Raw genomic sequence first — 55,976 nt, 5'->3', positions numbered from 1 at the left:
CGGGCCGGTGCCGCGCATCTGGTGCTGCGCACCGATTCGGACTGGATCGCGGACATGGTCCGGTTCGTGGTGGCCCGCAAGCGCCGCTGGTCCGGTGGTGTCGCGTGAGCCTCACCGGATTCGCCTCGCCGTGGTGGTTCCTGCTGCTGCTGGCGGTCGCCGCGGTGGCCGTGGGCTATGTGCTTTCCCAGCGTGCGCGGCGCAAGCGCACCATGCGGTTCGCCAACCTGGAACTGCTGGAGAAGGTCGCGCCGAAGAGCCAGGGATGGGTGCGGCACGTTCCCGCCATCCTGATCGTGCTTTCGCTGCTGGTGCTCACCGTCGCGCTCGCCGGGCCGACGGCCGAGCAGAAGGTGCCCCGGAACCGGGCGACCGTGATGCTGGTGATCGACACCTCGCTGTCGATGGAGGCGACCGACGTCGCTCCGACCCGGCTGAAGGCGGCCCAGGAGTCGGCGCGTTCGTTCGCGCAGAACATGACCCCGGGGGTGAACCTCGGGCTGATCTCCTTCGCGGGGACGGCGACCGTGCTGGTCGCGCCGACCACCGATCGCGGTGGTGTGGTGAAGGCGATCGACAATCTCAAGCTGGCGCAGTCGACGGCCACCGGTGAAGGGATTTTCGCCGCGTTGCAGTCGATCGAGAGCTTCTCGGCGATCGTGGGCGGCGCGGAAGGCCCGCCGCCCGCCCGGATCGTCCTGATGAGTGACGGAAAGCAGACCGTTCCGGACGACCTGTACGCCCCGCGCGGTGGCTACACGGCGGCGCAGGCGGCGAAGCAGGCTCAGGTGCCGATCTCGTCGATCGCGTTCGGGACCACGCACGGTTCGGTCGACATCGACGGCAAACCGCAGGAAGTCAAGGTCGACGTCGAGTCACTGGAGGAGATCGCGCGGCTTTCGGGCGGCGACTTCTACAAGGCGGCCAGCGCTGAAGAGTTGAAACGCGTGTACGACGACCTCGGTGAGCAGATCGGGTACGAGCTGAAGGACACCGACGCGAGTCGTCCCTGGTTGATTCTCGGGACTTTGGTGTTGATGATCGGCGCGGCGGCTTCGCTGTTCCTGGGGCAGAGACTGCCGTAGTGGCCTTGCCCGAGATTGGCCGGCGGTCGCGTGTTGCGAAAGCCACTTTCGCAACCTTCAACGTTGCGAAAGTGGCTTTCGCAACGTGGGCTCGGGCGATCGACGGACGTGGCCTGACAGCTCCCGGGTGGCGCCCGCGTCGACGTCGCGAAAGCCACTTTCGCGACACCTGCGGGTGCGCCGGAGCCGGGAGCTACGGGGTCGCGAAGCCGTTCTGCCGCCAAGCCTCGTAGACGCTGATCGCCGCGGTGTTCGACAGGTTCAGCGACCGGCTCGACGGCAGCATCGGCAGCCGCACCCGGTCGGTCACCTGCGGTGACTCCTGGATCTCGGCGGGCAGCCCCGCCGACTCCGGCCCGAACATCAGGACGTCCCCGGGCTCGTACGCGACGTCGGTGTGCAGCCGCGTCGCCGAAGCGCTGAACGCGTAGACCCGGGCTGGCAGCAAAGCCGCCCAGGCCGCGTCGAGATCCGCGTGCACGTGGACGCGCGCGAGGTCGTGGTAGTCGAGCCCGGCTCGCCGCAACTGCTTATCCTCCAGCGTGAAACCGAGCGGCTCCACCAGGTGGAGCTCGCAGCCGGTGTTCGCGGTCAAGCGGATCGCGTTACCCGTGTTGGGCGGGATTTCCGGGCGGTAGAACAGGATGCGGAACACGAGGGTTGATCGTCTTTCGTTCACGGGCGCTTCGCCTGAGCGCGGCCGGGTGGCCATCAAGCCGGACGAGCATGAGGCCCGCCCGTGACCATCCCACCACAGGAGGGCTTCATGCCTTCGCTCCCTCACCCCCTGTCGCGGCGTCGCTTCCTCGGATATGGCTCCGCCGGCGCGGCCGCCGTCCTGCTGGGGACCGGTGCCTGGAACGCCGCCGGCGCGATGCCGCTCGCCGGCGGCGCCGGTAACCCGTTCACCCTCGGGGTCGCGTCGGGCGACCCGTTGCCCGGCGGTGTCGTGCTCTGGACCAGGCTCGCGCCGAAGCCCTACGAGGCCGACGGCTTCGGCGGTATGCCGCGGACGCCGGTCCGCGTCGAGTACGAGGTGTCGCTCGACGAGCGCTTCCGCGCCGTGGTCCGTCGCGGATCCGTGGTCGCCACGCCCGAACTCGGTCACTCCGTGCACCCCGAGGTCCACGGCCTCGCGCCGGACCACGAGTACTTCTACCGTTTCCGCACGGGTGGCGAGATCTCGCCGGTCGGGCGCACCCGCACGGCGCCGGTCGTGTGGTCGTCGCCGCGCGAGCTGAACTTCGCGTTCGCGTCCTGCCAGAGCTGGGAGGCCGGGCACTTCACCGCGTACGACCACATGGCGGCGGAGGACCTCGACCTGGTCGTGCACCTGGGCGACTACCTCTACGAAAGCGGTGTCACGGGGGTCGGCCGCGGAACGCCGGTGGGGCCGCAGTTCAAGGGTGAGACCTTCGACCTGGCCCGCTACCGGCTCCAGTACGCGCTCTACAAGTCCGAAGCGCCGCTGATGGCCGCGCACGCCGCCTTCCCGTGGATCCACGTCAACGACGACCACGAGGTGGAGAACAACTGGGCGGGTGACATCTCGCAGATCGACAAGGAACCGGACCAGGACCGCGCGGTGTTCCGGCAGCGGCGGGCCGAGGCGTTCCAGGCGATGTACGAGCACCTGCCGTACCGCATCGCCCAGCTGCCGAAGGGACCGGACGCGCGTCTTCACCGGCGGCTGAGCTACGGCACGCTGGCCGATTTCACCATGCTCGACACCCGCCAGTACCGCGACGACCAGCCGTGCGGTGACGGCCAGTCGGCGAACTGCACGGAACGGTTCGACGAGAACCGCACCCTGCTCGGCTCGGATCAGCGGATCTGGCTGCTCGACGGCTTCTCACGGTCTCGCGCGCGGTGGCAGATCCTCGGCAACCAGGCGCCGATGGGCCAGACCGACACCGACGCGGGCGAGGCGACGAACGTCCACCTCGACCCGTGGGACGGCTACGTCGCCGACCGCGACCGCGTGCTCGCCGCCGCGCAGGACCGCGGGGTGCGCAACCTGGTGGTCATCACCGGTGACCGGCACCAGAACTACGCCTGGGACCTCAAGCGCGACTTCACCGACCCGGATTCGCCCACCGTGGCGAGCGAGTTCGTCGGGACGTCGATCACCAGCGGCGGCAACGGCGCGGACATGACGCCCGGCGGGGAGAACCTGCTGAAGGCCAATCCCCACATGAAGTTCTTCAACAGCCAGCGCGGATACGTCCGGGTCAACGTCAACCGGCAGCGCTGGCGGAGCGACTTCCGGGTGGTGCCGTTCGTCAACACCCCCGGCGCGCCGATCAGCACGCGCGCCAGCTACGTCGTCGAAGACCGGCGGCCGGGCGTTCAGTCCGCCTGAGCGGGCAGGAGGGCGGCGTACACCTCGCGCACCGACGCGGGTGGCGCCGCCTTCTCGAGCGTCTTCGGATCGACGAAGACGTACCGGGTCTTCACCTCGGTGCACAGGTCGCCGCCGCGGGTGATCTCGAAATCGATGATCAGCGAGGTCGTGCCGAGGTGATCCAGGTACACGGCCACGACCAGTTCGTCGTCGTAGCGGCAGGGCGCGCGGTAGCGGAGGTTGGACTCGGCGACGACGACGTCGACACCGCGGGCCACTGCCTCCTGGTGGGAGCCGAAGAGGACCTTCTCCACTTCGAACATGGCCATGTCCACATAGGCGAGGTAGTGGGCGTTGAACACGATGCCCTGCCCGTCGCATTCGTGGTAGCGCACGCGCAGCGGCATCTCGACGATCGGTTTCCGAGGCTCGGTCACGCTTCCAACCTACGTGAAGGGCTTCTTCCCTTGGTTCGAGGATGAGTGGGCGGCTCGTTCGGTGATTCCGATGGCCTGGCGTCGAGCTCTTGTGTCGTGAAGGGCCCCTTTGAGACCTTCATCGTCTCAAAGGGGCCCTTCACGACACGCGACCACTCACGTGAGCGCCTGACGGGAGTCCTTCACGCGCCAATGTCGTGGCTGCCGGCGCAGCCGAAACCAAGCCACCGCCGGTTCCAACCACTCACGACGCTTCGCAAGATGCCTGAATCGTCCCGGCTCACTCGATGAAGTCGATGTTCGGATGGCGCGGCGACTCGCCGTCGAACAGGTGCCGGTCCCGGCCCTTCAGGTGCAGATCGAAGAACGCGCCGATGTAGTCCCGTTGCGCGGCCAGCGACCGGCGGGGATCGATCGTGCCGATGACCGCCTCACGCTTCTCCGGCGCCACTCGCGAGCCGAGCTGCGGCACCACGACCTGCAGATCGCTGTACGCCATGTGCGTGCTTCCGCCGCGCAGCAGCAGATCTCGCTTCCAGCCCCGCTGGTTGGCCCAGAAATCCGCCCAGCTGCGGTCGAAGCCGGGCTGCCGGTGCGTGTGTTCGAGCGGTTTGCCGTTCTCGTCGACACCTTCGGCGCCCATCAGCAGGAACGGCCGGTCGAGACCGCGTTTCGTGACTTCGCCGGGCACGTAGGCGCTGCCGGGCGGGTAGCCGAACGCGGTCGCCATCGCGCCGTCGAGGTTGATCCCCGCGTCGACCCGGCGGTCGTGGACCATCGTCTCGCCCGCGGTGAACCCGCCGTAGGAGTGACCGTAGGCCCCGACCCTGGACAGGTCGAGCGACCAGCCGAGCCCGCGGGGGAGCGGCCGGTTCCCCGCGTCCGGGTTCTGGCCGCGGGTGATCTTCGCCAGCTGGTCCAGGACGAACCGGCTGTCGGCGACCCGGGCGTCGAGCGCCTTCTTCATGAACTCGGGTCCCTCGCCCGGCGGAACGGCCGTTTCGAGCCGTCCACCGGGGAACTCGACCGCGGCGCTCTCATAGGTGTGCGAGAGCGAGACGACGACGTAGCCGCGGCTCGCCAGATCGTCGACGATCGCCGTGTACGTCTCCCGCGGCCCGCCGAAGCCCGGGGAGAAGAGCGCCACCGGCTTCGGTGCGCCGGGCGCCGCGGGGACGCCGATCTCGGCCCGCCGCTTCGCCGAGGCCCAGTCGATGGAGCCTGGCGGGAGGCCAAGGTAGTCCTCGCCGGACAACGCCTGGTCGATGACGGCGCTCATCCCCGGCGTGAGCCACGGCGCGCGCGGGCCGTCGGCGAACCGGTCCGCCGGATAGGTGACGGTGACCATGAGTTCCCGGCGCCGCTCCGGTTTCCACGGATCGGGGCGGGACCGGTCGACGAGGTGGAGGTCGGTCGTGCCGACCTCGTAGTGGCCGGTGAGGGCCGGTGCGGTGAGCTTGGCCTGGTCTGCCGCGACGGCGGGGGCCGCCGTCGCGAGCCCGCCCGCGAGCGCGAGGCCCGCGATCAGCGCCGAACCCCGTACCACCCTGGTGTGTCTCGATGACACTGTCCCCACTTGACCCTGTTGTGACGACCGCATGAATTCGCCCACTGCTGGAGACCTTCCGGATCGGGGCGGCCCGATGGCCGCCTGATTCCGACCATGGCAGCGCCCGGTGCGCCGCGCATCCCTCTGAAGATGGAGCCCGGATCACCCGTGCAGGGCACGGTAGGCCGAGGCGGCTCCGGGATGCAGGGGCACCTTGCCGGTGCCGATCAGCGTCCGGACGTCGAGGAACTGCGTTCCCACCGCGGCCGCCGGGACGAGATCGGCGGCGTGCCCGGCCAGCACCCGCGCCACCGCCGCCGCGACGTCGTCGGGCAGCGAAGGGCTGGCCAGCAGCAGGTTCGCGACGCCGATCGTCCGCAGCTCGCCCACACCCCGATAGGCCTGCGCCGGGACGTGGACCTGGTCGTACACCGGGCCGTAACCGGCGCGCAGGGCGGGGAGATGGGCGTCGAGCGGGAGAAGGGTGATCGGGGTGGTCCGGTTCAGTTCGGCGAGCGCGGGAGTGGGGATCCCGCCGGACCAGAGCAACGCGTCGACCTCGTGCGCCGCCAGCGCGTTGATCGCTTCACCCAAGAGAAGGTTCTTCGCCTTCACCGGGACTTCGGCGCGGGCGAACAGGCGTGTGCTGAACACCGCGACGCCGGATCCGCTCGCGCCCATCGCCACCGGCCGGCCGGTCAGATCGGCGAGTGAGCGCACGCCGCCGTCCGCCCGGACCACGAGCTGGTGGTAGTTCTCGTAGACGCGGCCGATGGCCGAGAACGCGATCGGGACGGAGAACGGGTCCGCGCCGGCGAAGGCGGACTCGGCGACGTCACCCAGGACGAGCCCGAGATCCGCCCGGCCGTCTCGCAGCCGCCGCAGGTTCTCGACGCTGGCCTCGGTGGCGACGGCCATCGCGCGCAGCGCCGGTTCGGCCCGGTTCAGCTGCTGGGCGAGGAGTTCCGCGAAGGCGAGGTAGAAACCGCCGTACTCGCCCGCCGCGATGACGACCTCGCGTTCCGGGCCCCGATAGCCCGCTGTCGAACAGCCCGCGAGCGTCGCGAGCCCGGCCAGGAGAGCGGTGCGTCGCGTGACGGTCACGGCGTTTCCCCTGTCGCGAGAGGCAGTTCGACGCGGACTTCGAGCCCATGCGGTTTCGCTTCGCGCAGTTCGAGTTTCCCGCCCCTGGCGAGCACGTGCTGCCTCGCGATCGCGAGGCCGAGGCCCGTTCCGCGCGGAGCGCCGTCGCCCCCGGCCCGCCAGAACCGTTCGGTCGCGCGTTCGCGGTCCTCTGTGGACAGACCGGGTCCGTTGTCGGACACGAAGAGCGTGGCCGTCGTGTCCCCGGTCTCGTAGCCGGTGGTGATCGTCGCGCCGCGTCCCGCGTAGTGCACCGCGTTGTCCAGCAGGACATCCAAAACCTGGGCCAGCTCGCTCTCCGCGCACCGCACCGGCACCGGCTCGTCGTGGCCTTCCGCCGCCGCGAGGCCGACTCCAGCGTCTTCGGCCGAGGGACGCCACGCGTCGACCCGTTCGGCGAGGACGGCCGGGAGATCGCAGGGTTCGTCGCCGGACTCGCCCGCGGCGAGCCGGGTCGCGGCGCTTTCCGCGAGCGCCAGCGCGAGCAGGCCGTCGAGCAGGGACTCCAGCCGTTCGACCTCCGCGACGGTCGCGCGGTAGGCCCGCTGGCCGTCCCCGTCGACCTGCGCGGCGAGCGAATCCACGCGCAATCGCAAGGCGGCCATGGGATTGCGTAGCTGGTGCGACGCGTCCGCGACCAGCCGACGCTGCTGTTCCGAGGCCTCGACGACGGCGTCGGACATCCGGTTGAACGACGTCGCGAGGGAACGCAGCTCGCGGGGCCCGGCCCGGTCGGGGACCTGGGCCCGATGCCCCTCGGTCACCGCCTGCACGCCGGTCTCCAGTTCGTGCAACGGCCGCACCATCCAGCGCGCCAGCAGGACCGCGAGCAGCACAAACACCGCCGCGACCAGTACCGCGCCCGCGACGATCGCGGACCAGCGGGCGGCGACCTCGGCCGCCGCGGTGGTCACCGACGCGCGCAGCACCACCACACCGGCCACCCGGGTCCCGGTGCCCACCGGACGGGCGAAATGGACCGGATCCGCCGACCACGGACTCAGCTGTTCGGGGCCTTTGGCGGGCTGATTGCGCAGCGCGGCCTCGACGAGCGAGCGGACCACTGGTTCCGCGGCCGTCATCCCGCCGGTTTCCACCAGTGGCACCCCGCGCGCGTCGACCACCACGACGGCTTCGCCGTACAACGACGAATACCGTTCGGCGTCGACGGCCAGCGCGGTCGGGTCGGCGGCGTCGACGGCCTGCTGCGCCAGGACGACGAACCGGTCGACATCGGCGTTGCGGGCGATCACCAGCTGCTGGGTGCGCTGCGCGGCGGTCGACCCGAACAGCGGGATCGCGAACGCGGCGACCACGGTCAGCGCGAGCGCGACGAGGACGACCAGCAGCCGGGCGCGCACCGGTCAGTCCCGGCCCAGCCGGTAGCCGAAACCCCGGATCGTGGTCAGCAGGCCCGGCCTGTCGAGCTTCGCGCGCAACTGGGTCAGGTGCACGTCGAGCGAACGGGAGACGGCGAGGTACGCGTCGCCCCAGACCTCGTCCATCAGCTGCTGACGGCTCACCGCCGTGCCCGGCCGGGCGGCGAGCACGGCCAGGACGGCGAACTCCTTGGCGGTGAGCCCGATGTCGTTGCCGCCGACCAGCACGCGCCGCGCGCCGAGGTCGATCTCGACGTCCTCGACCCGGACGACGCCGTCCTGCGGCACGGCGGAGACGGCGGCGCGGCGGACGACCGCGTCCATCCTCGCCAGCAGCTCGGCCAGCCGGACGGGTTTGGTCAGGTAATCGTCGGCACCGAGCCGCAGCCCGCGCACGACGGACCGTTCGTCACCGCTCGCGGTGAGCACGAGCACCGGTACCGGCGAGACCTGCCGGACCTTCCTGAGCACGTCGAGCCCGTGCATGTCGGGCAGGTTGAGATCCAGCAGGATCACGTCGGCCGCGCGATGCCGGTGCAGCGCGTCGCTGCCGCGGAGCGCGTGGGAGACGGTGTGGCCGCGCGTTTGCAGCGCTTCGGCGATCGCGTCGGCGACACCGGCGTCGTCCTCGACGAGCAGCACCCGCACGGCCACACCTTCCCGCCTAGCCTTCGCGGCCGGACACGAGCTCGGGCTCGGGCTGCTTCTTCTTGTCCAGCTCCGAGGTCTTCGAGGTTTCCCGCATTGTGCCGTACACGATGAGCGACACCAGGACACAGCCCGCGACGTAGTAGAAGAACACCGATTCATGGCCCGCCCCCTTGAGCGCCTGCGCGATGAGCTCGGCGGTGCCGCCGAAGATCGCCACGGTGAGCGCGTAGGGGAGGCCGACGCCGATCGCTCGGATCTTCGTCGGGAACAGCTCGGCCTTCACGATCGCGTTGATCGAGGTGTACCCGGTGACGATCACCAGGCCGGCCAGCATCAGCAGGAAGGCGAGCACCGGCTCCTTCGTCCCGCCCATCAGCGTCATGATCGGGACGGTCAGCAGGGTGCCCGCGATCCCGAAGAACATCAGCAGCGGACGACGGCCGATCCGGTCGGACAGCTTGCCCGCGAACGGCTGCAGGATCGCGGCGACGAGGATCGCGCAGAACAGGATCAGCGTGACCGTCCGGCGCGGGATGCCCGCGGTGTTCTCCATGAACTTCTGGCTGTAGGTGGCGAAGGTGTAGAACGACACCGTGCCGCCGAGGGTGAGGCCGACGACGAGCGCGATCTCCTTGGGGTACTTGATCAGCGCCCGCAGCGTGCCCTTGTCGCCCGCGTCCTTGCCGGTGCCGGAGGCCTTGGCTTCTTCGAAGCTGGCCGACTCGTCCATCCCGCGGCGCAGGACCATCACCACGACCGCGGCGAGCGCGCCGACGACGAAGGCGATCCGCCAGCCCCACGAGGTCAGCTGCTGCTCCGTCAGGACGGCCTGCAGGAGCAGCTGGAGACCCAGCGCCAGCAGCTGGCCGCCGTACAGCGTCACGTACTGGAAGCTGGAGTAGAAGCCGCGTTTGCCCGGAGTGGCCACTTCGGACAGATAGGTCGCGGAGGTCGAATACTCGCCGCCGACCGAGAGCCCCTGGACGAGCCGGGCCACCAGTAGCAGGATCGGCGCGGCGATCCCGATCGAGGCGTAGGTCGGCGTCACGGCGATCATCAGCGACCCGGTCGCCATCAACGTGACGGAAAGCACGAGTGCGCTTCGTCGCCCGAACCGGTCGGCGAACCGGCCGAGCATCCAGCCGCCGAGCGGCCGCATGAGGAAGCCGACGGCGAACACCGCCGCGGTGCCGAGGAAGGCCGCCGTCGTGTCCTTGGTGGGGAAGAAGGACTTGGCGAAATACGTGGTGAAGGCGGCGTAGGCGTACCAGTCGTACCACTCGACCAGGTTGCCGATCGAGCCGCGCAGCACGTTGCCGACGACTCGACGTTCGCTCACGGGCGGCGAGGATTCGCCGATCCGGGTTGTCATCTTTGACCTCCTGTGTTCCGGCTCACGGTGAACAATCCGTGACGGCCGGGCAAGGTTTCGGCGCGGTTCCTAACATCCGCTTAGGACGGTCGCGGTTACCCGGAGGTAGGGGTGGCGCGGCTCCGGCGCGAACCTGGCGAGCCGATAACCTCAGTGCCGTCAGCGCGACAGGACGAGGCGAGGAGAGCTCTGTGGGACGGTCGGTACTGGTCACCGGCGGCAACCGCGGCATCGGTTTGGCGATCGCGAAGGACCTCGCGGCGCAGGGGCACAAGGTCGCGATCACGCACCGCGGTTCCGGCGCGCCCGAAGGTCTCTTCGGGGTGCAGGCCGACGTCACCGACGCCGAGCAGATCGACGCCGCCTTCAAGCTCGTCGAGGAGCACCAGGGCCCGGTCGAGGTCCTCGTCGCGAACGCCGGCATGACCGACGACACCCTCCTCATGCGGATGAGCGAGGAGCAGTTCACCCGCGTGGTCGACGCCAACCTCACCGGCGCGTACCGGGTCGCCAAGCGCGCTTCCCGCGGCATGCTGCGCGGCAAATGGGGGCGCTACATCTTCGTCTCGTCCGTCGTCGGCCTCACCGGGTCCGCCGGGCAGGTCAACTACGCGGCGAGCAAGGCCGGTCTCGTCGGCCTCGCCCGTTCGCTCGCGCGTGAGCTGGGCTCGCGCAACATCACCTCGAACGTCATCGCGCCGGGCTTCGTCGCCACGGACATGACCGACGAACTCGGCGAGGACCGCAAGAAGGAGATCCTCGCCCAGGTTCCCTCCGGCCGGTACGCCGAGCCGTCGGAGATCGCCGCCGCCGTCCGTTACCTCGCCTCCGAAGAGGCCGGTTACGTGAACGGCGCGGTGCTGCCGGTCGACGGCGGCCTCGGCATGGGCCACTGACGTCCCCGTTTTCCCGTACCGATCGCAAACCACTCCGGACTGGAGGTCCCGTGCCAGGACTGCTCGAAGGCAAGCGCCTGCTGATCACCGGCGTCATCACCGACGCCTCGCTCGCGTTCCACGCGGCCAAGATCGCGCAGCAGGAGGGCGCGAAGGTCGTGCTCACCGGCTTCGGCAGGCTGTCGCTCGTCGAGCGCATCGCCAAGCGCCTCCCCGAGGAGGCGCCGGTGCTGGAGCTGGACGTCACCAACCAGGAGCACCTCGACTCGCTCGCCGACCGTGTGCGTGAGCACGTCGACGGCCTCGACGGCGTGCTGCACTCGATCGGGTTCGCCCCGCAGTCCTGCCTCGGCGCGCCGTTCCTGGACGCCCCGAGCGAGGACGTGAAGGTGGCCGTCGACGTCTCGGCGTACTCCTTCAAGGCGCTCGCGGTCGCGACGCTGCCGCTGCTCTCGCGCGGTTCGTCGATCGTCGGCATGGACTTCGACGCGCGCGTCGCGTGGCCCGCCTACAACTGGATGGGCGTGGCGAAGGCGGCGCTGGAGTCGGTGAACCGGTACCTGGCCCGCGACCTGGGCCCGCAGGGCATCCGGGTCAACCTGGTCAGCGCCGGTCCGATGAAGACCATGGCCGCGAAGTCCATCCCCGGTTTCGCCGACCTGGAGAACGGCTGGGGCGACCGCGCGCCGCTCGGCTGGGACAGCTCCGACCCGGACCCGACGGCGAAGTCCGTCTGCGCCGTGCTGTCGGACTGGCTGCCCGCCACCACCGGCTCGATGATCATGGTCGACGGCGGTCTGCACGCCACCGGCTTCTAGGTCTTTTCAAGCCCCTGAAGGCCCCTTCCCTCAGCAGAGGAAAGGGGCCTTCTTCGGCGGGCTCACTACGCTTGCGCCATGACCGAAAGTCTCACAAGCCACCTCAGACAGCTGGAGCAGCAGCGAGTCGAGGCGCTGCTCACCGTCGATACGGCGGTTTTCGACGCGCTGCACGACCCCGCCTACCAGCTGTGCAACCCGACGGGAACGGTCTGGGACAAGGCCGAGTACCTGCGGCGTCTGACCACGGGGGAACTGGCCTACAGCCGGCTCGAAACGACGTCCGAGATCGATGTGCTGGCGTCCGAAACGCTCGCCGTGCTGCGCTACCGCTGCCTGATCGCTCTACGCGTCGACGGCACCGACATCCCCGCCCACGAGTGCTGGCACATCGATACCTACATCCGCGCCGGCGACGGGCAGTGGAGGTGTCGGTACTCGCAGGCCACCGGGATCATGGATGCCGCCGTCCCCGCTGCGGCGGGCTAGAGGACGGCGTTCGCGACGTGCCACGAGTCCTCGAGCATCAGGTACTTGGTGATCAGCCCGTCGGCGTTCACCTCGAATTCGAGGCTGAAGGCCGTCTCGATCACCTTGCCGGTGCTGCGGATCGTCGAGCGCAGGCGGCCGATCGCGACCGCGTGCGGCCCGTCGACGAGGACGCGCTCGACGTCGAACCGGTCCTTGACGAGCCCTTTGTCGAGCAAATCGTAGAACTCGCGGATCTCCGCGCGGTTCCGGCGCGGGCCGATCCACGCGACCAGTTCGGTGGCACCTGGGATGTCCCACGCGACGTTGTCGGAGAAGAGTTCCGTGGCGCCGTCAGTGTCTCCTGTGGACATCCGGCGGAAGAACTCGTCGACGGTGGATCGGGTTCGTTCGGACATGATTCTCCTTATTGGGTAACGGGTTCGCGGAGCAGGCGGGTGTCGTCGGTGCGCTGCACACCGGCGGCGAAGGTGAGGGCGACGACGGTGGCGACGCCGAGCCCGACGCTCACCCACGCGACGCTGGGATAGCCGAGACCGGCGTCGATCGACTCGCCGCCGAGCCAAGGGCCGACGGTGTTGCCGACGTTGAACGCGGCGGTCGTGCTCGCGCCGACGAGGGTGGGCGCGTTGCCCGCCACGGCGAAGGCGCGGACGTTCAAAGCGGGATTGACCCCGAATCCGGCGACGCCGAACAGGAACACGGCGAAGATCGCGAGCGGGGTCGCCGGGCCCGAGATCGCGAGCAGGATCAGGGCGGCCAAGGCGACGGCGAGGCCGCCGTAAAGGGTCACGAAGGGCCTCGCGTCGGCGAGCCTGCCGCCGGCGGTGATGCCGATCAGCGCGCCGAGCCCGAACAGCGACAGGACTCCCGGCACCCAGCTTTCCGGCAGCCCCGCGACCTCGGTCAGCAAGGGTGCGAGGTAGCTGAAGGTCGCGAAGATCATCGCCTGCGCGAGCGCGATCACGCCGAGCGCCAGCCAGAACCGGCCGCCGCGGTAGAGCCGCAGTTCGGTCGTGACGTCGGTCTTGTCCGCACCGTTCTGGGTCTCCGGGACCAGGGTGAAGACCCCGATCAACGCGACGACGGTCAGCGCCGTGACCGCCCAGAAGGCCGCCCGCCAGCCCGCGTGCTGGCCGAGGAAGGTCCCGGCGGGGACGCCGGCGATGTTCGCGACGGTGAGTCCGCCGACCAGGATGGCCAGCGCGCGGCCACGGCGCTCGACCGGGACCAGCGCGACGGCGGTGGCCGCCGCGACCGCCCAGAATCCGGCGCAGGCGACGGCGCTGACGACGCGCGTCGCGAAGAGCAGGGCGTACCCCGAACCCAGCGCGCCGACGACGTGCGAGAGCCCGAAGACGACGAGCAGGGCCATCAGGGTGGCGCGCCTCGGCACCCTCAACGTCGCGATCGCGAGCAGGGGAGCGCCGACGACCATGCCGATCGCGAAGGCCGAGATGAGCAGCCCGGCCTCCGGGATGCCGACGTTCAGATCGGCCGCCATTCCCGGCAGCAGGCCGGTGATCATGAACTCGGACGTGCCGAGCGCGAACACGCTCAGTCCGAGTACGCAGACTGCCAAGGGCACGGAGGTTCCTCCAGTTTTGTATTGATCGGTCCAAAATGTGGGCAGCGTCGCGCACAGGGTTCGTCGCGGGTGTTACTTCGCGGCGATCGCGTCCACCGCGATGGCGGCGACGGATTCCATGGCCGCCCGGTCGGCACCTCGGCGGGACATCAGGCGGAGGCCGGCCACGGTGCTGTGCGCGAACTCGGCGATCGCGCCGGGGTCGCGATCGCCGTCGATCGTCCCGTCGAGTTGCCCTTCCTTGGCGCAGGCCGAAAGAAGGGCGAGATGCCGCCGGGTGTCGGCGTCGATCCGTGCCGTGATCTCGGCGTCGCGCTCGCCGAACTCGGCCACCGTGTTGACCACGAGGCAGCCTCGTCCGGGATGTTCGGCTTCTTCGTCGATCGTGTACGCGAACAGGGCGCGGAACCGCTCGACGCCGGCTCCGGCCTTGTCCAGCAAGGCCGTCCTGGCCACGATCCCGCGATCGGCGTAGTGATCGAGTGCGCGCATGAACAGTTCGTGCTTGCTGGTGAAGGTGTTGTAGATGCTGCTGCGGCCCAAGCCGGTGGCTTCGCACAGGGCCTGCGTCGACGTGCCCTCGTAGCCGCGTGCCCAGAACGCGTCCATGGCGCGTCCGATCGCGGCGCGCTCGTCGAATTCCTTCGGCCTGGCCATGGCAGTGACCGTACCAGGTTTTGGATCGGTCGGTTCAAAACGGGCCGGGTCAGCGTGCGGGGCGCCACAGCGGCAAGATGGCAGGGTGGGTTACGACGCGCTGCTTTGGCTTTCGTTCGGTGGTCCCGAGGGGCCCGACGAGGTGATGCCGTTCCTGGAGAACGTCACGCGGGGCCGTGGGGTCCCCCGGGAACGACTGCTCGAGGTCTCGGAGCACTACCAGCACTTCGGCGGGGTGTCGCCGATCAACCGGCTCAACCGGGACGCGATCTCCGCGGTGGAGAAGCAGCTCGCGGCCGCCGGGATCGATCTGCCCGTCCACTTCGGCAACCGCAACTGGCGGCCGATGGTCGAGGACACCCTCGCCGAGATCACCGAGGCGGGTGCTCAGCGCGTCCTCGTCTTCCCCACGAGCGCGTATGGCGGCTATTCCGCCTGCCGCCAGTACGACGAGGACATCGAGCGGGCCCGCGCGGCGGTCGGGGACGGCGCGCCGGAACTGGTGAAGCTGCGGCAGTTCTTCGACCATCCGCTGTTCGTCGCCGCTTTCGCCGACGCGGTCCGGGCCGCGCACGCGAAGCTGGGGAACCAGCCCGGAACCCGTACGGTGTTCTGTGCCCATTCGGTGCCCGAGTCCGCCGACACCGCTTCCGGTCCGCCGTCGGAAGGCGGACGGCGCTACTCGCGCCAGATCGCCGAGGCGGCCCGTCTCGTCGCGGCCGAAGCGGGGATCGAAACCTACGACGTCGTCTGGCAGTCGCGCTCCGGCCCGCCCCAGGTGCCGTGGCTGGAGCCGGACATCGTCGACCACATCGACGCGCTGCACGCGGAAGGCGTCACCTCGGTGGTCGTCTGCCCGGTGGGTTTCGTGTCCGATCACCTCGAAGTGATCTGGGACCTCGACAACGAGGCCGCCGAGCGGGCCGCGGAGCACGGTATGGGCTTCGCGCGGGCCGCGACGCCGGACACCGACCCGCGCTTCGCCGAACTCGTCGTGGAGCTGATCCGTGAGCACACCGAGGGGTTGCCTGCGCGGAAGTTGTCGCCGTTCCCGGCGGCCGGTTGCACGGTCAACGGGGCGCCTTGCGCGATCGGATGCTGCGAGCCCGCGAAGAGGCCCGCGCGCCCGTAAGTGATCGGTCCTCGTGAGTGGTAAGGACGGTTAGAACCGTCCTTACCACTCACGAGGCGTTTGGCTCATCGGGCCGCGATCCGAGACAGGTGCAGGTCGATGAGGGCGATGGCCTCGTCGCCAGACTGGTAGCCGAGCAGCACCGCGTCGCCGAGGCCGGCCACCAGGGCGAGCAGGAGGTCGGCCTCTCTCGCCGCGTCGGTGGTGGGCAGGAGGTCGCCCGCCTCCCGGGCGACGGAGAGCAGAGCCGCGACCGCGTCGCGGAGCTGGCCGTGGCCGGTCCGGAAGTGGCCGGCGATCTCCGGATCCTTCAGCGCGCGCACCAGGAAGGCGTTCGCGACGAGCGCGTCGTCCCGGCCTGCCTCGTCCAAGGGCAGCAAGGCGACGAGCAGGTCCCGGACGCGCGGTTCGGACGGGGTGGCGATGCGCTCCTCGACGCCACCCCGCAGGGTGGTCGTCGCATAGCGCAGCATCTCGTCCCTCGACGCGAAGTAGTGCTGGACGGACCCCTTCGAGATGCCGGCTTCGGCCGCGACCTCGTTCAGGCTGACCCCTTCGAGTCCCCGGTCGGCCGCGATGCGGCGAACGGCCGCGGCGATCTGCCGCCGCCGGTCCTCGTGATCGACTCGTTTGGGCACCCGTACTCCTTTTCGCAGTCCGATCGGATTGCAAACTTCTCACCAACTGTTTACAATCCGATCGTACCGTAAAAAGGAGGGGTGAGAATGAAGGTGGGCGGATTCGCCTCGCCGGAGGCGCGCGCCGAGTACGAGGTCGTCTACGACCGAGGGATGGCGGCTTTGCCCGCGCCGGCCGGGATCCACGACGTCCGGACCGCGTTCGGGGTGGCGCGCGTGTACCGCTTCGGGCAGCCGGGTGCGACGCCGATCGTGCTGCTGCCCGGCCGCGCGGGGACCGCGGTGATGTGGGAACCCAACCTCGCCGCGCTGCTCGCACACGGCGAGGTCTTCGCGGTGGACCTCATCGGCGAAGCCGGCCGCAGCGAACAGACCGCCCCGATCCGCGACGGCGCGGACCAGGCCGCGTGGCTGAGCACGGTGCTCGCCGAACTCGACCTGCCGTCCGTGCACCTGATCGGGTACTCGTTCGGTGGCTGGCTCGCGGCCAACCTCGCCGTACGGGCGCCGGAACGGCTGAAATCGCTCACCGTGATCGACCCCGTGCTGACGTTCGGCGGGCTGACCGCGGGACTGGTCGTCCGCGCGACGCTCGCCGCGATCCCCGGGATCGACCGATGGGCGCGCCCGTCGTTCCTCGACTGGATCTCCGGCGGCGCGGAAGTCGACGCCACGGATCCGGTCGCGCGGGTGATCGACGAGGGGATGCGGACCTACCGCATCGCCCTGCCATCGCCCAGGCTGTTCACCGACGAGCAACTGCGCTCCCTGCGTCTGCCTGTGCTGGCCCTCATCGCCGGGCGCAGCGTCATCCATCACCCGGAACGCGCGGCCGCCCGTGCCCGTGAGTTCCTGTCGCGAGGGCAGGTCGAGCTGTGGCCGTCGGCGACCCACGCCATCGCCGGCGAATCCGCTGCCGAGGTCAACGCGCGCGTCCTGAAGTTCCTGGCCGAATGCGAGCCGGACTCGTGAGCGCGAGCGGCAAGAACCCCACGCTGTCCTTGCTGCTTTGGGACGTCGCGCTCCCGCTGGCCGCCTACTACGGGCTGCGGCTCGCCGGGCAGAGCGAGCAGGTCTCGCTGCTGGCCGGGGCGGGGGTGGCGGCGGCCCGGATCACGTGGGTCGCCGTCCGGGAGCGGTCCTTCGACGGCTTCGCCGCGTTGCTGGCCGGTGTACTCGGGGTCGGGCTGGTGCTTTCGCTGGTCACCGGGGACGCGAAATTCCTGTTGCTGAAGGAATCCTTCGCCACCGCGACCGCCGCGATCGTCCTGCTGCTCAGCTGCTTCAGCCGTACGCCCATGGTGCTCGTCGCCGTGCGGGCCGGATCCAGCGCGGCGAAACGTGCGGAGATCGACCGGCTGAGCGACGAGGTCCCCGGTTTCCGGCGGGCGTTCACCCGGATGTCGGCGGTCTGGGGCGTGGCGCTGCTGCTGGAGGCCGCGATCCGGGTGCCGCTGGTCTACACCCTGTCGGCCGACGTGATGAACGCGCTCAGCGTGGTGCTGCTGCTCGCCGTCATCGGCGGGCTTTCGCTGTGGTCCGTCCGTTATGCCGAGAAAGTCCAGAAAAGGCACACGGTGGCCACCTGAAGACCTACGGGTGCCTGTCCGCCTGTTCGGCGAACACGCGCACCGCTTCGTTGATCGCCGCGTACCGGGCGTTGCGGACCGCTTCGGTCAGCGGCCGCAGCGCCTCCGCCCGCCGGAGCGCCGCCGACGAAGAGAGCGCGCCGCCGGGATCGTCGGCTTCGGCGATGGCGAGGATCGCCGCGATCTCCTGGGAACGCTGGAGCACCCGCAGCGCCCGGCTGGGCATCCCGGCCGGCCAGGGCGCGTCGGTGGCGGCCCGCAGGCGCGCCGAGAGTTCGGCCCGCACGCCTGGTCGCTCGCTGGCGACGTCCAGTGACTGAAGGGCACCCGCGCTCGCGCGGATCGCGTCGGTGAGGCCGTGCTCGGCCTCACCCAACGGGCGGTATTCGAGGACGCCCGGCATCGGTACCGAGTACACCGTCCACCGCATGAGCCCTTCGGCGATCGCCTCGGGGACCACTCCGTAGCCGAGGTCCGGCAGCAGGACGGCCTCTCCGATCCGCAACGCGGCCTCGGTGAACGGCCCGCCGCCACCCAGGCCCCGCACATCGCCGGGGACCGGGAGCAGCAGCTGCATGCTCTTGGCGCCCTGCGCGCGCAGGGCGAGCATCAGCTGGACCGGGGTCGCGGCCCGGTTGAACGCGAGCGGCAGGTCGAACGCTTCGGCGGCCGCCGCGTCCGCGGCGACGAAGTCGTGGGCTTCGCCCCAGACCTGCAGGGCGTCAAGGACGTCGTCGGAGGCGGCGGCTCCGTTCAGCCACGCCGAAGACCAGACCGCGAGGGTCGCACTAGGACGGCACACCGGATTGATTTTAGTCGTGCTCCGGCGAAACCCGGCTATGGGAGGGTCAACCCCGGCTTGCCGTTCGCGTTCGCCGGAGCTGGAGTTGCTTCACGTCGACAGGGGCCACAGTCGCGACGTAGCGTCGAACGGGTGAACGATGTTCCCGCAAACCTGCCCCGGACCGCCGGGGACCTTCGCGCGGCGGGCCACCTGCCGCGGTCGATCAACCAAGAACTGCACGACAACCTGCTCGCCAAGCTCCGCGCCGGGGAAGACGCCTGGCCGGGGATCGTCGGGTTCTCGCGCACCGTGCTGCCGCAACTCGAACGAGCGTTGCTGGCCGGGCACGACGTCGTCCTCCTCGGTGAACGGGGCCAGGGCAAGACCCGGCTGCTGCGCACCCTCGCGGGGCTTCTCGACGAATGGACTCCCGTCATCGAGGGTGCCGAGCTGGCTGAGCATCCGCTCGATCCGATCACTCCGGAATCGCGTCGCCGTGCCGCCGAACTCGGCGACGCGCTGCCGGTGACCTGGCGTCATCGGGACGAGCGGTACACGGAAAAACTGGCCACACCGGACACTTCGGTCGGTGACCTGATCGGCGACGTCGACCCGGTGAAGGTCGCGGAAGGCCGCAGTCTCGGCGATCCCGAGACCATCCACTTCGGACTCGTCCCGCGCGCCCACCGCGGCATCGTGGCGATCAACGAGCTGCCGGACCTCGCCGAGCGCATCCAGGTCGCACTGCTGAACGTGATGGAGGAGCGCGACATCCAGGTGCGCGGCTACACGTTGCGGCTGCCGCTGGACGTACTGCTGGTGGCGACGGCCAACCCGGAGGACTACACCAACCGCGGCCGCATCATCACCCCGCTCAAGGACCGGTTCGGCGCCGAGATCCGCACGCACTACCCACTGGACGTCGAGGCGGAGATCGCGGTCGTCCGGCAGGAGGCCCGCCTGGTCGCCGAAGTCGGCGAGCCGCTGCTGGAGGTGCTCGCGCGGTTCGTCCGGAACCTGCGCGAATCCCCGGTGATCGACCAGCGTTCGGGCGTCTCGGCCCGGTTCGCCGTCGCCGCGGCGGAAACGGTCGGCGCGGCGGCACTGCGCCGGTCCGCGCTGACGGGTGAGGAACCCGCCGTGGCCCGCCCGGTCGATCTCGACGCGGTCCCCGGTGTCCTGCGCGGAAAGCTCGAGTTCGAGCCGGGGGAGGAGGGACGCGAGACCGAGCATCTCGTGCACCTGCTGCGCCGGGCGGTCGCGGAGACGGCCCGCTCGCGGTTCGCCGGACTGGATCTGCTGCCGCTGGCCGACGCCGTCGAGTCCGGCCATCTGGTCGCCACCGGGGAACGCGTCCCCGGCAAGGACGTCCTCGCCGCACTGCCGGAGCTGCCCGTGCTGCACGACGTCGCCGCGCGTGCGGGCGTCGGCCCGGACGAACCGGCGGGACGGATCGCGGCCGCGGTCGAACTGGCGCTGGAATCCCTGTTCCTGTCGAGGAAACTCGCCAAGGACTCCGACGATTCGACGACCGTCTACGGCCGATGAGTCTACCGCCGACGTACTTTTTCCCGCGGAGGCGGCGATGACACTGCCTGAAGGTTATTCGTACGGGCCGTGGGACAACGGCCCGGATCCGCTGGCGCCGCCGGCGGACCTGCGGGACGCGCTCGACGAGATCGGCCGCGACGTCATGGCGGGCGCTTCGCCCCGGTCCGCACTGGAAGAACTGCTGCGCCGCGGCACCCCGCGCACGGCCGGGCTCGACGAACTGACCAGGCGGCTCTGGCAGCGCCGGTCGGAGATCCAGCGGCGGCACCGGCTCGACGGCACACTCCAGGAGGTCCAGCGGCTGCTCGACCAGGCGCTGGAGGCCGAGCGGCGCGACCTGTTCCCCGATCCGGACGACGACGCCCGCTTCCGCGAGGCTCAGCTGGACGCGTTGCCGCCGGGGACGGCGGCGGCCGTGCGCGAACTCGCCGGGTACGACTGGCGCTCGCGGGAGGGCAGGGAGAACTACGAGAAGATCCGCGACCTGCTCGGCCGTGAGCTGCTGGATTCCCGTTTCGAGGGGATGAAGGAGGCGCTGCGGAACGCCGGGCCGGAACAGGCCGAGCAGGTCAACCGCATGCTCGCCGACCTCAACGCGCTCCTGGCCGCGCACGCACAGGGCCGGGAGGACGTCCCGGAGCGGTTCGCGGAGTTCATGCGCGAGCACGGCGAGTTCTTCCCGGAGAACCCGAAGAGCGTCGAGGAGCTGATCGACGTCCTCGCCGCTCGCGCCGCGGCCGCCCAGCGGATGCTGAACTCGATGACGCCGGAACAGCGGGCCGAACTGGCGGAACTGTCGCAGCAGGCGTTCGGCGACCCCCGGCTGGCGCAGCAGTTGTCCACTTTGGACGCCCAGTTGCGGGCGCTGCGGCCGGGCGAGGACTGGACGTCGTCGGAACGCTTCCGGGGTGACGATCCGCTCGGCCTCGGCGAAGGCGCCCGGGCGATGTCCGATCTCGCCGAACTGGACGCGCTGGCCGAACAGCTCGGCCAGTCCTATCCCGGCGCGAGGCTGGAGGACATCGACGTCGAGGCGCTCGAGCGGCAGCTCGGCCCGGACGCGGGAGTCGACGCGCGACGGCTGTCGGAACTGGAACGTGAGCTCCGGCGGCAAGGTCTTTTCGAACGTGCTCCCGACGGCACGCTCCGGTTGTCGCCCAAGGCTTTACGGCGGCTGGGGGAGACGGCGCTCGCCGACGTCGTGAACGCGTTGCGCGGCAAGACCGGCCAGCGGGAGACGGAGTCCGCCGGGGCCGCGGGCGAGCCGACCGGTGCCACCAGGCCGTGGCGGTTCGGGGACATGCAACCGTGGGACGTCTCCAGGACGGTCCGCAACGCGGTCCTGCGTTCGGTTTCGGTGGGCGAGCGGCGAGTCCGGATGGACGTCTCCGACGTCGAGGTGGTCGAGACCGAACACCGGTCCCGCGCGGCGGTGGCGCTGCTCGTGGACACGTCGTGGTCGATGGTGCAGGAGGGCCGCTGGCTGCCGATGAAGCGGACGGCGCTCGCGCTGCACCAGCTGATCAGCACCCGGTTCCGCGGCGACGCGCTCCAGCTGATCACCTTCGGCCGTTACGCGACGCCGGTCGAACTGGCCGAGCTGGTGGGCATGGAGGGAACTTGGGAACAGGGCACCAACGCCCACCACGCGCTGCTCCTGGCCGGACGGCATCTGCGGCGGCATCCCGACGCGCAGCCGGTGGTGCTGATGGTCACCGACGGCGAACCGACGGCGCATCTGGAACCCGACGGCACGGCCGAGTTCGACTATCCGCCGCAGCCGAGGACCCTGCTCAAAACCCTGTCCGAAGTGGACAGGATGGCGAAGCTGGGCGCGTCGGTCACGGTGTTCCGGCTCGGGGACGATCCGCGCCTGACGGAGTTCGTCGACCTCATCGCGCGCCGCTCTGGCGGCCGTGTCGTGGCTCCGGACCTGGACGGGCTCGGCGCCGCCGTGGTCGGCGACTACCTGCGGACCAGGAAGCGCTGAACTCGCTTACGCTGGCCCGATGGGGTACTCGGTCGGAAAGGTCGCGGCGCTGTCGGGGGTCACCGTGCGCACGCTGCATCACTACGACGAGATCGGGCTGCTGAGCCCGAGCGGGCGGACGGCGGCGGGATACCGGAGCTACAGCGACGACGACCTCGACCGCCTGCAGCGTGTCCTGTTCTACCGAGAACTCGGGTTCAGCCTCGACACGATCGCGAAGATGATCGACGACCCGGCGGTGGACGCGCTGGAGCACCTGCGGCGCCAGCGGGCGCTGCTCGCCGACCGGATCGGCGAGCTGACGCGGATGGCCGAAACCGTCGAGCGGGTGATCGCGGCGAAGGAGGCCGGCGCCGCGCTGACCGCGGAAGAGCGTTTCGAGGTCTTCGGCGAGTTCCGCGAGCCGGAGGGCTACGCGGAGGAGGCCGTCCGCCGGTGGGGTGACACGCCGCACTGGCGGACGGCGGCCGTGCCGCGCACCAAACAGGAATGGATCGAGGCGGAGAAGGTCCGGGAGGACTGGGTCCGGCGGCTGCTCAGCGTCTTCGACTCCGGCGCGCCCGCCGGCAGCCGGGAGGCGATGGACCTCGCCGAGGAGCACCGCCGGATGCTCTCGGCGTTCATGGGGGACTGCGACCTCGCGACGCACCGGGAGCTCGCCGGGCTGTACGCGACCGAGCCGGTGCAGCTCGGCTTCCTCGTGCGTGAGCCGGACCAGCGGCCGGGTATCGGCGAGTACATCCGGGACGCCGTCCACGCCAACGCCGAACGGGCCGGGGGATAGCGAATCGATTACTCCGGCCGTGTTCGTCTCCCACCGGACGGGAACGGCGTGGCGGCTCCGCTTACAGTCGGGGTATGCAGACTTGGTCATCGGTCGACGTGCCCCGTATCCCCGGCACCCCCCGTCCGCTGCGGCTCCACGACACGGCGACGGGGCAGATCCGCCCCACGGCGCCCGGGTCGACCGCCCGGATGTACGTCTGCGGCATCACGCCGTACGACGCCACCCATCTGGGGCACGCCGCCACGTACCTGACGTTCGACCTGGTGAACCGCCTGTGGCGGGACGCCGGGCACGACGTCCACTACGTGCAGAACGTGACGGACATCGACGAGCCCCTGTTGGAGCGCGCCGAACGCGACAAGGACGACTGGGTCGTCCTCGGCATGCGCGAGACCGCGCTGTTCCGCGAGGACATGACCGCGTTGCGGGTGCTCCCGCCGCGGCAGTTCGTCGGGGCGGTCGAGAGCATCCCGGAAATCGTCGAGGTCATCGCCAAGCTGGTGGCGAACGGCAGCGCGTACCGCGCGGACGACGCGGAGTACCCGGACATCTACTTCGAGCACAACGCGACCGGGCACTTCGGTTCGGAGTCGAACTACGACGCCGAGACCATGGCGAAGTTCTTCGCCGAACGCGGCGGCGACCCGGACCGTCCCGGCAAACGGCACCCGCTCGACGCCTTGCTGTGGCGGACGGCACGGCCGGGAGAGCCGTCGTGGGAGTCCGAACTGGGTGCGGGCCGTCCGGGCTGGCACATCGAGTGCAGCGCGATCGCGGTCAACCGCCTCGGCCTCGGCTTCGACGTCCAGGGCGGTGGCTCGGACCTGATCTTCCCGCACCACGAGTACAGCGCCGCGCACGCGGAGGCCGTCGCGGGGGACAGGCCGTTCGCGCGGCACTACGTGCACGCCGGGATGATCGGCCTCGACGGCGAGAAGATGTCGAAGTCACGCGGGAACCTCGTGTTCGTTTCGCGGCTGCGGGCCGACAAGGTCGACCCCGGCGTGATCCGGCTCGCGCTCTTCGCCGGCCACTATCGCGAGGACCGTCCGTGGACCGCGCAGCTGCAAGCGGACGCCGAAGCACGCCTCGCGCGCTGGCGCGAAGCCGTCTCCCTCGGCACCGGCCCGGCGGCGGAGGACACCGTCGCGCGCCTGCGTGACCACCTCACCGACGACCTCGACACGCCCAAGGCGCTCGCGGCCGTCGACGCCTGGGCAGAGCAGGCGCTGAACCGCTCCGGTACCGACCCGGCCGCGCCCGGGCTGATCCGGAACGCGGTCGACGCACTCCTCGGCATCGAGCTCTGAAGCCACTGCTGGGGCGGGAACCTCCCCGCCCCAGCAGTGTGTATAACGCCCTACGCGGCGACGCGACCGGCTTCCAGCCGGAGGTGGTCACCCGCCCAGTCGCGCCGCAGCCACCGATCATGCGACGCGATGACGACGGCACCCGGCGCGGAATCGAGCGCGGTGAACAACTCCTCGGCCAACGTGAGCGAGATGTGGTTCGTCGGCTCGTCCAGCAGGAGCACCTCCGGCGGGTCGGCGATCAGCAACGCCAGCGCGAGCCGCCGCCGCTGCCCGACCGACAACGCGCCCACCCGGGTCCCCAGATCGCGCGGGGCAAGCAATCCCAGGCCGCGCAACGGGGGAGCGTCCTCGCCGAGGGCTTCGGCGTAGGTCCGCTGCGCGGTCTTCTCCGGCTCGGCGAACGCGACGTCCTGCGCCAGCATGCCGATCCGCACGCCGCGTCCGGAAAGGACGGTTCCGGAGTCGGGCGCCAGCGAGCCGGCGAGGACGGACAGCAGCGTCGACTTCCCGGCGCCGTTCCCGCCGGTGATCAGGAGCCTCGACGTCGTGGTGACGTCCAGGGTCGCCAGCCGCAACCGTCCGGCGATCTCGATGTCCCGCACGGAGATCGCCGTCTTGCCCTCTCCGGGCTCGCCGGTCAGCTCGCCCTGGAACCGCAGCGGCGCGGGTGGTTTCCGCACCTGGTCGCGTTCCAGTTCGGCGAGGCGCAGCTGGGCGTTGCGGACCCGGCGCGAGATCTGTTTCTGCACCCTCCCGGTCTTGAAGTCGTAGAGCATCTTGGCGTTGTCGCGCTGCGGGCGGTTGTGGGCGACGTTGCGCGCGGTGACGGCCACCGATTCGCGCAGCTCCTTGAGCTCGTCCTGTTCCTCGGCGTAGCGCTGTTCCCAGCGCGCCCGTTCGGCCCGCTTCTGGTCCAGGTAGTCGGAATACGTGCCGCCGTACCGGGTCGGGCCGCCCAGCGCCGGGTCGAGGTCGACGATGTCGGTGCACACCGCGTCGAGGAACACGCGATCGTGCGACGACAGCACGAGGACCCCGGTCAGCGACGCGAGATGCTGCTCCAGGAACTCCATCGCGGCGTCGTCGAGATGGTTCGTCGGCTCGTCCAGGATGAGCGTGCCCGGCCGCCGGATCAGCAGCGCCGCGAGGCCGAGCCTCGACCGTTGCCCGCCCGACAGGGTGCCCAGTTCGCGTGACGGGTCGATCCCGGCGAGCCCGAGGCCCGCGCACACGATCTCCGCCCGCCGGTCGGCGTCCCACAGGTCGTGTGCCTGGGCCCATTCGAGGACGGTGCCGTACTCATCGAGCACGGCTTTGTCGTCGGGACGATCGGTGAGCGCCGCGGTCAGTTCGTCGAGCCTCGCCGCCGCCTGCCGGATTTCGGCGAGCGCGTCGTCGATGACGTCGGAGAACCGTGCGGTGAGCGCGAAAGGCAGCTCCTGCAGGAGGAAGCCGATGTCGTCGCCCCGCAGCACCTCGCCGCCCTGCGGCTCTTCGACCCCGGCCAGCAAGCGCAGGAGCGTGGACTTGCCGACGCCGTTCTCACCGACCAGGCCGAGCCGCTGCCCCGCCGAAGCGGTCAGGTCGACGCCGTCGAGGACGACGCGGGCACCGTAGGCGTGGACGAGGTCCTTGGCGATCAGGGAAAGAGACATACGACATCACCGGGTTTCTCGGACATGAGGAACCCCGCCGGGCCCTATGGCTTACGGGAGCGGTGCTCGACCGAAGCCGCCTCGGAGCGGGGAAGGCGTGATGTCAGTTGTCCATGATGGGGACAGTCTAACGCAACCTGTGTAGCGTTAGTCAACCCCCTTTTCGAATCGCAGGCGAGCGGCCTCCTGTTCGGCGAACTCGCGTCCGTCGGTGAGGACGCCGAGAAGCGCAGTCAGCTGGCGGCGGTCGAGCCTGCCGAGACGGTCGCCGAAGAAACGGGCCATGGGGGAGTAGAGGTCGGCGACCTCGGTCAGCCGGTCGGGAAGCGGCCGGATCGCGATCCGGCGTCGGTCCGCGGGATCGGCGACGCGCTCGACCAGATGCTGCGCCTCCATGCGGTCGAGCATCCGGGTCACCGCGCCGGTGGTCATGCCGAGCGCCCGCGCCAGCCGGGTCGGCGAGGTCGCGGCGCCGCTGATCACCAGCTGGAGCCCGTGCAGTTCGGTGGCGCTGATCCCGAGCCGCTCCGCCATGGCCGTCTGGAACAGGACGGTCGCGCTGACGAAGCGGGGGATCTCCAAGGCCGCCGAGGTGGCGAGTTCTCGCTGGTCAGGCACGTGCTTCCTTGCTCAGTAGTTGAACTGTGCAGTTACTGCACTGCGCAGCAGCTGCTCTGGCAAGGGTATCGAGGCTCACTTGACATCCGGACGGCCACCTGTGAATCTGAAAGAGAACTTTCGAAAGAGTACTTTCAGATTGGATCGGGCGATGACCGGGTTGCCGCCGCGCAAGCGGATCGAGGACGTCGAGCTGATGCGGGCGCTGGCGCATCCGCTGCGTTCGGCGCTGGTGGACCACCTGATGGCGGTCGGCCCGCGGACCGCGAGCGAGTGCGCGGCGGCCGTCGGCTCGACGGCTTCGAACTGCAGCTGGCATCTCCGTCAGCTGGCGCAACACGGTCTCGTGGAGCGGGTCGAAGGGGAGGACGGACGGGAACGGCCGTGGCGGGCGTGTCAGGTCGGCATCGAGTTCGGCGACGACCCGGAGCTGCACGGAGCGCAATTGGCGGTCGTCGGCACCACTCTCGCCCGCGAAAAGGAGCTGACCGAGCGCTATCTCGACGCCGCCGACAGGCTCGGCAAGGAGTGGCGGGACGCGTCGGGGATCAACAACTACTCGCTGCGGGTCACCGCCGGCGAGCTGGAGGAGCTGGTCCGGGGGATCGACGCGCTAGTGCGGCCCTACGTCGGTGCGATCCGTGAGGACGCTCCCGCGGAGGCCCTCCCGGTCCACTTGGGACTGCGGGCGTTCCTCCGCATCGACGCCGAAGGGAAGCCGAGCAGATGAAACCGTTGAGGGAACCCGCCTTCGCGCGGTTGTGGATCGCCGCCTTCTTCTCCGAGACCGCCGAATGGATGCTGCAGATCGCGCTGCCGGTGTTCGTCTTCCAGGCGACCGGTTCGGCGGCCACCACGGCGTTGAGCATCGTCCTCGGCCTGGTGCCCGCCGTGCTGCTGAGCCCGGTCGCCGGCGTGATCGCGGACCGCTGGAACCGTCGGCTGGTGCTGTGCGTGGTGTGCGCGGGACAGGCGTTCGTGGCGCTGCCGCTGCTGTTCGTCGCGTCCGGCGGCCCGGTCTTCGTGATCTACGGGGTGATGGCCGCGCAGGCGGGCTTGGCCTCGCTGTTCGAACCCGCCCGCAACGCGCTCGTACCCGAACTGGTCGCCCCCGGCGACCTGATCGGCGCCAATGGCCTGATGAGCATCAACGGCAGCGTCGCCCGCCTCGCCGGCGGCTGGGCGGGTGGGCTCCTGCTCGGCTTCGGTGGTCTGGGCTGGGTCGTGGTGGCGTATCTCGGCGTGCTGGTGATCGGCTCGGCCCTGCTGGCGCGCCCGTTTCCGCGCGTCGCCGCGCCGAAGGCGGCCGGACCGCACGAACCGGTGGTGCGAGCCTGGATCGACGGACTTCGCGAGATCGGCCGCGAAGGACGCCTTCGGCTCGCCGGTGTCGTCGTGGTGCTGACGTCCCTGGCGCAGGGGATGTTCCTGGTCCTGTTCGTGGTCTTCGTGCTCGACATCCTCGACGGCACCGAAGGCGACGTCGGTCTGCTGCGCGGCGTGCAGGCCCTCGGCGGGCTGGCCGCGGGATTCGCCGTCGCCACCGTGGCCCGCAAGGTCGCGCCCGTGGCCTTGCTCGGCTGGGGCGGACTGGCTCTCGGCCTGTCGTCGGCGGTGATCTGGAACCTGCCGGCGCTCACGGTGTCGCTGCCGCTGGGTGTCTTCATCGGACTGTTCGGGCTGGTCGGCGCCCCCGGAGTCCTCGCAGGCTCCGGTCTGCTCTCGCTGGTCCAGACCGCCGCGTCCCCTGAGCGCTCCGGCCGTGTCCTGAGCACCGTTTTCGCCGGAACGGCGGGGTTCACGGCACTGGGCGCGTTGCTGACGGGCGTCCTGCTCGACGTGCTGGGAAGCGGCGTCCTGCTGAACGTCCAGGCGGGCCTGCACACCGTCTCGGCGTTGGTCGTGCTGGGCGTGTCGGCGTCGGGCAGGCTGCGCCGTGACGCGATTCCGGCGGTTCCCCGGTCCGGGTGAAGCTACGGTGGTGGAGTGCCGCATCTCTTCGCCACCAGCGACCTCCACGTCACCCATGAGGGCAATGCCCCGCTCGTCGACGAGGTCGTCCCCCGGACCCCCGACGACTGGCTGCTCGTGGCCGGTGACGTCGCCGAACGCGCCGAATCCGTGATCGGGGTGCTCAGGACCTTGCGCGAACGCTTCGCGAAGGTCGTCTGGGTGCCCGGAAACCACGAGCTGTGGACCACCCAGAAGGATGAATGTCAGCTGCGGGGGCAGGCGCGCTACGAGCACCTGGTCGAGCGCTGCCGCGAGATCGACGTCCTCACCCCGGAGGACCCGTACCCGGTGTGGGAACACCAGGAGAAGCCGCTGACGATCGCCCCCCTGTTCGTGCTGTACGACTACAGCTGGCGCACCCCCGCGGCCGACGGCCTGCCGATGCTGGCGGCCATCGAGCAGGCGCGGGAGGCGGGCGTCCTGTGCACGGACGAGTTCTTCCTGCACCCGGACCCGTATCCCAGCAGGCAGGCGTGGTGCGCCGACCGGGTGAAGATCAGCACGGAACGGCTGGAGGCGATCCCCGAGGACCACGGGACGATCCTCATGTCGCACTGGCCGCTGCACCGTCACCCGACCGAGCCGCTGTACTACCCGGAGTTCGCGCTGTGGTGCGGGACGACGGAGACCGAGGACTGGCACCGGCGCTTCCGGGCTGAGGTCGCCGTCTACGGGCACCTGCACATCCCGCGTTCCACGGAGGCGGACGGGGTGCGCTTCGAGGAGGTTTCGCTCGGCTATCCGCGTGAGTGGCGGAAGCGGTCGCGGGGGCCGATCCCGCTGCGGCGCATCTTCTGACGCCTCGTGGCGCCGCACTCGCGTGCTTGAAGGCGTAACTCGCGTGATCAGCGGCGTAACTCGCGAGTGTCGCTTCCAGACACGCGAGTTACGTGCCTAAGCACGCGAGTTACGCCTTGACGCACGCCGCATACCTGGTGTCCCAGTCCGTGAAGGCCCCCTTGAGAGACCCAGAGTCCCTCAAGGGGGCCTTCACGGACTTCGGACCAGACCGGAGGCTCAGCCGCGGCCGGGACCGTCCTGTCCGGGACGCCGACGCCGCAGGTACCGCTCGAACTCGGCCGCGATCTTGTCCCCGCTCACGTCGTCCAGCGTGAACTCGGTCTCCGCGTCGCCGCGCTCCTCGAGCCCCCGGACGTACTCGCTGATCTCCTCGTCCTCCTCGGCCATCTCGGTGACCGTCCGCTGCCACTCCTCGGCCTGCTCGGGCAGCGCGCCGAGCGGGATCTCGACGTCGAGGACGTCTTCGAGCTTGTGGAGCAGCGCCAGGGTGGCCTTGGGCGACGGCGGATGCGAGACGTAGTGCGGCACGGCGGCCCAGATCGACACCGCCGGGACGCCCGCCTGCACGCAATAGTCCTGCAGGACCCCGACGATGCCGGTCGGTCCCTGGTAGTTGTTCAGCTCCAGGCCGAACTGCGAAGCGGTGTCCTTGTCGTACGCCGTCCCGGTGACCGGGACGGGACGGGTGTGCGCGGTGTCGGCCAGGAGCGCGCCGAGGGTGACGACCGTCGTGACTTCCAGTTGCTGGATGTGCTCCAGCAGTTCGGCGCAGAAGGCCCGCCAGCGCATGTTGGGCTCGGGCCCCTGGACCAGCACGATGTCCCGGCTGAAACCCTCCGGACGGCATACCGAGAGCCGTGTGGTCGGCCAGTCGACCCTTCGGGTGACGCCGTCCACCATGCGCACGGTCGGTCTGCTGACCTGGAAGTCGTAGTACTCGTCAGGACTCAGCTCGCTCAGCGGGGTCGCATCCCAGTTGAGCTGGAGATGCTCGACCGCCCGGCTGGCCGCGTCACCTGCGTCGTTCCATCCTTCGAAGGCGACGATCATGATCGGCTTGTGGTCATCCGGGTGGTCGCGGCCGGGCCGCTGGGTCTCGTCGACGGGCTCACTCACCGGACCAGCCTACGACCAGGCGGCCGTACGGCGTTGGGCATGTCCGGTGGCGTTTCGCCGGGGCGAACCGCGCGGAGCCGACGTAACACGACATTTCGGGCAGCGACCTCGCCGTCGACGTGAATCCGTCTCGGCTACCGTGGGCCGGAGAAGTCCATCCGAACGTGAGGGGGAACCGTGACCGAACCGTCCACACTGGACGGACTCGCCGCCGTGCTGTGGGATATGGACGGCACGCTGGTCGACTCGGAGAAGCTGTGGGACGTCGCGCTCTACGAGGCCGTCGAAAGCCTCGGCGGCACCCTGACCGAGGAACAGCGCCTGAGTCTCGTCGGGTCCAATATGGACGACACGGCCGCCTTCCTCCTCGAAGTGTGCGCCAGGCCCGTGACGCCCGAGTCGATCGCGGAGATGGGGGAGTGGATCCGCCACCGCACGGCCAACCTGTTCGACGGCCCGCTCCCGTGGCGCCCCGGGGCACAGGAGCTGCTCGAACTGTTGCGCGCCAACGGTGTCCCGATGGCGCTGGTCACCTCCACCGAACGCTCGCTGACCGAACTCGCGCTCAACACGATCGGCCGCGAGTACTTCGCCGCCACGGTCTGCGGCGACGAGGTCGATGGTCTGAACAAGCCGAACGCCAGGCCGTACCAGCTGGCCGCGGAGTTGCTGGGGGTCCCGGCTTCCCGGTGCGTCGCGATCGAGGATTCACCGCCGGGCGCGGCTTCCGCGGCCGCGGCGGGCTGCACCGTGGTGGTGATCCCGAACGACGTCGACGTCGAACCGGGTGAACGGCGCGTGTTCCGCTCGTCGCTGGTGGGTCTCGACGTGCCGGCGCTGACCGCGCTCCTGCCCTGACCGCCATGTCGCATTTCCGCTAGACCCCGCCCCGTGCGGTCGGTGATGCTTGCCGGGTGCATGAGGATTTCGAGCGCTGCGTCCGTGCGGTCCAGTCGAACGACGCCCGGTTCGACGGCTGGTTCTTCACCGCGGTCCTGACGACGCGGATCTACTGCCGGGCGAGCTGCCCGGTCGTCCCGCCCAAACCGGAGAACATGACCTTCTACCCCAGTGCGGCGGCCGCGCAGGAGGCCGGGTTCCGCGCGTGCAAGCGCTGCCGTCCGGACGCTAGCCCGGGTTCGCCCCAGTGGAACGAGCGCGCGGACCTGGTGGCCAGGGCGATGCGGCTGATCGCCGACGGCGTCGTCGACACCCACGGCGTGCGCGGGCTGGCCGCCCGGCTGGGCTACAGCGTCCGGCAGGTGGAGCGCCATGTGCGCGCCGAACTCGGCGCCGGCCCGCTCAGCCTCGCCCGCGCCCAGCGGGCGCAGACGGCGCGGCTGCTGATCGAGACGACCGGGCTGTCGATGATCGACGTCGCCCTCGCTGCGGGCTTCGGCAGCGTCCGGACGTTCAACGACACCGTGCGAGAGGTCTTCGCCCTGTCTCCGACGGAGTTGCGGGCCCGCGTCCGTACGGCGACCGCCCCCGGCACGCTGAACCTGCGTTTGCCGTACCGGAAGCCGTTGTTCCCGGACAACCTCTTCGGGCATCTGGTCGCGACAGGCGTCCCCGGTGTCGAAGAATGGCGCGACGGCGCGTACCGCCGGACGCTGCGGCTACCGCACGGTCCCGCCGTCGTCGCCCTCAAACCGGAAGACGGCTACATCGGCTGTCGGCTCACGTTGTCGGACCTGCGGGACCTCTCGACCGCGATCAGCCGTTGCCGTCGTCTGCTCGACCTCGACGCCGATCCGGTCGCCGTCGACGAGGCGCTGGCGGCGGACCCGTTGCTCGCGCCACTCGTGGCCGCCGCGCCGGGCAGGCGGGTGCCGAGGACGGTCGACGGCGACGAGTTCGCCGTCCGCGCAGTCCTGGGCCAGCAGGTGTCCACGGCCGCGGCCCGCACCCACGCCGCCCGGCTGGTCCTCGCGCACGGTGCCCCCGTCGGCGACCCGGACGGTGGCCTCACGCACGTCTTCCCGGACGCCGCCGCGCTCGCGGACCTCGATCCGGAAAGCCTCGCGATGCCGCAGAGCCGCAAGCGGACCCTGCTCGGCCTCGTGGCCGAACTGAACGGCGGCGACCTCGACCTCGGCGCGGGAAGCGACTGGCAGCGAGCCCGCGAGCGGCTGCACGCGTTGCCCGGTTTCGGCCCGTGGACCGTCGAGAGCATCGCGATGCGCTCGCTCGGCGATCCGGACGCCTTCCTGCCGACCGACCTCGGTGTCAAGGTCGCCGCGAAGGGGCTCGGGCTCGGCCCGGCCGCGTTCGCCGCGCACGCCGAACGCTGGCGCCCGTGGCGCGCCTACGCCGTCCAGCACCTCTGGGCGACCGGAGACCACCCGATCAACCGGCTCCCCGCCGCCTGAATTCGAAGAGGAGCGCCATGCGCACGCACACCGTCATCGACAGCCCGTACGACAAGCTGACCCTGGTCGCGGACGGCGAAAGCCTCTGCGGGGTGTACATGGTCCGGCAACGGCATCGCCCGGCCGAGGAAACGTTCGGCCATCCCGACCCGGGCTCGCCGATCTTCGTGGACACCGAGCAACAGCTGAAGGAGTACTTCGCCGGTCAGCGCAAGGACTTCGATCTCCCGTTGAGCTTCGGCGGCACCGAGTTCCAGCGGATGGTCTGGGAAGGCCTGATCGACCTCCCATATGGCGAGACGGTCTCCTACGGTCAGCTCGCCGACCGCCTCGGCAGGCCCACCGCGTCGCGCGCGGTCGGCCTCGCGAACGGGAAGAACCCGATCAGCATCATCGTGCCGTGCCATCGGGTGATCGGTTCCACCGGCGATCTCACCGGCTACGGCGGGGGCGTCGAGCGGAAGCGGCAGCTGCTCGACTTCGAGCGAGGCGGCGCGGTGCTGTTCTGAAGTGTGACGCGACCGGCACCACACCGGCCCGGGGCAGCGCGGCGCGGGCGCGGATGGAAGGATCTCCAGACTGTGAAGACCTTCGATGAGCTGTTCGCCGAGCTTGCCGACCGCGCCCGCACGCGGCCCGACGGTTCCGGCACCGTCGCCGCGCTCGACGCGGGAGTGCACGCGCAGGGCAAGAAGGTGCTCGAAGAGGCGGGCGAGGTGTGGATCGCCGCCGAGCACGAATCCGACGACAGGCTTGCCGAGGAGATCTCACAGCTGCTGTACCGCGTACAGGTGCTCATGCTCGGCCGAGGACTGTCGACAGAGGACGTGTACCGGTACCTGTGACGCTTTCGCGTCCGGAGAACCAAGGAGAAGCAATGCTGCGTGTCGCCGTGCCGAACAAGGGAGCCCTCGCCGCCGCCGCGTCGGAGATGCTCGGAGAGGCCGGCTACCGCAGGCGACATGAGGCTCGCGACCTGACCGTGCTGGACACCGTCAACGAGGTCGAGTTCTTCTTCTTGCGTCCCAAGGACATCGCGATCTACGTCGGGTCCGGCGAGCTGGATCTCGGCATCACCGGCCGCGACCTCGCGCTCGACTCCGGCGCCCCGGTCGAGGAGATCCTCGGCCTCGGCTTCGGCGGTTCCACCTTCCGGTACGCCGCACCCGCGGGCCGCGACTGGAAGGCCGAAGACCTGCAGGGCAAGCGGCTCGCGACGTCGTACCCGCGCCTCGTGCGCGAGAACCTGAAGCAGCACGGAGTGGAGGCGGAGGTCATCCGCCTCGACGGCGCCGTCGAGATCTCGATCCAGCTCGGCGTCGCCGACGCCATCGCGGACGTCGTCGAGTCCGGACGTTCGCTGCGCCAGCACAACCTCGTGGCCTTCGGGGATCCGATCTGCGTGTCGGAGGCGGTGTTGCTGCAGCGGGCGGGCACCGAGCACACCCGGCCCAAGGACCAGTTGAAGGCACGGCTGCAGGGTGTCGTCTTCGCCCAGCACTACATGATGCTGGACTACGACTGCCCGCGTTCGCTGCTCGACGCGGCCATCGCGATCACGCCGGGGCTCGAGTCGCCGACCGTCGCGCCGCTGGCCCACGACGACTGGGTGGCCGTGCGGGCGATGGTGCCGCGCAAGGAGGTCAACCGGATCATGGACGAGCTCGCCGAGACCGGTGCCAAGGCCGTCCTGGCTTCGGACATCCGGGCCTGCCGCCTCTGACGACAGGTTTGCGCGTGAAGGCCCCCTTCCCTCGGCTCAGCCGAGGGAAGGGGGCCTTCACGCGCTTGGGCTAACGGGGGCGGTTGGGCTTCTTGGGCATGAGGTCGTAGAGCTTCTTGCGCGTGCCGTTGTCCTTCGCGCTGCGGGTCACCGACACCTCGGTGATGAAGTCCTCGAAGACGAACTCCTCGTCCGCGGGCACGATCGCCGCGGCCGGATGGTTCTGCAGGTAGCCGTCCAGCGTCTCCGCGATCTCCCGGAACGACAGCGCCTGCAAGGTTTCCGGCGCGTAGGTCGTCACCGGGACGCCGTGCGCGGCGGCCTCGTTCATCACGACACCGAGCGGGACGTGCGACAGCATCGGGATCCCGAACGCGTACAACTCCTGCAACGCCGCGGCCGCGTAGTGCGAGATCGGGCGGCGGTACAGGCCGGGCACGAGACCGTAGTAGGCGATCGGCGGGCGGCCGACGGTCTGTTCGACGTAACGCACCTGGTCCGCGAGCAGGCGCAGCGCGCGGATGCTCGTCCGGTCCGGCTGCACCGGCACGAGGATCCCGTGCGAGGCGGCGAGCGCGTTGTTGGTCAGGACGTCGAGCGCGGGCGGGCAGTCGATGATGATGTGGTCGTAGTTCGCGAACTGGATCACCCTGGCCAGCTGCCAGCCGGGTACCCGGAACTGGTCCAGCCGCCGGATCAGGTCGAACATGCCCGGCGAGGTCGGGATGACGTCGAACGCGCCGCCCCGGCCGAGGTTGCTGCGCGGATGCCGCACGGCGAGTTCCTCGATCGGCCCCTTCCACACCTTGGTCAGGGCTTTGGCCAGGCTGGGCATGTCGTGCGCCACCTCGTCCAGCCCGAGGAGTTCGGTGGTCGCGTGGCCCTGTGGGTCGAGGTCGATCAGCAGCACCCGGCGGCCGCGTTCGGCCAGTGCGGCCGCCGCGCCCACGCTGAGTGAGGTCTTGCCGACCCCGCCTTTCTGGTTGACCACCGAGGTGATCTGCATGCCGAAGCGCTCCCTGTGTCTGTTGTTCCGGGAAGGCTATTGGAAACCCGCCGAGAAAGCGCGTCTATCAGCCCGCCTGTCGCGGTCGCACCAGGAGGGCCTGCGCTCCGGAGGCGATCGGGCCCGAGGCGTCGTGCAGCGTGGTGGTCGCCGTACCGATGCCGTTCGGGCCGACCAGGGTGGCCGCGTCGACGCCGATCCAGTCGCCCAGCGGCGGACGGCGGAGGTGCACCGTCAGCTCCGAGTTGATGAACCACCACTCCCGCGGATCCAGGAAGTTCGAGATCCCGTTGCCGGAGTCCGCGAGGACGAACAGCCGCTGCAGCGGGCTCGGCTTCTCCCCATCGACGAGGGCGACACGCTGACGGCCCCAGACGGTCGCCGGCCCCGCCGCGTCCAGCGCGCCCTTGACGCGTCGCCACTCGACGGCGTCGAGGTACCCGCCGTGCCAGCCCTCCGGCCAGGAGGACGTCGGCAACCCCTCCGGCGAAGGCAGTGCCGGACCTTCCGCGGTGGCGACCGCCGTGGTGTCCGAGGTCGCGATCCGCCACGCCGACGCACGGGCGACGACCCGCTCACCGTGGGAGAGCTCGGCGACCAGCCACTCGACCGACCGGCCCGGCCGCTCCACCCACGCACGCACCGAAAGTTCCTTCAGCGGTGCGGGCCCGAGGATCTCGACCGTCACCCGTGCCAGCTGGCTCGCGTGCGGCGCCTAGACCTCTTCGAGCGCGCGGACCAGCAACGCCGAGGGCGGCCCGAAGTGCTGCGCGTCCGGGGTCCAAGGGCCGGCGGTGTGCGGGGTCGGGAGGAAGACGCCGTCACCCGACGGCACGTAGAAGGCTTCTGTCACAAGGGCACCCTAGTCCGCACGGTCCAATACGGACTCTTCGCCGGGATCCGGCTCCGGCCAGCCGGGATACGGCGGGGGAGTACCGCCGTACTGCGGGCATAGCGCCTGGTGATCGCACCACGCGCAGAGTTTGCTCGGATTGGGGCGGAAATCGCCGGTCTTGCCCGCTTTGAGGATCGCCTGCCAGATCGCCTCCAGCGTGCGCTCGAAGCGGATCAGCTCGCCCTCGTCGGGCGTGTAGGCCAGGGACTGCCCGTCGGTGAGGTACATCAGTTTCAGCTGGCGCGGTACGACGCCGCGAAGCCGCCAGAGGACCACGGCGTAGAACTTCATCTGGAACATCGCCTTGGCCTCGCCGATCTCGCGGGGCGCGGCGCCGGTCTTGTAGTCGACGACCCGGATCTCGCCGGTCGGCGCGACGTCCAGCCTGTCGACGTAGCCCCGGAGCAGCACTCCGGAGCCCAGCTCGATCTCGACGTGCAGCTCGCACGCCTCGGGCTCCAGACGGCGCGGATCCTCGAGGCCGAAGTAGGTGTCGACGAGCTGCTCGGCGGACGAGAGCCACGAGGTGACGGCCTCGGGATCGTCCTGGTCGAACAGCTCGATCCATTCCGGACGTTCGGCGGACAGGTCCTCCCACGCCGGCGCGAGCAGCTCCTTGGCCTGCGGCGGCGTGCGATCGGCCTGGGGAAGGGAGAACAGGCGCTCCAGCACGGAATGCACCAGCGTGCCGCGCAGCTGGGCCTTCGTCGGGATCTCGGGCAGTCTGTCGACCGCGCGGAAGCGGTAGAGCAGCGGGCACTGCTTGAAGTCGCTGGCACGCGACGGGGACAGGGCCGGCCGACGGCGCGGGACTTCGGCGCCGGGCGGCGGATCGGCGGTGACCGTGTCGGTGTCGGGCATGGGGTGAGCGTATCGCCGGGCACCGACAGTTTCGGGACCGCAACGCACCGGAGCGACATGACCGACACCACCCGGACGGGAAGGGCGGGTTACGGGCAGCCCACATCCGGGCATCTACGCTCGACACATGGCGGTGACGGGTGAGCAGGGCCCGCCTCGACGAGGCGTGGCACCGGAGGGTGGGCTCCTGCTGTTCCGCGTCTCCGGGATCCCCGTGCTGCTCGCCCCTTCGTGGTGGATCGGTTCCCTGATCATCGTGGTGCTCTACACGCCGATGGTCGGACGGTTCCTGCCCGGCGCGACGACACTGACCTCCTGGCTGCTCGCGGCCGCGTTCGCGGTCCTGCTCGGGCTCTCGGTGCTCGCGCACGAGCTCGGGCACTGCCTCGTCGCGCTCCGCCTCGGCATCCCCGTCCGGCGGCTGCGGCTGTTCCTGCTCGGAGGTCTCTCCGAGGTCGCCAGGACTCCCCGCCAGCCGAGGCAGGAAGGGCTGGTCGCCGCCGCGGGCCCGGTGGTTTCGTTGCTGCTCGGCGGTTTCTGCGGTCTGCTCATGTTCGCCGTACCGGCGGAGAGTGCGGCGTGGCTGCTGATCGCCGAGTGCGCCGTCGCGAACTTCGCCGTCGGGATCTTCAACCTCCTGCCCGGGCTTCCGCTGGACGGCGGCCGCCTGGTTCGTGCCGGGGTCTGGGCGGCAACCGGCCGCCGTGAGAAGGGCACGCGGGCGGCGGTCGTCGGCGGCGGGATCGTCGCCGCCGGGCTGGTCGTCTGGGCGCTGTGGGGGCTGGCGGCGGGCAGTGAGGACCGCTGGCTCCGGCTCGGTGTCTGTGTCGTGACGGCCTGGTTCGTGATCCTCGGCGCCCGAAGCGAACTCGCGGCCGAAACCCGCCGGGGGTGGCCGGAAGGTGTGCGGCTGAGCGAACTCGTCCGTCCCGTTCTCCAGCTTCCGGCGGAAAGCCCCGTCTCGGACGCGCTGGCCGCTTCGGCGGGCCGCGGGGTGGTCCTGGTGCGCGCCGACGGCGTCGCCGCCGGTCTGCTCGACGAGACGGCCGCCGCGCACCTGGCCGGGACGTCGCCGCACGCGCCCGCGGAGATGGCCGCCGAGCCGATCCGCGCCGACACCGTGTTGCTTTCGTCGGAGTCGGGGGAGGAGATCGCCGAGCGGGTCCGGGAAACGGCCGCCTGGCAGTTCCTCGTGGTGGACGACGAAGGCAGGCCCGCGGGAGTGCTCAGGCGTGAAGACCTGCGCGCCGCGATGACCCGGAGCCGACCCCCGGCGTAGCGCGGTATGGCCACCTGCGAGGATCGGACGTCGATCATTCGCGCGTATGGAGGTTCAGTGTCGGTCCGAGGGCCGTTTCGTGTTGGTGACCGGGTTCAGCTGACCGACTCCAAGGGGCGGCACTACACCATGGTCCTCGCCGAGGGACAGCAGTACCACACCCATCGCGGCGCACTGGCGCACGACGACGTGATCGGCGCGCAGGAGGGTTCGGTCGTCACTTCGGCCGGCGGCAGCCACTATCTGGCGCTTCGCCCGCTGCTGCCGGACTACGTGCTGTCGATGCCGCGTGGCGCGCAGGTGATCTATCCGAAGGACGCCGCGCAGATCGTGATGTGGGGCGACATCTTCCCGGGCGCGCGGGTGCTCGAGGCGGGCGCCGGCTCCGGCGCGCTGACCTGTTCGCTGCTGCGGGCGGTCGGTTCGGAAGGGACCGTGCAGTCCTACGAGATCCGGGACGACCACGCCGAACACGCCGAGCGGAACGTCGAGAAGTTCTTCGGCCACAAACCGGACAACTGGTCGCTGACGGTCGCGGACCTGTCGACGCACACCGGCGAGGTGGACCGCGTCGTTCTCGACATGCTGGCGCCCTGGGACCAGCTGGAGACGGTGGCCGCGCACCTGGTGCCGGGTGGCGTGCTCACGGTTTATGTGGCCACGGTCACACAACTTTCGCGGATCACGGAAGCCCTGCGGGACCAGCAGTGCTGGACCGAGCCGGAATCGTGGGAGACCCTCATGCGGCCTTGGCACGTCGTGAGTCTCGCGGTGCGGCCGGACCACCGGATGGTCGCGCACACCGCGTTCCTGCTGACGGCGCGCCGTCTGGCGGACGGCACCGTTTCGCCGCGGGTGCACCGCCGCTCCGGCAAGGGCTGAGCGGTAGAGCCGGTCTTGAGCGGAGTTTCGGGCTCGAGCCGAGGCTGGCTTCCGGCTGCGGTCGAGCACGGATAGCCACGCCCGACGTTGCGAAAGCCACTTTCGCAACCCTCAACGTTGCGAAAGTGGCTTTCGCAACCCCCGCGGGCCAGACCCAGCACCCAGGACGACCGCCGAAACCGGTAGACACCTAGGGCACGCACCACTTTCCGCCCTGCTTCCTGAGCGGGAACGGAGTGTCCTTCTGACCGCCCACGCCTTCGACGTGGACTGTCACGGTGGCGGAGTCGCCACTGACGACCGGCGGATCCGGGACGGTCGCGGTCACCTTGCCCGCCGCCGCCCATTTCCGGCCGAGCTCGGCCAGATCGGCCGACGACTGCTGGGCGCAGGTGAGTTTCCCGAACGCCGTCGCGTCGTGGTTGACGATGGCCGCGGCGATCGCCTTGCCGACCACCTCCACCGCCGCCACGTCCGGATCCACCGGCACCGGACGGGACGAACCCGGCGGTGGCGAGGGCGCGCCGGTGCTCGACGCGGCCGGGTCGGAGCCGGAGGGGGCCACCAGCAGCAGCCCCACCACGACCCCGGCCACGACCGCGCCACAAACCACCGCCACCGCGGTAAGCCTGTGGCTCACCGTCACGGACAGGTCACTTCTTGTCGGCCTTGATGTCCTTGAGGCACCACAGGTTCGATTCCTTGGCCGCCGTGATGGTGCCTTCCGCCATCTTGGTGCCCTGGGTGGCGCGGTAACGGCCGGTCGCCCGGTCGCCGCTTTCCTTGGCGGGCTCGGTGATCTCGAGCTTGATGGGGTCGAGCGGCTTGCCCTCGTCCTTGGTGTTCTCGCTGCGGCAGATCAGGTCGAGGAACGTCTTCTTGTCACCTGCGCTGTAGGAGGTCGCGGCACTCTCGAAGACTTCCTGCGGCGAGGCCTTGCCGCCGGGCGCGGGGCCTGAACTCTTCGTCGACGAAGTGCTCGGCGAGCTGGACCTGGTCCGGGTCGAGCTCGGCTTCTGCGACGACGAGGACGGGGCCTCCGACGGGGCGGCGCTGCTGCTGGGCGGCGCGGCGGTCTGGCTGTCGTCGCCCGAGTTGAGCGCGATGACCAGTGCGGTGACACCACCTCCGACCAGCAGGACCGCGCCGATCGCGATGCCGACGATCAGGCCGGTCTTCTTCTTGGGTGGCTCTCCGCCGCCGTAACCGCCTTCCTGCGGGTAGGCGTTGTAGCCGCCCTGCTGCCCGTACGGATCCGGCTGGCCGAACTGCTGCGTGCCGCCGGGGTATCCCTGCTGGGGCTGAGGACCGCTCTGCGGGTAGCCGCCTTGCTGCTGGCCGTACGGGTCCTGTCCGTACTGGCCGCCACCGGGGTATCCCTGTTGCGGCTGGGGGCCGCTCTGCGGGTACCCGCCCTGCTGGCCGTACGGATCTTGTCCGTAGCCGCCGGGCTGCTGCGGCGGGTAAGTCATGGCTGGTGCCCCCTAGCTGTTCTGCGAAAATGCTCAACATGACCTGCGGGTCCGCCTCCCCGGCGAACGTCGCCCGATGCTAGCCATCGAGCCGGATCGCCGCTCGATTAGGGCCGAACTGATACCGGAATCCCGTTTGCACCCGGACGGAGCCGGGTATTCCGCCGCAGGTCAGGCCAGGTGGACGGATTGTGACCATGAGTGCGCCGGACCCGGCACCGGGATGGCCCCTTGCGCGCCGCGAAGGTACGTGCTGGCGGGGCGTCCGGAACGCGACGCGCCGATCTTGTGATGCGGAAAGGCCTTTTATTGTCGGTGATCGCCGGTACCGTGGAATGAAAAGCACTCCGAGGAGGTGCCCGATGCATCATGACCTTCCCGGAGGTCGGCGCGAGGAGGCCGACCCTTCAGAAACGACCGGAGCTGGAACCACGTCCGACGAGCAGGCACGTCAGATCCGCTTCCTCGAGGAGGAAGTCGCCCTGCTGCGCCGGAAGCTCACCGATTCGCCACGTCAGAACCGAGTGCTGGAGCAGCGACTCGCCGAGGCGTCGGAACGAGTGAGCCAACTCACGGAACGCAACACGAAACTGGTCGAGACGCTCCGCGAGGCGCGTGGCCAGTTGCTCGCGTTGCGAGAGGAGGTCGACAGGCTGGCCCAGCCTCCGAGCGGTTACGGCGTGTTCGTCACCGCGTACGAGGACAACACGGTGGACGTGTTCACCGCGGGCCGCAAGATGCGGGTCTCGGTCTCACCCGCGGTCGAGGTCTCGTCGCTTCAGCGCGGACAGGCGTTGCGGCTCAACGAGGCGCTCACCGTCGTCGAAGGCGGTGACTTCGAGCGGATCGGCGAGGTCTGCGCGCTGCGCGAGGTGCTGGCCCCGGACGTCGAGGGCGGCAGCCCCCGTGCGCTCGTGGTCGGGCACGCGGACGAGGAGCGGGTCGTCCTGCTCTCCGATCCGCTGGCCGAACAGCCCCTCAAGCCGGGCGATTCCCTGCTGGTGGACTCGAAAGCCGGTTACGCCTACGAGCGCGTGCCGAAGGCGGAGGTCGAGGATCTCGTGCTGGAGGAGGTGCCCGACGTCCGGTACGAGGACATCGGTGGCCTCACCCGGCAGATCGAGCAGATCCGCGACGCCGTCGAGCTTCCGTTCCTGCACGCTGATCTCTACCAGGAGTACCAGTTGCGCCCGCCGAAGGGCGTCCTGCTCTACGGGCCTCCTGGCTGCGGTAAGACCCTCATCGCCAAGGCGGTGGCCAACTCGCTCGCCAAGAAGGTCGCGGAAGCCCGCGGCGACTCGGCGGACGGGAAGTCCTACTTCCTGAACATCAAGGGTCCGGAACTGCTGAACAAGTTCGTCGGGGAGACCGAGCGGCACATCCGCCTGATCTTCCAGCGAGCTCGGGAAAAGGCCTCCGAAGGCACCCCGGTGATCGTGTTCTTCGACGAGATGGACTCGATCTTCCGCACCCGCGGTTCGGGCGTGTCCTCCGACGTGGAGACCACGATCGTCCCGCAGCTGCTTTCGGAGATCGACGGTGTGGAAGGGCTGGAGAACGTCATCGTCATCGGCGCCTCCAACCGCGAGGACATGATCGACCCGGCGATCCTGCGGCCGGGCCGGCTCGACGTCAAGATCAAGATCGAGCGTCCGGACGCCGAAGGCGCGAAGGACATCTTCTCCAAGTACCTGTCCGATGGCCTGCCGATCCACGCGGACGACCTCGCCGAGTTCGGCGGGGACCGCAGGGCGACGTTCGACGCGATGATCCAGCACACGGTCGAGCGGATGTACGAGGAGACGGACGAAAACCGGTTCCTCGAGGTCACCTACGCCAACGGTGACAAGGAAGTCCTGTACTTCCGCGACTTCAACTCGGGCGCGATGATCCAGAACATCGTGGACCGGGCGAAGAAGTCGGCGATCAAGTCGGTGCTGGAGACCCAGCAGCCCGGCCTGCGCGTGCAGCATCTGCTGGACGCGATCGTCGACGAGTTCGCGGAGAACGAGGACCTGCCCAACACCACCAACCCGGACGACTGGGCCCGGATCTCCGGCAAGAAGGGCGAGCGGATCGTCTACATCCGCACGCTCGTCACCGGCAAGAACCAGGATTCGGGGCGGGCGATAGACACCGCCACGAACACCGGTCAGTACCTGTAGCACGAGCCGAAGGGGCCTTTCGCCGCATCTGTCGCGGTGAAGGGCCCCTTCGCGTCATACGGGTACGGCTTCTTCGACCTTCTTGCGCGGGCTCAGCTTCCCGTGCGCGGCCAGGATCCCGAGGACGACGAGCAGCGCGCCGACGGGCTGGTTCCACGCCAGGGGTTCGTCGAGCACGAGAACGCCGAGCAGCACACCCACGACGGGTGTGAGGTAGGTCACGGCGGACGCGTTCGATGCGCCCCATGCCGCGATGATCGAGGCGTTCCACGCGTAGGCGAGCCCGGTGCCCAGTGCTCCGAGCGCGATCATGCTGAGGACGATCGGCGTGTCGAGACGCACGGGCGTCGTCGCGATGAACGGCGCGAGCACCAGCATCACGACGGCGCCGCAGCAGACCTGCCCGAGCGCGACGGTCGGCGCGTCGAGGTTCCGCCAGGAAATGAACCGTCGCACGTAGACGAACGAGATGCCGTAGCAGGTCGTCGCGCCGAGGCAGGCCAGCTGCGCGGTCAGTTCGTGGGAGACGTCGATCCCTTGCCAGACCCCGACGATGGTGAGCACGCCGAGGAACCCGAGGACGAGACCGGTCGTCCTGGCCCTCGTGAACCGTTCCGAGGGCAGGGCCGCGGCGGCGATGAGCATGGTGATCAGCGGCGTCGTCGCGTTGAAGATGCTGGCGAGCCCGGACGAGATGTACTGCTCGGCCCATGAGAAGAGCAGAAACGGGATGACGCACAGCAATACGGACAAGACGGCGAGATGGCCCCAGAGCGCCGGGTCGCGGGGGAGCGGCTTACGACGCCACGCGGCGATGGCGATCAGTGCGACGGCGCCGAGGCAGATGCGCGAGAGCGCCACCTGAGCCGGCGACAGGCCGGTGAGCCCGACCTTGATGAACAGAAAACTCGCACCCCATACGATCGCGAGTGCCGCGAACCGGATCGCGATACCGAAACGTCCCAATTGTCCTTCTCCTGAATCCTCAAGCAAGGGTTCAGTGAATCCCGGAATCCTTTTGCGCTCCAGCGGTTTTCGGACGATGTGTCCGAAGACTCCCGCGTGGCGGTCACCCGAACCGTCTGTATAACGGCCTATACTTACGGGCCGTGAGCGAATCTTCCGGGCGCCCGCGCGCGCCGATCACCGAAGCCGATGTCCTGGCCTGGCTGGAAACGACGGCGGCCGCCGTGCGAGCGGGAGAGGTAAGCGCTCCTGAACTCATCGAGATCCTCGGGGAGTTGCGCCGTGCCTCCGCGGCCTGCGCCGACGCGTCGGACTGGGCGCTGCTCGCCGCCAGGGAGGAGGGCGCCAGCCTTCGTCAGATCGCGCCCGTCTTCGGCAAGGGTTACGTTCGGGCTCCGGCGGCGCGCCTCGAAAAGCTGCATCGGCAGGCGCAGAACTCGAGTCAGTGGCTCGCGATCCTCCGCCACAAGAACGAGGGAGCCCGGTGACAGACTCGGAAACCCCCGTCGGCGACCGGATCGCCGTCGGGTTGGCGGCGCTCGGCAGGCCCGCGTACATCAACCTCGGCCGGGTCGACGCGCTGCCGCCCGGACGCGCGTTCGAGGCGATGCGCGCGGCGACCTACGACGTACTGGACGACGCGTACCGCGCCGGTGTCCGCTGGATCGACGTCGCCCGTTCGTATGGTTCCTCGGAGGAATTCCTCGCCGGCTGGCTCGCCGACCGCGGCCACGCGGACGTCACGGTGTCGAGTAAATGGGGCTACCGCTACGTGGGGGAGTGGAAACTCGACGCGGAGGTACACGAGGTCAAGGAGCACACCGCGGCGCGGTTCGCCGGGCAATGGGCCGAATCCGCCTGCCTGCTGGGCAAGGCGATCTCGCTCTACCAGGTCCACTCGCTCACTGTGGACAGTCCACTGTTCACCGACGACCGGCTGATCGGCGCGCTGGCGGAACTCGCCGCGGACGGGGTGCCGGTGGGGTTCTCGACGTCCGGACCGTCGCAGGCCGACGCCGTCCGCCGGGCGTTCGAGCTGGAGGTGTCCGGGACGCCGGTCTTCAGCGCCGTGCAGTCGACGTGGAACCTGCTCGACCCCTCCGCCGGCCCGGCGCTCGCGGAAGCGCACGCCGCCGGGAAACGGGTGCTGGTCAAGGAAACCGTCGCGAACGGACGGCTGGTGGTCGAGCCGCCGTCGCCGCTCGCGCGGATCGCGCGGGAGCACGGCGTGGGTCCGGACGCGGTGGCCATCGCGGCGGTACTGGCGCAGGACTGGCGTCCGATCGCGGTCATCGGCCCGTCGAGCACAGCCCAGCTCGCGGAGAATCTCGTTGCCGCGAAGGTGAAACTCGCCGAGGACGAACTCGGGGAGCTGGCCGCGCTCGCGGAGGAACCGGTGGCCTACTGGCGGCACCGATCCTGCCTCGGCTGGCATTGAGGGGCTGGACTAGTCTCGCGGCAAACGTCAGGCGGAAGCCGGGGAGGGCTCGAGGGTGCGTCATCGGCAGGTGCTCGCGGTGGCGACGGTCGCGCTGTTCGGTCTGTCGGGCTGCGCCGACCGTCCCAACGACCTCGACACCTACTACGACGACCCGGTATCGACACCCGCGGCCGAGCCGTCACAGCCTTCGGTCAGGCCGCAGGCCAACCCGGTGTCCCCGTCGTCGACCAGGGCTCCCGTCCCCGCGGCCGTTTCCGCCGCGTCGCTCACCGACGAGGACGTCGCCGAGGAAGAGGTCGTCCCCGGCGAGAGCAAGGTGTCCGGCTGTCTGACCGGGCTCACCCGGGGCACGAGCCACTCGGCCACGTGGTCGTATCCCAGCGGCTCGACGCTGGAACATCAGGTCACCGAGTACACCGATCGTGCCGCTTCGGACGTCGTCCTCCGGGCGGACTGTGACGGCAAGAAGCTCACTCTCGCGAAGCAAAACGGTGTCGACGCCCAGCGCGCATGGTGCGACGGGACGACGTGCACCGTGTTGCTCGCCAAGGGGAAGCTCGTCTCCGCCCTCAGCGTGACCGCCGGAACCGAGACGAGGGCAACGGAAGCGGCGAAGCGGCTGCTGCCGATCGTCGCGCAGCGCCTCCGTTCGGCCTAGCGGGCGTTCTCCCGCCGAAACCACTCCAGCGCGCCGAGACGGCCGTCCGGCACGAACGCGCTCGAAGGGTCGTCGAGCCACGAACGCAACTCGTCGAGCGTCAGCCAACGTCCTTCGACGACTTCGGAAGGCTGGTGGACGAACGGGCCGTCCCAGCGCGCTTCGAAGGCGAAGTTGTGGCAGCGGATCGTGCCTTCGTCGTAGACGTGGGTGAAGAGCGGCCGTAGTTCCACTCCGTGAACGCCCAGTTCTTCGGCCAGTTCCCGGCGCGCGCATTCCTCGGGGGTCTCGCCCGCCGCGACCACACCGCCCGCCCAGCAGTCCCATGTGGAGGGATAGACGTCCTTCGTGGGAGTACGCAGGTGCACGTAGACGGAGTTCCCGTCACCCGAACGGACCAATACCACGCCCGCCGCGTGCCAGAGTCCTTCGGCGCGGACCCTGGATCGCGTGGCCGCACCCACGGCGGTTCCGCCGAGGTCATAGAGCGCAACGAGTTCGTCACTGCCTGACATGGGGGGCATCGTCGCACGGCCCGGACCCCGTAGGGTGGTGGGTATGCGGCGGATCATGGGAACCGAAGTCGAGTACGGCATCGCGGTGCCGGGCGACGCGACGGCGAACCCGGTACTCACCTCGACCCAGGTCGTGCTCGCCTACGCGGCCGCGGCGGACGTCCCGCGAGCGAGGCGGGCCCGATGGGATTACGAGGTGGAATCGCCACTGCGTGACGCGCGCGGGTTCGACCTGACCGGCCCGAGCGGCCCCGGACACGACCCGGACGTCGAGGACCTCGGCGCGGCGAACGTCATCCTGACCAACGGGGCACGGCTGTACGTCGACCACGCCCACCCCGAGTACTCGGCGCCCGAGGTGACGAACGCGCGTGACGCGGTCATCTGGGACAAGGCGGGCGAGCGGGTCATGGAGGAGGCGGCGCGGAAGGCCGCCACCGTGCCGGGACAGCCGCCGTTGCAGCTGTACAAGAACAACGTCGACGGCAAGGGCGCGAGCTACGGCACGCACGAGAACTACCTGATGCAGCGTTCGACCCCGTTCACCGCGGTGATCGCGGGGCTGACGCCGTTCTTCGTGTCCCGCCAGGTGATCACGGGTTCAGGCCGCGTCGGCGTCGGGCAGCAGAGCGAGGAAGCGGGATTCCAGCTCTCGCAGCGTTCGGACTACATCGAGGTCGAGGTCGGCCTGGAGACCACGCTCAAACGCGGGATCATCAACACCCGCGACGAGCCGCACGCCGACGCGGACAAGTACCGCCGTCTGCACGTCATCATCGGCGACGCCAACCTCGCCGAGTACTCGACGTATCTCAAGGTCGGCACGACGGCGCTGGTGCTGGACCTGATCGAGGCGGGTGTCCGGTTCGACGACCTGAAACTGGACGAACCGGTGCGGGCCGTGCACCAGATCAGCCACGACCCGACGCTGAAGGCGAAGGTGTCGCTGGCCAACGGGCGCAAGTACACCGGGCTGGACCTCCAGTTCGCCTATCACGAGATCGCGTCGGCGAACCTGGAGCGCACCGGCGCGGACGAGGCCTCCAAGGAGGTCCTGCGGGTCTGGGGCGAGATCCTGGACGCGCTGGCGCGGGACCCCCAGGAATGCGCGGACAGGCTGGACTGGCCGGCGAAGCTGCGGTTGCTCGAGGGCTACCGCGCGCGGGACCAGCTGGCCTGGGGCGCGCCGCGGTTGCGGCTGGTCGACCTGCAGTACTCGGATGTCCGGCTGGACAAGGGCCTGTACAACAGGCTCGTCACCAGGGGTTCGATGAAGCGCCTGGTGACCGAGGAGGAGGTGCGGGAGGCGGTCACGACCCCGCCTTCGGACACCAGGGCCTATTTCCGGGGCCGCACGCTGGAGAAGTACGCCAACTCCATCGCCGCGGCGTCGTGGGATTCGGTCATCTTCGACGTCGGCCGGGAATCGCTGGTGCGGATCCCGACGTTGGAGCCGTTGCGGGGCACGAAGGCCCACGTGGGGAAGTTGCTGGACGACTCCGCGACCGCCGAGGAGCTGGTGGAGGCGCTCACCGGTTCGGACTAGCGGGATTTCCTTTCATCGGGGTTAAGCGATCACGGATCCCACGGATTGTCGGGACCGCTGGGTAGGCTAGGAAACATCGGCCACACCGGGAGGCGAGATGGCTCAGGAAAAGATCGAAAAGCACGGCGGCGGCGACTCGGACGACGAGTTCGAGGACGGCGGTCCGGCGGGTCAGGAACGGCGCGAGAAGCTCGGCGAGGACGTCGACACGATCCTCGACGAGATCGACGACGTGCTCGAGGAGAACGCCGAGGACTTCGTCCGCGCCTACGTGCAAAAGGGCGGCGAGTAGCTCGTCTTCCGGCGGCCCCGGGCCGGGGCCGCCCGTGCGGAGCCGGCGGATCACACAGATTGGAACTTTGAGCACGTATGGAACACACCTCGGGTAAGTCGGCGCTGCCCGCCGCGTACTTCTCGTCGGCGACCTCGTCGTTCTCGGACTTCCTTCGGGCGCAGGCGCCCGAGCTGCTCCCGGAGCGGCGGGTCTCGACCGGGGCGGGCGGACTGGACGCCCCGCACGGGACGACGATCGTCGCGGTCAAGTTCGCGGGCGGGGTGCTGATCGCCGGTGACCGGCGGGCCACGTCGGGCAACCTGATCGCTTCGCGCGACATGGAGAAGGTCCACGTCACCGACGAGTACTCGGCCGTGGGCATCGCGGGCTCGGCCGGGCTGGCGATCGAGATGGTGCGGCTGTACGCGGTCGAACTGGCGCATTACGAGAAGATCGAGGGTGTTTCGCTCTCGCTCGACGGCAAGACGAACAAGCTCGCGGGGCTGGTGAAGTCCAACCTCGAGATGGCGATGGCGGGGCTGGCGGTACTGCCGCTGTTCGTCGGGTACGACCTCGACGCCGAGGACGCGAAGCACGCGGGCCGGATCGTCTCGTACGACGCCACGGGCGGCCGCTACGAGGAGAACGCGGGCTACCACGCCATCGGCTCGGGTTCGCTGTTCGCGAAGGGCTCGCTGAAGAAGCTGTACGACCCGGACGCGGACGCCGAAGCCGCGATCCGGACGGCGGTGGAGGCGTTGTACGACGCGGCGGACGACGACACCGCGACGGGCGGGCCGGATCTGGTGCGCCGGATCTTCCCGACGATCGTGACGGTCACCGCGGAGCAGGGTGCGGTGGCGTTGCCGCTCGAGCAGACGACTGCGGTGGCAGAGGCCGTCGTGGCCGCACGAGCCGAGCGCGGGCGCTAGCCGTCCTTCCCTGTCCCTTCCCGATGAGAGCCCGAAAGAGCGGAGCACCACAGTGACGATGCCGTTGTACGCCTCTCCCGAGCAGCTGATGCGGGAGCGTTCCGAGATCGCGCGCAAGGGCATCGCGCGTGGCCGGAGCGTGGTCGTGCTCAAGTACCGCGGTGGCGTGCTGTTCGTGGCCGAGAACCCCTCGGCCACGTTGCACAAGGTGTCGGAGATCTACGACCGGATCGGTTTCGCGGCCGTGGGCCGCTACAGCGAGTTCGAGAACCTTCGCGTCGCCGGCATCCGGCACGCGGATCTGAAGGGCTACCAGTACGACCGGCGGGACGTCAGCGCGCGTGCGCTGGCGAACGCGTACGCCGCGACGCTGGGCAGCATCTTCACCGAGCAGCTGAAGCCGTTCGAGGTGGAGGTCTGCGTCGCCGAGGTCGGCGCGACCGCCGCCGAGGACCAGCTGTACCGGCTGACCTACGACGGCTCGATCTTCGACGAGCCGAAATTCGTCGTGATGGGCGGTCAGGCCGACACGCTCACCACGAAGCTCAAGGAGAGCTTCGAGTCGGACATGGAGCTGGAAGCGGCGCTCGGCGTCGCGGTGAAGGCGTTGCGCGACAACACCCCCACCCCCGCGAACGGAGACTCGGACCCGGTGAAGCTCGAAGTCGCCGTCCTGGAGCGGGACCGGCGCGGCCGCAAGTTCCGCCGGGTCGCCGGTGCGGCGCTCGACGCGCTGCTGCCCGCCGAGCCGGAGGAGCCGAAGGAGGACGACGCCGACGGAGACAAGCCCGCCGGTGAGTCCAAGAAGGACTGAGCCTCTCCGAAGTACGTGAAGGCCCCCTTCATTGCGCTGGACGCAATGAAGGGGGCCTTCACGTACTTGAGGGGGTAAAGCAAAGGTGTCGGATGCGGTGGGCGGTGGCCTCGCGGCCTTGCCCGGCCCACGAGGCTCACCGACTACCGCCTTGGCGACCTCTCGCGCTCCCCACCCGCGCTGGCGTTGCGAAAGCCACTTTCGCAACCTTCAACGTTGCGAAAGTGGCTTTCGCAACCTGCCACCCTTTGCCCCACCCCTCAGTACACAGTGGACGCGACCGCCTAGAGCCGGTAGATGGTGAGCGCGCTGGGCCGCGACCGGAAACGGAAGTCGTTGCCGAGCGGGCCGACCTCGCCGTCGGTGGCGACGCGGCGGTTGCCGTTCAGCAGCCGGACGTGCAGCTCCGCGACGTCGAGTTCCTGGTAGACGTGGCTGGCGTTGAGGCTGTTCGTGATCGTGGCGAGGATGAACCGTGCCCGCGAATACGGCACGTCGGCGCGCAGGTAGCGGACGTCGAGAAGGCCGGTGTCGAGCGCGGGGCGGCGTGAGGGCGCGAAGCCCTTCGGCGAATAGGTGCCGTTTCCGACGAACAGCAGCCAAATGCTGGTGTGCTTGCCGTTGAGGGTCACTTCCAGCGGCTTCGCGCGCCGGAGGGTGCGGGCGAGCGCGATCGCCGCCGACGGCCACTTCGGGTGCCGCTTCTGCAGCTTCTCCCGCATCCGGACCATTTCCGGGTAGCCGCCGAGGCTGGCGGTGTTGACGAAGTAGCGGTGGTCGTCGTCGTGGTTGATCTCGACCTCGCCGAGGTCGACGCCGACGGCATTGCCCGCTTCGGTGGCGGCGTCCGCGTCGGGCATCGAGCGCATGCCGACGTCCCGGGCGAAGTGGTTGAGGGTGCCTGCCGGGATGAGCGCGAGCGGCAGGTCGTGGTCGGCCGCGACGGCGGCCACCGCGGCGACCGTCCCGTCACCGCCGGCGACACCGAGCGCGCGCACGGTGCCGTCCCGGGCGGCGATCTCGTCGCAGAGCTGATCACGCAGGTCACGCTTCGCGTCCGGATACAGGATGGTGGCCTTGGGCCAGGCGAACCGGGCTTCCTCGGTCGGATCCTGGCCGTCGATCCCCGAATGCGGGTTGACCAGGACGAGCATGTCCTCACCGTCGCGCATCTCGGGCGCTTCGGCGGTGTGCGCGGTGCGGCCGGGGATGTCGTCGTTCAGCGGCCACCAGTGCCGCGTCAGCAGACCGGCGCCGACCCCGATCCCGATCCCCACGCCGACGTCACTGGGCCAGTGGACGCCGGTGTGGACCCGGGAATAGGCGACGGCCGCGGCCAGCGGGGCGAGGGCGGCGCCGGCCTTGGGCGATTCCATCGCCACGGCCGTGACGAAGGCGGCCGCGGAGGCCGAGTGCCCGGACGGGAACGACGACGAGGTCGGCCGCCGGACGAGCCTCCGGTGCATCGGTACCTCTTCGGCCGCGGGCCGGCGGCGGGGGAACAGCGGCTTGCCGATCAGGTTCGCCGCCGCGCTCGCCCCGGCGATGGCGGCCACGCCGCGGAGCGCGCCCCGGCGCGTCGGCCCCTTCTTCGCCGCGAGCAGGATCGCGACACACCACCAAAGCTTGGATTTGTCCGCACTTTTGGAGAGCGAGGTGATCACGTCGTCGGCCCGGCTCCTCGGCAGGGCCGCACTCCGTGCCATCAGCCGCCGATCGGTCCGTCCGACCTTGCGGAAAGGGCGCTTGAGCTGCTTTAACACGGGTTCCCCACTTCCGGGTCAGGATGTCATGCGCGTGATACCCGATCGGGACTTCCCGCACACCTTTCACCGAACGCAACGTACCGACCGCGTGTCGCCGCCCGAACGGCGCACCTTCAGTGGGTCTTCACCGCCTACTCTGGTGGGATGCAGCGGCGGATCTTTGGCATCGAGACCGAGTTCGGGGTCACGTGCACCTTTCACGGGCAACGCAGGCTCTCCCCGGACGAAGTGGCGCGTTACCTGTTTCGGCGTGTCGTGTCCTGGGGGCGTTCGTCGAACGTCTTCCTGTCGAACGGCTCGCGGCTCTACCTCGACGTGGGTTCCCACCCGGAGTACGCGACGGCCGAATGCGACGACCTCGTCCAGCTCGTCACGCACGACAAGGCGGGGGAGCGGATCCTCGAGGATCTTCTGGTCGACGCCGAGCGGCGGCTGGCGGACGAGGGCATCGGCGGCGACATCTTCCTGTTCAAGAACAACACCGACTCGGCGGGCAACTCCTACGGCTGCCACGAGAACTACCTGGTGACCCGGGCGGGTGAGTTCTCCCGGATCGCCGACGTGCTGCTGCCGTTCCTGGTGACCCGGCAGCTCATCTGCGGCGCCGGCAAGGTGCTGCAGACGCCACGCGGCGCCGTGTACTGCCTGTCCCAGCGAGCGGAACACATCTGGGAAGGCGTCTCGAGCGCCACCACGCGCTCGCGGCCGATCATCAACACCCGCGACGAGCCGCACGCCGACGCCGAACGCTACCGGCGCCTGCACGTGATCGTCGGCGACTCGAACATGGCCGAGCCGACCACGATGCTCAAGGTCGGATCGGCGAACCTGGTGCTGGAGATGATCGAAGCGGGCGTCCAGTTCCGCGACTTCACCCTGGACAACCCGATAAGGGCCATCCGCGAGATCAGCCACGACCTCACCGGCCGCCGCCAGGTGCGGCTCGCCGGCGGCCGCGAGGCGTCCGCGCTGGACATCCAGCGCGAGTACCACGCCCGCGCCGTCCAGCACGTCAAGGAGACAGGTTCGTCGCCGCAGTCCGAGCGCGTCGTCGAGCTGTGGGGCCGGGCGCTGGAGGCGGTCGAGCAGCAGGACTTCAGCAAGATCGACACCGAGATCGACTGGGCGATCAAGCACCGCCTGGTCGAGCGCTACCGGAACAAGCACGACCTCGACCTGTCGAGCCCGCGGATCGCGCAGCTCGACCTGGCCTACCACGACATCCGGCGCGGGCGGGGCATCTTCGACCTGCTGCAGCGGAAGGGGCTCGTGCGGCGGGTCACCGACGACGGCGAGATCGAGCTGGCCAAGGACACCCCGCCGCAGACCACGCGGGCGAAGCTGCGCGGTGACTTCATCGCCGCCGCGCAGGCCGCCGGGCGTGACTTCACCGTGGACTGGGTGCACCTCAAGCTGAACGACCAGGCGCAGCGGACCGTGCTGTGCAAGGACCCGTTCCGCTCGGTGGACGAACGGGTCGAGCGGCTGATCAGCTCACTCTGATCGACACCCGGCTCAGAATCGGCCGACGCGCGGTTGTCACTCCAGGTACCGTGTACGTCGCTGTGGGTTCTGAGCCGGGGAGGGCGCGGATGGACGACGATCGGTGGGCTTTCGAGGACGAGCTGGAACAGGACGACGATCCGCCGAAGTCGTCCTTCACCGATCCGGTCCCTGAGGAAGACCGGATCAACGGGCAGGACCAGGACGGTGTCGTCACCGTGGTCGTGTCACCGGAGGCCGACGTCCTCTCGGTGATCCTCGCCCGGGAGTGGAAACGGTCGGTCGATCCGCGCGGACTCCATAGTGCCGTCGTAGCGGCGGCGAACGCCGCCATCGTCGATGAGTCGCCTCTTGGTACTGAAGACATGCTCCGTCTCGTGGAGGCCGCGACCGCCGAGCTGACCCAGTTCACCCAACGGGCCGCCGCGGTGGCCGACCGCCGCATCACCTCCGAAAGTCGCGGCGGCCATGTCCACGACACAGTGGTCAACGGGCAGATCGTCGCCATGGAAATCGACCCGTCGTGGGTGGCGCAGGTGCGCGCGGGTGAGATCGAGAGCGAAGTCCTCGACGTGCTTCGCTTGCCAACAGCATCGGGGTGGAACAAGCCGCGATTCAGGACAAGGTGAACTCCCTGGGGGCCGCGTGGCCCAGGACCGACACCGAATCAATGTCGCACTCGGCAGGCTGGAAGCGTCAGTCGTGACGTACCCGACAGCATGGCCGGAGGGGCCTTACCGGCGGCTACCGCCCGGGATGATCGGAAATATTCGGGAAATCGCCACCAGCCTTGGGATCGGGACAGGTGCAGTCGGCCTGGCCATGGTGGTGGTCATACAGATCGCGGGGCGGGTTCTTCCGACTGCGAGTGATGGCGCCAATGTCGTCACCATGGGGATGGCCACTTTCGCGGCCGGTGCGTCGCTGTTGTCGGGACTCGCCATGGTGATTTCGCGGACGCTCGTGAGAACAGGCTATGTCGAGAGGAAAGGTGCCATCGCTCTGCGAGGAGTCGAGGCGGGATTGTGCGCAGGAGCGATTTTCGCGATGGCGGTCTTCTTGTTCTTCTACGTTCCGGGGGTCGCCGGTTCCGGGCGGTACAACCCGCAGGATCGCATCGAGGTGACGCCCGGCATTGTGCTGTACACACTCCTGCCGGTTCTCGCCATGATCCTGACGACCGTCAACCTCGTCGTCGCTCACCGGTTGTTCTTCCCGACCGTCGAGAAGGTGCAGAAGCATCTTTCGCGGGAGTCCGGCTGACTCGGGTCTCGCCACGTCGCCGTCGGCCAGGCTAGGGTTGCCCGCGCGGTTCTTCGACCGAGGGAGAGGTGCGCCGATGCGCCGTGCGTTGCTGGTCCTGCTGGGTTCGGTCCTCCCGTTGGCGTTCACCGGCGTCGCGCACGCCGCACCGGACTGCCCGGAACCCGCGTGGACGGAGACTCCGACGGGCACGGACGCCCAGCTGCGCGGCCTGTCCGCGGTGGATTCCCGGACGGCCTGGGTCAGCGGCAGCAGGGGCACCATCCTGCGGACCACCGACCGCGGCCGCACCTGGAAGCCCGTCGCTCCGGCGGGCACCGAGGCGCTCGACTTCCGGGACATCGAGGCCTTCGACGCCGATCACGCGGTCGCGCTGTCGATCGGGCCCGGCGACGCCTCCCGGATCTACCGCACCGACGACGGCGGCCAGAGCTGGCGACTGTCCTTCCAGAACAGCGACCCCGCCGCCTTCTACGACTGTGTCGCGTTCTTCGACCGACGGCGCGGTCTCGCGATGAGTGATCCGGTGGACGGCAAGTTCCGGTTGCAGTCCACTTCGGACGGCGGCCGCACGTGGAAGCCCGTCCCCGCCGAGGGCATGGTTCCCGCGCTCGACGGAGAGTTCGGGTTCGCCGCCAGCGGCCAGTGCCTCACCACGGCGGGCCCGCGTGACGCCTGGATCGCCACCGGTGGCGGCGCCCGCGCACGGGTCCTGCACTCCGGCGACGGCGGGGCGACCTGGGAAGCCGCCGACACCCCGTTGCCCAGTGGCGCCTCCGCCGGGGTCTTTTCGGTGACGTTCCGGGATCCGCGGCACGGCGTGGCCATCGGTGGCGATTACGCGGCGCCGAACGCTCCTGGTCCGGCGGTGGCGCTCAGTGCGGACCGGGGACGCACCTGGCGGACCCCGTCCGAGGCCCCGGTCGGCTACCGCTCCGGCCTGGCGTGGCTGGGGAACACCGTGATCGCCGTCGGCCCCGGCGGAAGCGATCTGAGCCCGGACGGCGGACGGCACTGGAAGTCGTTCGACACCGGATCGCTCGACTCGGTCGACTGCGCTCGCGGCGCTTGCTGGGCGAGTGGGGCCCACGGCAGGGCGGCCCGGCTCGGCACGGCCTGAGCTCGAAGCGGGGGGGGGGGCCCCCCCCCCCGCAAACACGCCGGCTCGGGGGGGGGCAGCCCGGCGGGGGGGCGCAGGGGTGGTGGACCGAACAACGACACACACCCCCGAGCGGGCCGGGACCCCCC

Annotated in this window: 57 protein-coding genes and 1 pseudogene (1 of these 58 running past the window's edge); 35 read left to right on the top strand and 23 right to left on the bottom strand. The window is 69.8% G+C overall.

Annotated elements, in window-relative coordinates; translation table 11 throughout:
• On the top strand, positions 1-108 hold the 3' end of the coding sequence (locus ACZ3HL_RS35290; RefSeq protein ID WP_225950060.1) for a DUF58 domain-containing protein. The gene continues 777 nt to the left of window position 1, outside the view; 108 of the gene's 885 nt are visible here — the last part of the coding sequence; the start codon falls outside the window, past its left edge; its stop codon occupies positions 106-108.
• Entirely contained in the window at positions 105-1,085 is a 981-nt protein-coding gene (locus ACZ3HL_RS35285) for a VWA domain-containing protein (protein WP_465535640.1), read from the top strand. The genes ACZ3HL_RS35290 and ACZ3HL_RS35285 overlap by 4 nt, the downstream gene beginning before the upstream one ends.
• Before the next feature lie 193 nt (positions 1,086-1,278).
• On the opposite strand, the gene ACZ3HL_RS35280 is transcribed toward ACZ3HL_RS35285, so the two are convergent.
• Positions 1,279-1,740 carry a tRNA (cytidine(34)-2'-O)-methyltransferase gene (locus tag ACZ3HL_RS35280; protein ID WP_037337394.1) on the bottom strand — a complete coding sequence of 154 codons (462 nt, stop codon included), beginning with the start codon at positions 1,738-1,740 and terminating at the stop codon, positions 1,279-1,281.
• A gap of 111 nt (positions 1,741-1,851) precedes the next feature.
• Here ACZ3HL_RS35280 and ACZ3HL_RS35275 point away from each other — a divergent pair, with 111 nt between their 5' ends.
• The gene (locus tag ACZ3HL_RS35275; protein ID WP_465535638.1) at positions 1,852-3,447 is read left to right on the top strand and encodes an alkaline phosphatase D family protein; all 1,596 of its coding nucleotides are present in this window, start codon (positions 1,852-1,854) and stop codon (positions 3,445-3,447) included.
• Here ACZ3HL_RS35275 and ACZ3HL_RS35270 read toward each other — a convergent pair.
• The 6 genes from ACZ3HL_RS35270 to ACZ3HL_RS35245 all read right to left on the bottom strand — a co-directional run bounded on the left by ACZ3HL_RS35270 (position 3,435) and on the right by ACZ3HL_RS35245 (position 9,960).
• Entirely contained in the window at positions 3,435-3,866 is a 432-nt protein-coding gene (locus ACZ3HL_RS35270; protein WP_465419494.1) for an acyl-CoA thioesterase, read from the bottom strand. The two genes, ACZ3HL_RS35275 and ACZ3HL_RS35270, sit on opposite strands and share 13 nt — an antisense overlap.
• 280 nt (positions 3,867-4,146) lie before the next feature.
• The gene (locus ACZ3HL_RS35265; protein ID WP_465535636.1) at positions 4,147-5,433 is read right to left on the bottom strand and encodes an alpha/beta hydrolase family protein; all 1,287 of its coding nucleotides are present in this window, start codon (positions 5,431-5,433) and stop codon (positions 4,147-4,149) included.
• 144 nt (positions 5,434-5,577) lie between these two features.
• The gene (locus tag ACZ3HL_RS35260; RefSeq protein WP_465535634.1) at positions 5,578-6,519 is read right to left on the bottom strand and encodes a TAXI family TRAP transporter solute-binding subunit; all 942 of its coding nucleotides are present in this window, start codon (positions 6,517-6,519) and stop codon (positions 5,578-5,580) included.
• Positions 6,516-7,919: a sensor histidine kinase gene (locus tag ACZ3HL_RS35255; protein ID WP_465535633.1), complete on the bottom strand. Its 1,404-nt coding sequence runs from the start codon at positions 7,917-7,919 to the stop codon at positions 6,516-6,518. Before ACZ3HL_RS35255 ends, ACZ3HL_RS35260 begins: the two co-directional genes overlap by 4 nt.
• Before the next feature lie 3 nt (positions 7,920-7,922).
• Entirely contained in the window at positions 7,923-8,585 is a 663-nt protein-coding gene (locus ACZ3HL_RS35250; RefSeq protein ID WP_465419486.1) for a response regulator transcription factor, read from the bottom strand.
• Positions 8,586-8,601: 16 nt separating this feature from the next.
• Positions 8,602-9,960 carry an MFS transporter gene (locus tag ACZ3HL_RS35245; protein WP_465419483.1) on the bottom strand — a complete coding sequence of 453 codons (1,359 nt, stop codon included), beginning with the start codon at positions 9,958-9,960 and terminating at the stop codon, positions 8,602-8,604.
• Positions 9,961-10,151: 191 nt separating this feature from the next.
• Here ACZ3HL_RS35245 and fabG point away from each other — a divergent pair, with 191 nt between their 5' ends.
• The 3 genes from fabG (at position 10,152) to ACZ3HL_RS35230 (ending at position 12,163) form a co-directional block, all read left to right on the top strand.
• A complete protein-coding gene (gene fabG / locus ACZ3HL_RS35240) occupies positions 10,152-10,856 on the top strand; it encodes a 3-oxoacyl-ACP reductase FabG (RefSeq protein ID WP_465535632.1) in 705 nt (234 codons plus the stop codon).
• A gap of 50 nt (positions 10,857-10,906) precedes the next feature.
• Complete coding sequence (fabI, locus tag ACZ3HL_RS35235; protein WP_061986623.1) at positions 10,907-11,674, top strand: enoyl-ACP reductase FabI; 768 nt, start codon at positions 10,907-10,909, stop codon at positions 11,672-11,674.
• A gap of 78 nt (positions 11,675-11,752) precedes the next feature.
• Entirely contained in the window at positions 11,753-12,163 is a 411-nt protein-coding gene (locus tag ACZ3HL_RS35230; RefSeq protein ID WP_465535630.1) for a nuclear transport factor 2 family protein, read from the top strand.
• Here the strand turns inward: ACZ3HL_RS35230 and ACZ3HL_RS35225 are convergent.
• The 3 genes from ACZ3HL_RS35225 to ACZ3HL_RS35215 form a co-directional block, all read right to left on the bottom strand.
• The gene (locus ACZ3HL_RS35225; protein ID WP_465535628.1) at positions 12,160-12,561 is read right to left on the bottom strand and encodes a nuclear transport factor 2 family protein; all 402 of its coding nucleotides are present in this window, start codon (positions 12,559-12,561) and stop codon (positions 12,160-12,162) included. The two genes, ACZ3HL_RS35230 and ACZ3HL_RS35225, sit on opposite strands and share 4 nt — an antisense overlap.
• A gap of 8 nt (positions 12,562-12,569) precedes the next feature.
• Positions 12,570-13,751, bottom strand: coding sequence for a Cmx/CmrA family chloramphenicol efflux MFS transporter (locus ACZ3HL_RS35220; protein ID WP_465535626.1), 1,182 nt, complete (start codon positions 13,749-13,751; stop codon positions 12,570-12,572).
• Between the two features lie 72 nt (positions 13,752-13,823).
• Positions 13,824-14,408 carry a TetR/AcrR family transcriptional regulator gene (locus tag ACZ3HL_RS35215; protein WP_465535624.1) on the bottom strand — a complete coding sequence of 195 codons (585 nt, stop codon included), beginning with the start codon at positions 14,406-14,408 and terminating at the stop codon, positions 13,824-13,826.
• 85 nt (positions 14,409-14,493) lie between these two features.
• Between ACZ3HL_RS35215 and ACZ3HL_RS35210 the strand changes: the two genes are divergently transcribed.
• Positions 14,494-15,540, top strand: coding sequence for a ferrochelatase (locus tag ACZ3HL_RS35210; RefSeq protein ID WP_465419472.1), 1,047 nt, complete (start codon positions 14,494-14,496; stop codon positions 15,538-15,540).
• 65 nt (positions 15,541-15,605) lie between these two features.
• Here the strand turns inward: ACZ3HL_RS35210 and ACZ3HL_RS35205 are convergent, their stop codons facing one another.
• On the bottom strand, positions 15,606-16,178 hold the full coding sequence (locus ACZ3HL_RS35205; protein WP_465535623.1) for a TetR/AcrR family transcriptional regulator: 573 nt from the start codon (positions 16,176-16,178) through the stop codon (positions 15,606-15,608).
• 87 nt (positions 16,179-16,265) lie between these two features.
• On the opposite strand from ACZ3HL_RS35205, the gene ACZ3HL_RS35200 reads away from it, so the two are divergent.
• A complete protein-coding gene (locus tag ACZ3HL_RS35200; RefSeq protein WP_465535621.1) occupies positions 16,266-17,150 on the top strand; it encodes an alpha/beta fold hydrolase in 885 nt (294 codons plus the stop codon).
• Positions 17,132-17,767, top strand: a complete 636-nt coding sequence (locus ACZ3HL_RS35195) for a VC0807 family protein (protein ID WP_465535620.1) — start codon at positions 17,132-17,134, stop codon at positions 17,765-17,767. Before ACZ3HL_RS35200 ends, ACZ3HL_RS35195 begins: the two co-directional genes overlap by 19 nt.
• A gap of 4 nt (positions 17,768-17,771) precedes the next feature.
• Here ACZ3HL_RS35195 and ACZ3HL_RS35190 read toward each other — a convergent pair whose 3' ends face one another.
• Entirely contained in the window at positions 17,772-18,569 is a 798-nt protein-coding gene (locus ACZ3HL_RS35190; RefSeq protein WP_465419464.1) for a hypothetical protein, read from the bottom strand.
• A gap of 132 nt (positions 18,570-18,701) precedes the next feature.
• Between ACZ3HL_RS35190 and ACZ3HL_RS35185 the strand changes: the two genes are divergently transcribed.
• The 4 genes from ACZ3HL_RS35185 to mshC all read left to right on the top strand — a co-directional run bounded on the left by ACZ3HL_RS35185 (position 18,702) and on the right by mshC (position 24,189).
• Positions 18,702-20,099 (top strand): ATP-binding protein, encoded by a 1,398-nt coding sequence (locus ACZ3HL_RS35185; RefSeq protein WP_465535619.1) that lies wholly within the window; start codon positions 18,702-18,704, stop codon positions 20,097-20,099.
• A gap of 37 nt (positions 20,100-20,136) precedes the next feature.
• Positions 20,137-22,092 carry a vWA domain-containing protein gene (locus tag ACZ3HL_RS35180; RefSeq protein ID WP_465535617.1) on the top strand — a complete coding sequence of 652 codons (1,956 nt, stop codon included), beginning with the start codon at positions 20,137-20,139 and terminating at the stop codon, positions 22,090-22,092.
• A gap of 19 nt (positions 22,093-22,111) precedes the next feature.
• The gene (locus tag ACZ3HL_RS35175) at positions 22,112-22,876 is read left to right on the top strand and encodes a MerR family transcriptional regulator (RefSeq protein WP_465535616.1); all 765 of its coding nucleotides are present in this window, start codon (positions 22,112-22,114) and stop codon (positions 22,874-22,876) included.
• Between the two features lie 74 nt (positions 22,877-22,950).
• The gene (gene mshC / locus ACZ3HL_RS35170; protein WP_465535614.1) at positions 22,951-24,189 is read left to right on the top strand and encodes a cysteine--1-D-myo-inosityl 2-amino-2-deoxy-alpha-D-glucopyranoside ligase; all 1,239 of its coding nucleotides are present in this window, start codon (positions 22,951-22,953) and stop codon (positions 24,187-24,189) included.
• 50 nt (positions 24,190-24,239) lie between these two features.
• Here mshC and ACZ3HL_RS35165 read toward each other — a convergent pair whose 3' ends face one another.
• Together ACZ3HL_RS35165 and ACZ3HL_RS35160 are read right to left on the bottom strand one after the other, a co-directional pair.
• On the bottom strand, positions 24,240-25,847 hold the full coding sequence (locus ACZ3HL_RS35165) for an ABC-F family ATP-binding cassette domain-containing protein (RefSeq protein WP_465535612.1): 1,608 nt from the start codon (positions 25,845-25,847) through the stop codon (positions 24,240-24,242).
• Between the two features lie 147 nt (positions 25,848-25,994).
• Positions 25,995-26,465, bottom strand: a complete 471-nt coding sequence (locus tag ACZ3HL_RS35160; RefSeq protein ID WP_465535611.1) for a MarR family winged helix-turn-helix transcriptional regulator — start codon at positions 26,463-26,465, stop codon at positions 25,995-25,997.
• 151 nt (positions 26,466-26,616) lie between these two features.
• On the opposite strand from ACZ3HL_RS35160, the gene ACZ3HL_RS35155 reads away from it, so the two are divergent.
• The 3 genes from ACZ3HL_RS35155 to ACZ3HL_RS35145 are packed head-to-tail and all read left to right on the top strand — an operon-like array spanning position 26,617 to position 29,276.
• The gene (locus tag ACZ3HL_RS35155) at positions 26,617-27,195 is read left to right on the top strand and encodes an ArsR/SmtB family transcription factor (protein ID WP_465535610.1); all 579 of its coding nucleotides are present in this window, start codon (positions 26,617-26,619) and stop codon (positions 27,193-27,195) included.
• Positions 27,192-28,436 (top strand): MFS transporter, encoded by a 1,245-nt coding sequence (locus ACZ3HL_RS35150; protein WP_465535608.1) that lies wholly within the window; start codon positions 27,192-27,194, stop codon positions 28,434-28,436. Before ACZ3HL_RS35155 ends, ACZ3HL_RS35150 begins: the two co-directional genes overlap by 4 nt.
• 15 nt (positions 28,437-28,451) lie before the next feature.
• Positions 28,452-29,276 carry a metallophosphoesterase family protein gene (locus tag ACZ3HL_RS35145; protein ID WP_192744428.1) on the top strand — a complete coding sequence of 275 codons (825 nt, stop codon included), beginning with the start codon at positions 28,452-28,454 and terminating at the stop codon, positions 29,274-29,276.
• Positions 29,277-29,495: 219 nt separating this feature from the next.
• On the opposite strand, the gene ACZ3HL_RS35140 is transcribed toward ACZ3HL_RS35145, so the two are convergent.
• Positions 29,496-30,395: a PAC2 family protein gene (locus tag ACZ3HL_RS35140; protein WP_465419440.1), complete on the bottom strand. Its 900-nt coding sequence runs from the start codon at positions 30,393-30,395 to the stop codon at positions 29,496-29,498.
• A 177-nt stretch (positions 30,396-30,572) separates the two neighbouring features.
• Here ACZ3HL_RS35140 and ACZ3HL_RS35135 point away from each other — a divergent pair, with 177 nt between their 5' ends.
• From ACZ3HL_RS35135 to hisG, 5 genes are all read left to right on the top strand, one after another.
• Positions 30,573-31,253, top strand: a complete 681-nt coding sequence (locus ACZ3HL_RS35135; RefSeq protein WP_465419438.1) for an HAD family hydrolase — start codon at positions 30,573-30,575, stop codon at positions 31,251-31,253.
• Between the two features lie 56 nt (positions 31,254-31,309).
• Positions 31,310-32,767, top strand: a complete 1,458-nt coding sequence (locus tag ACZ3HL_RS35130) for an AlkA N-terminal domain-containing protein (protein WP_465535606.1) — start codon at positions 31,310-31,312, stop codon at positions 32,765-32,767.
• A 17-nt stretch (positions 32,768-32,784) separates the two neighbouring features.
• A complete protein-coding gene (locus ACZ3HL_RS35125) occupies positions 32,785-33,276 on the top strand; it encodes a methylated-DNA--[protein]-cysteine S-methyltransferase (protein WP_465535604.1) in 492 nt (163 codons plus the stop codon).
• A gap of 72 nt (positions 33,277-33,348) precedes the next feature.
• The gene (locus ACZ3HL_RS35120) at positions 33,349-33,612 is read left to right on the top strand and encodes a phosphoribosyl-ATP diphosphatase (protein ID WP_034306611.1); all 264 of its coding nucleotides are present in this window, start codon (positions 33,349-33,351) and stop codon (positions 33,610-33,612) included.
• 32 nt (positions 33,613-33,644) lie between these two features.
• On the top strand, positions 33,645-34,490 hold the full coding sequence (gene hisG / locus ACZ3HL_RS35115) for an ATP phosphoribosyltransferase (protein WP_465419432.1): 846 nt from the start codon (positions 33,645-33,647) through the stop codon (positions 34,488-34,490).
• A gap of 70 nt (positions 34,491-34,560) precedes the next feature.
• On the opposite strand, the gene ACZ3HL_RS35110 is transcribed toward hisG, so the two are convergent.
• From ACZ3HL_RS35110 to ACZ3HL_RS35100, 3 genes and pseudogenes are all read right to left on the bottom strand, one after another.
• Positions 34,561-35,496 carry a ParA family protein gene (locus ACZ3HL_RS35110; protein ID WP_465419430.1) on the bottom strand — a complete coding sequence of 312 codons (936 nt, stop codon included), beginning with the start codon at positions 35,494-35,496 and terminating at the stop codon, positions 34,561-34,563.
• A 67-nt stretch (positions 35,497-35,563) separates the two neighbouring features.
• Positions 35,564-36,349 (bottom strand): annotated as a pseudogene (locus ACZ3HL_RS35105) (thioesterase family protein).
• Between the two features lie 9 nt (positions 36,350-36,358).
• Entirely contained in the window at positions 36,359-37,252 is an 894-nt protein-coding gene (locus ACZ3HL_RS35100) for a RecB family exonuclease (protein WP_005150226.1), read from the bottom strand.
• 127 nt (positions 37,253-37,379) lie between these two features.
• Here ACZ3HL_RS35100 and ACZ3HL_RS35095 point away from each other — a divergent pair, with 127 nt between their 5' ends.
• Complete coding sequence (locus ACZ3HL_RS35095) at positions 37,380-38,531, top strand: M50 family metallopeptidase (protein WP_465419425.1); 1,152 nt, start codon at positions 37,380-37,382, stop codon at positions 38,529-38,531.
• Between the two features lie 57 nt (positions 38,532-38,588).
• Positions 38,589-39,413 carry a tRNA (adenine-N1)-methyltransferase gene (locus ACZ3HL_RS35090; protein ID WP_007035384.1) on the top strand — a complete coding sequence of 275 codons (825 nt, stop codon included), beginning with the start codon at positions 38,589-38,591 and terminating at the stop codon, positions 39,411-39,413.
• A 190-nt stretch (positions 39,414-39,603) separates the two neighbouring features.
• On the opposite strand, the gene ACZ3HL_RS35085 is transcribed toward ACZ3HL_RS35090, so the two are convergent.
• Positions 39,604-40,032 carry a hypothetical protein gene (locus ACZ3HL_RS35085; RefSeq protein ID WP_465535602.1) on the bottom strand — a complete coding sequence of 143 codons (429 nt, stop codon included), beginning with the start codon at positions 40,030-40,032 and terminating at the stop codon, positions 39,604-39,606.
• A gap of 34 nt (positions 40,033-40,066) precedes the next feature.
• Complete coding sequence (locus ACZ3HL_RS35080) at positions 40,067-40,885, bottom strand: hypothetical protein (RefSeq protein ID WP_465419421.1); 819 nt, start codon at positions 40,883-40,885, stop codon at positions 40,067-40,069.
• 362 nt (positions 40,886-41,247) lie between these two features.
• Between ACZ3HL_RS35080 and arc the strand changes: the two genes are divergently transcribed.
• Positions 41,248-43,050 (top strand): proteasome ATPase, encoded by a 1,803-nt coding sequence (gene arc / locus ACZ3HL_RS35075; protein ID WP_465419419.1) that lies wholly within the window; start codon positions 41,248-41,250, stop codon positions 43,048-43,050.
• A 54-nt stretch (positions 43,051-43,104) separates the two neighbouring features.
• Here the strand turns inward: arc and ACZ3HL_RS35070 are convergent, their stop codons facing one another.
• Positions 43,105-44,016: a DMT family transporter gene (locus ACZ3HL_RS35070; protein ID WP_465419417.1), complete on the bottom strand. Its 912-nt coding sequence runs from the start codon at positions 44,014-44,016 to the stop codon at positions 43,105-43,107.
• 143 nt (positions 44,017-44,159) lie between these two features.
• Between ACZ3HL_RS35070 and ACZ3HL_RS35065 the strand changes: the two genes are divergently transcribed.
• Genes ACZ3HL_RS35065 through ACZ3HL_RS35055 form a run of 3 tightly spaced genes read left to right on the top strand, consistent with a single transcriptional unit; the run spans position 44,160 to position 46,115 of the window.
• Entirely contained in the window at positions 44,160-44,504 is a 345-nt protein-coding gene (locus ACZ3HL_RS35065) for a hypothetical protein (RefSeq protein ID WP_125678154.1), read from the top strand.
• The gene (locus ACZ3HL_RS35060; RefSeq protein WP_465535600.1) at positions 44,501-45,454 is read left to right on the top strand and encodes an aldo/keto reductase; all 954 of its coding nucleotides are present in this window, start codon (positions 44,501-44,503) and stop codon (positions 45,452-45,454) included. The genes ACZ3HL_RS35065 and ACZ3HL_RS35060 overlap by 4 nt, the downstream gene beginning before the upstream one ends.
• 55 nt (positions 45,455-45,509) lie before the next feature.
• Positions 45,510-46,115, top strand: a complete 606-nt coding sequence (locus tag ACZ3HL_RS35055; RefSeq protein ID WP_465535599.1) for a hypothetical protein — start codon at positions 45,510-45,512, stop codon at positions 46,113-46,115.
• Here the strand turns inward: ACZ3HL_RS35055 and ACZ3HL_RS35050 are convergent.
• A complete protein-coding gene (locus ACZ3HL_RS35050) occupies positions 46,112-46,630 on the bottom strand; it encodes an NUDIX hydrolase (RefSeq protein WP_126731996.1) in 519 nt (172 codons plus the stop codon). The genes ACZ3HL_RS35055 and ACZ3HL_RS35050 overlap by 4 nt on opposite strands.
• A 43-nt stretch (positions 46,631-46,673) precedes the next feature.
• On the opposite strand from ACZ3HL_RS35050, the gene dop reads away from it, so the two are divergent.
• The 4 genes from dop to prcA all read left to right on the top strand — a co-directional run bounded on the left by dop (position 46,674) and on the right by prcA (position 50,196).
• Complete coding sequence (gene dop, locus ACZ3HL_RS35045) at positions 46,674-48,176, top strand: depupylase/deamidase Dop (protein ID WP_465419410.1); 1,503 nt, start codon at positions 46,674-46,676, stop codon at positions 48,174-48,176.
• Between the two features lie 97 nt (positions 48,177-48,273).
• Positions 48,274-48,468: a ubiquitin-like protein Pup gene (locus tag ACZ3HL_RS35040; protein WP_410646925.1), complete on the top strand. Its 195-nt coding sequence runs from the start codon at positions 48,274-48,276 to the stop codon at positions 48,466-48,468.
• 77 nt (positions 48,469-48,545) lie between these two features.
• Positions 48,546-49,382, top strand: a complete 837-nt coding sequence (prcB, locus tag ACZ3HL_RS35035) for a proteasome subunit beta (protein ID WP_378441607.1) — start codon at positions 48,546-48,548, stop codon at positions 49,380-49,382.
• A gap of 52 nt (positions 49,383-49,434) precedes the next feature.
• Positions 49,435-50,196 carry a proteasome subunit alpha gene (gene prcA, locus ACZ3HL_RS35030; protein ID WP_465419407.1) on the top strand — a complete coding sequence of 254 codons (762 nt, stop codon included), beginning with the start codon at positions 49,435-49,437 and terminating at the stop codon, positions 50,194-50,196.
• 284 nt (positions 50,197-50,480) lie between these two features.
• On the opposite strand, the gene ACZ3HL_RS35025 is transcribed toward prcA, so the two are convergent.
• Positions 50,481-51,959, bottom strand: coding sequence for a phosphatase PAP2 family protein (locus ACZ3HL_RS35025; protein ID WP_465535598.1), 1,479 nt, complete (start codon positions 51,957-51,959; stop codon positions 50,481-50,483).
• 147 nt (positions 51,960-52,106) lie between these two features.
• Here ACZ3HL_RS35025 and pafA point away from each other — a divergent pair, with 147 nt between their 5' ends.
• The 4 genes from pafA to ACZ3HL_RS35005 all read left to right on the top strand — a co-directional run bounded on the left by pafA (position 52,107) and on the right by ACZ3HL_RS35005 (position 55,848).
• Positions 52,107-53,465, top strand: coding sequence for a Pup--protein ligase (pafA, locus tag ACZ3HL_RS35020; RefSeq protein WP_007035399.1), 1,359 nt, complete (start codon positions 52,107-52,109; stop codon positions 53,463-53,465).
• An 89-nt stretch (positions 53,466-53,554) separates the two neighbouring features.
• A complete protein-coding gene (locus tag ACZ3HL_RS35015; RefSeq protein ID WP_465535596.1) occupies positions 53,555-54,094 on the top strand; it encodes a hypothetical protein in 540 nt (179 codons plus the stop codon).
• Positions 54,095-54,221: 127 nt separating this feature from the next.
• Positions 54,222-54,728, top strand: coding sequence for a hypothetical protein (locus ACZ3HL_RS35010; protein ID WP_465535595.1), 507 nt, complete (start codon positions 54,222-54,224; stop codon positions 54,726-54,728).
• A gap of 76 nt (positions 54,729-54,804) precedes the next feature.
• Positions 54,805-55,848: a WD40/YVTN/BNR-like repeat-containing protein gene (locus tag ACZ3HL_RS35005; RefSeq protein WP_465419403.1), complete on the top strand. Its 1,044-nt coding sequence runs from the start codon at positions 54,805-54,807 to the stop codon at positions 55,846-55,848.
• Positions 55,849-55,976 lie beyond the last annotated feature (128 nt).

The organism is Amycolatopsis sp. NPDC000009 (genome assembly GCF_055563465.1).
Note: the sequence above shows the minus strand (reverse complement) of the source record. Positions and strands in the feature narration are given on the sequence as shown.

Coding starts and splice junctions, on each gene's coding strand:
- ACZ3HL_RS35195 (WP_465535620.1), top strand. CDS start 17,132: ATGCGAGCCGGACTCGTGAGCGCGAGCGGCAAGAACCCCACGCTGTCC.
- ACZ3HL_RS35040 (WP_410646925.1), top strand. CDS start 48,274: ATGGCTCAGGAAAAGATCGAAAAGCACGGCGGCGGCGACTCGGACGAC.
- ACZ3HL_RS35150 (WP_465535608.1), top strand. CDS start 27,192: ATGAAACCGTTGAGGGAACCCGCCTTCGCGCGGTTGTGGATCGCCGCC.
- ACZ3HL_RS35155 (WP_465535610.1), top strand. CDS start 26,617: ATGACCGGGTTGCCGCCGCGCAAGCGGATCGAGGACGTCGAGCTGATG.
- ACZ3HL_RS35110 (WP_465419430.1), bottom strand. CDS start 35,496: ATGCAGATCACCTCGGTGGTCAACCAGAAAGGCGGGGTCGGCAAGACC.
- mshC (WP_465535614.1), top strand. CDS start 22,951: ATGCAGACTTGGTCATCGGTCGACGTGCCCCGTATCCCCGGCACCCCC.
- dop (WP_465419410.1), top strand. CDS start 46,674: ATGCGGCGGATCATGGGAACCGAAGTCGAGTACGGCATCGCGGTGCCG.
- hisG (WP_465419432.1), top strand. CDS start 33,645: ATGCTGCGTGTCGCCGTGCCGAACAAGGGAGCCCTCGCCGCCGCCGCG.
- prcB (WP_378441607.1), top strand. CDS start 48,546: ATGGAACACACCTCGGGTAAGTCGGCGCTGCCCGCCGCGTACTTCTCG.
- ACZ3HL_RS35180 (WP_465535617.1), top strand. CDS start 20,137: ATGACACTGCCTGAAGGTTATTCGTACGGGCCGTGGGACAACGGCCCG.
- ACZ3HL_RS35245 (WP_465419483.1), bottom strand. CDS start 9,960: ATGACAACCCGGATCGGCGAATCCTCGCCGCCCGTGAGCGAACGTCGA.
- ACZ3HL_RS35175 (WP_465535616.1), top strand. CDS start 22,112: ATGGGGTACTCGGTCGGAAAGGTCGCGGCGCTGTCGGGGGTCACCGTG.
- ACZ3HL_RS35215 (WP_465535624.1), bottom strand. CDS start 14,408: ATGGCCAGGCCGAAGGAATTCGACGAGCGCGCCGCGATCGGACGCGCC.
- ACZ3HL_RS35100 (WP_005150226.1), bottom strand. CDS start 37,252: ATGCCCGACACCGACACGGTCACCGCCGATCCGCCGCCCGGCGCCGAA.
- ACZ3HL_RS35005 (WP_465419403.1), top strand. CDS start 54,805: ATGCGCCGTGCGTTGCTGGTCCTGCTGGGTTCGGTCCTCCCGTTGGCG.
- pafA (WP_007035399.1), top strand. CDS start 52,107: ATGCAGCGGCGGATCTTTGGCATCGAGACCGAGTTCGGGGTCACGTGC.
- ACZ3HL_RS35010 (WP_465535595.1), top strand. CDS start 54,222: ATGATCGGAAATATTCGGGAAATCGCCACCAGCCTTGGGATCGGGACA.
- ACZ3HL_RS35125 (WP_465535604.1), top strand. CDS start 32,785: ATGCGCACGCACACCGTCATCGACAGCCCGTACGACAAGCTGACCCTG.
- ACZ3HL_RS35225 (WP_465535628.1), bottom strand. CDS start 12,561: ATGTCCGAACGAACCCGATCCACCGTCGACGAGTTCTTCCGCCGGATG.
- ACZ3HL_RS35080 (WP_465419421.1), bottom strand. CDS start 40,885: ATGACTTACCCGCCGCAGCAGCCCGGCGGCTACGGACAAGATCCGTAC.
- ACZ3HL_RS35230 (WP_465535630.1), top strand. CDS start 11,753: ATGACCGAAAGTCTCACAAGCCACCTCAGACAGCTGGAGCAGCAGCGA.
- ACZ3HL_RS35200 (WP_465535621.1), top strand. CDS start 16,266: ATGAAGGTGGGCGGATTCGCCTCGCCGGAGGCGCGCGCCGAGTACGAG.
- ACZ3HL_RS35095 (WP_465419425.1), top strand. CDS start 37,380: ATGGCGGTGACGGGTGAGCAGGGCCCGCCTCGACGAGGCGTGGCACCG.
- ACZ3HL_RS35015 (WP_465535596.1), top strand. CDS start 53,555: ATGGACGACGATCGGTGGGCTTTCGAGGACGAGCTGGAACAGGACGAC.
- ACZ3HL_RS35275 (WP_465535638.1), top strand. CDS start 1,852: ATGCCTTCGCTCCCTCACCCCCTGTCGCGGCGTCGCTTCCTCGGATAT.
- ACZ3HL_RS35165 (WP_465535612.1), bottom strand. CDS start 25,847: ATGTCTCTTTCCCTGATCGCCAAGGACCTCGTCCACGCCTACGGTGCC.
- arc (WP_465419419.1), top strand. CDS start 41,248: ATGCATCATGACCTTCCCGGAGGTCGGCGCGAGGAGGCCGACCCTTCA.
- ACZ3HL_RS35050 (WP_126731996.1), bottom strand. CDS start 46,630: ATGTCAGGCAGTGACGAACTCGTTGCGCTCTATGACCTCGGCGGAACC.